This window comes from Streptomyces sp. NPDC044033, assembly GCF_056434425.1.
Window position 1 is genome coordinate 1 of sequence record NZ_JBWKFF010000012.1, and the last position, 50782, is coordinate 50782.

Here is a 50782-nt window from a genome sequence, read left to right on the forward strand (position 1 = left end):
CCCTTCGTGTTCCTGCGTTTCCGACTCTATCAGATCCTCGCGGTCCTGATTTCCGCCGGTGCGTTTCGGCCTTTCGGCTTCTTCGCGTTTCCAACTCTACCAGATCCGTTTTCCGTTCCGTTTCCGGTTCGAATTACATTTCCGATCCCCGTTGGAGGGGGTTTACCTTTCGGCGGTTCCGACTTTATCAGATTCGTTTCGGCCGAGCTAATCGGCTTCATCTTTTCCGATAAGGATTCGAAGTTACTCCGTCGGAATTGAATTCACGACCGAAGCGAGTCAGACACTAACCGCTGCGCTCGAACTTGTCCAGTTCGCGGCAACCGTTCGAATCTACCTCCCCGGTCCACCCGTGTCAACGGGTTTTCTGGGGCGAAGAGGAGACTAGCAGGCCGACGCGGGGCGGCGCACATCGGTCGTCAGGTGAACGACGACGGCGGGCTCTCCAGGTCTTCGAGTTCGACGCCGGGGGCCGCGAGGACCACGTCGCCGGCCAGGTGGACCGCGTGCTGCTCGCCCGTATCCAGGTCGCCGACCTGGTACTCGTCCACACTCAGCGGCCCGTTGTCAGTGGCGTGTGCTGATCTGTTCACCAGGGCCCAGGACTGGTCGAGGGTGCGGGGTGCGAGAACGGGGGCGGTGAAGGCGACGAGTCGTACGCGGGTGGCGGGAGCGCCGGGGGTCAGGCGCAGCAGGCGGGAGAGCGCCACGTAAAAGGCCGGGGAGGCGCCGGTGAAGGCGTGGGCGGGGACGTTGCCTTCCGTGGCGTGCTCGCCGGTCGGATCGGTGCGGACCCAGGTGACGCCCTCCAGGGCGGCGCCGCGGACCTGCCAGCTCGCGGCGTGCAGTTCCAGGCGCAGCGGGCGGCCGAGTCCGTCGAGGGTGAGGTCGATGGAGCCGGCGTGGTCGCCGGAGGGGGTGGTGGTCTGCGCGACGTAGCGCCAGCCGGAGGGTCCGGGGGCGCAGTGGAAGTGTTCTTCACCTAGGGGGGTGTGGTCGTGCGGATCGTGGAGCGCGTAACGGCCGCGGGGCATGGTGGGGTCCTTGACGGGCATGGGACAGGCCCCCGCCCTGGGGGCGGGGGCCTGGTACCGGCTGCTGGTGCGGTGCGGTCAGTAGCGGTAGTGGTCGGACTTGTACGGGCCCTCGACCGGGACGTTGATGTAGGCGGCCTGCTCCGGGCGGAGCGTCGTCAGCTTGACCCCGAGGGCGGCCAGGTGGAGGCGGGCGACCTTCTCGTCGAGGTGCTTGGGCAGCACGTACACGTCGGTCGGGTAGGACTCCGGCTTGGTGTGGATCTCGATCTGCGCCAGGGTCTGGTCGGCGAAGGAGTTGGACATCACGAACGACGGGTGGCCGGTCGCGTTGCCCAGGTTCACCAGGCGGCCCTCGGACAGCACGATGAGGACCTTGCCGTCGGGGTACGTCCAGGTGTGGACCTGCGGCTTGACCTCGTCCTTGACGATGCCGGGGGTCTTGGCGAGGCCGGCCATGTCGATCTCGTTGTCGAAGTGGCCGATGTTGGCGACGATCGCCTGGTGCTTCATCTTGGCCATGTCCGAGGCCATGATGATGTCCTTGTTGCCGGTCGTCGTCACGAAGATGTCGGCGATGCCGACGACGTCGTCGAGCGTGGCGACCTGGAAGCCGTCCATGGCCGCCTGGAGCGCGCAGATCGGGTCGATCTCCGTGATGATCACTCGGGCGCCCTGGCCGCGCAGCGACTCGGAGCAGCCCTTGCCGACGTCGCCGTAGCCGAAGACGACGGCGACCTTGCCGCCGATCAGGACGTCGGTGGCGCGGTTGATGCCGTCGATCAGGGAGTGGCGGCAGCCGTACTTGTTGTCGAACTTCGACTTGGTGACGGCGTCGTTCACATTGATCGCCGGGAAGAGCAGCGAGCCCGCCTGCTGCATCTCGTAGAGGCGGTGGACGCCGGTGGTGGTCTCCTCGGTGACGCCGCGGATCTCGGACGCCAGCTGGGTCCACTTCTGCGGGTTCTCACCGAAGGAGCGGCCCAGCACGGTGAGGACCTGGGCGTACTCCTCGTTGTCGGCGGTCGACGGGTCGGGGACCGCGCCGGCCTTCTCGAACTCGACGCCCTTGTGGACGAGGACGGTGGCGTCGCCACCGTCGTCCAGGATCGCCGTCGGGCCGCCGGTGGCGGCGTTCGGCCAGGTCAGCGCCTGCTCGGTGCACCACCAGTACTCTGCGAGCGTCTCGCCCTTCCAGGCGAAGACCGGGATGCCCTGCGGGTTCTCGGGGGTGCCGTTCGGGCCGACCGCGATGGCCGCCGCGGCGTGGTCCTGGGTGGAGAAGATGTTGCAGGAGGCCCAGCGCACCTCGGCGCCGAGGGCCACCAGGGTCTCGATGAGGACGGCGGTCTGCACGGTCATGTGCAGGGAGCCGGTCACGCGGGCGCCGGCCAGCGGCTGGGCCTCGGCGTACTCCCTGCGGATCGCCATCAGGCCGGGCATCTCGTGCTCGGCGAGGGTGATCTCCTTGCGGCCGAAGGCGGCCAGCGACAGGTCGGCGACCTTGAAGTCCTGGCTGGTGGAGGTCGTGGTCATACGGGCTGCTCCTCCTGGAAAAGGCGTGCGAGGTCTGGGTGCGGCAGGGCTGCAAGGCAGACGGGGACAGACTCCTCCCCTTGCCGCGCAGCTCAGTCCGTCGGAGGCCCTCTCTCCCTCGGCCGGTCCGCGGTGCGGGCCGCCCGACCGCCATCAGCAGCGACGTCTGGCTCTCGGTCAAAGCTACACCGATCGGCCCAGCGAACCCCAGCCCCCGTGGTCAACGGAGACTGGAGCGGCCGGGCCGTCGGCCCCCGGGCCGGGCGGTCAGTTTTCGGCGGGCTCGCCCGCCACCTCGGCCTGGGCGCGGTAGATGTCCGGTTCGAGGTAGATGACCCGGGCGATCGGTACGGCTTCGCGGATACGGGCCTCGGCCGCGTTGATCGCGTCCGAGACCTCGGTGGCGCTGTCGTCGTGCTGGACCGCGATCTTCGCGGCGACGAGCAGTTCCTCCGGGCCGAGGTGGAGGGTGCGCATGTGGATGACCCGGGTGACGGTGTCACCGTCGACGGCGGCCGCGCGGATCTTGGCGACCGCGTCGGGCCCGGCTGCTTCGCCGAGCAGCAGCGACTTGGTCTCGGCGGCCAGGATCAGGGCGATGGCGACGAGCAGGATGCCGATGCACAGGGTGCCGACGCCGTCCCAGACGCCGTTTCCGGTGGCGAGGGCCAGGCCGACGCCGGCGAGCGCGAGGACGAGGCCGATGAGCGCGCCGAAGTCCTCCAGCAGCACGACGGGCAGCTCGGGGGCTTTCGCACGGCGGATGAACTCCACCCAGCTCTGCTTGCCCCGCAGCTCGTTCGATTCCTTGACCGCGGTGCGGAACGAGAAGCCCTCGGCGATGATCGCGAAGACCAGCACGCCGACCGGCCAGTACCAGTGCTCGACGGCGTGCGGCTCCTTGATCTTCTCGTAGCCCTCGTAGAGCGCGAAGACGCCGCCGATGGTGAACAGGACGATGGAGACGAGGAAGCCGTAGATGTACCGCTCGCGGCCGTAGCCGAAGGGGTGCTCCTCGCTCGCCTTCTTCTTCGCCTTCTTCCCGCCGAGGAGCAGCAGCGCCTGGTTGCCGGAGTCGGCGACCGAGTGCACTCCCTCGGCGAGCATCGACGACGACCCGCTGAACGCGAACGCGACGAACTTCGCCACGGCGATCGACAGGTTTGCGCCCAGTGCGGCGACGATCGCCTTGTTTCCGCCTGTTGCACTCATGTGTGCCGGTTGTCCCTTCCACCCCTACTGCCCGTTGCCGCCACCCGTCTCCGGAGGCGGTTCTGCCCGTCCTTTGCGGCGGGTCATTGTCGCAGCCCCGGGGCGGGCGGCCCGTCAGGCCACCACGGTGGCCCGGAAGACGGTGCCTTCGCCGGTCAGTCCGACCTGTTCGCCGGCCGGGACGTAGGCCGACTCGCCGCGGGCGAGGGCAAGCTCGCCGCCCGTCGCGTCGCGCAGTACGGCCGTACCGACGGTGCAGAGCAGGATCTGGGGCGTACGGGCGTCCGGGCGGCTGGGTTCGGCGGCCTGGCCCAGGTCGTAGCGGGAGAGGCGGAATTCGTCGGTGGGGGTCTCGTAGACCTCCTCGCCGCCGGGGTCGGCCTCGGGCCGCAGGACGCCGGGGGCGGTGGCCTCGAAGCGGACGATGCGCAGCAGTTCGGGCACGTCGACGTGTTTGGGGGTGAGACCGCAGCGCAGCACGTTGTCGGAGTTGGCCATGATCTCGACGCCAAGGCCGTCGAGGTAGGCGTGCGGGATGCCCGCGCCGAGGTAGAGCGCCTCGCCGGGCTGGAGCCGCACGTAGTTGAGGAGCATGGCGGCGATGACGCCGGGGTCGCCGGGGTAGTCCCGGGCGATGGCCGCGTAGGCGGCGTACGAGCCCTGGTGCGGGCCCTCCTGCGCGCCGAGCTCCTCGGCGGCGGTGGCGGCCTGCGTCACGGTCTCGGCCATGGCGGTGCGGTCGGCGGTCAGGACGGCGGTGAGCACCTCGCGCAGCGCCCCGGACTCCGGTGCGGCGCGCAGGATGTCGACGTACGGCTTGAGCGAGTCGACGCCGAGGCCGGCGAGCAGGTCGGCGGCCTCGGCCGGGGGCCGGAAGCCGCAGAGCCCGTCGAAGGGCGTCAGCGCGCAGAGGAGTTCGGGCTTGTGGTTGGCGTCCTTGTAGTTGCGGTGCGGGGCGTCGATGGGGACGCCGCGCGCCTCTTCGTCCGCGAAGCCCTCCCCGGCCTGGGTGAGGTCGGGGTGGACCTGGAGGGAGAGCGGGGAACCGGCCGCGAGGAGCTTGAGGAGGAACGGCAGGCGGGGGCCGAAGCGCTGGACGGCCGCCCCGCCGAGTTCGCCCTCGGGGTCGGCGGCGATCACGTCGCTGAGCGCCTCGGGGCCGCTGCCCCGGTCGACGCGCGAGGGTGCGCCGGGGTGTGCGCCCATCCACAGCTCGGCCTGCGGCTCACCGGTGGGGGCGGTGCCGAGCAGTTCCGGGATGGCTGTGGTGGAGCCCCAGGCGTAGGGGCGCACGGTGTTGGCGAGGCGGTCCATGCGGAGCGGTTCCTGACTGTGCGGGGTGTGCGGGCGCGTACGGGCCGGATGCCGCGGCCGGGTTCATGGTCGCGGTGCGGAGGCGAGCGCCAGGTAGACGGCGGCGAAATCCGTGATGGCGAGCAGTTCGGCGGCGGCTTCCAGCGGGGTGCCTTCGGTCGGTTCGAGCTCGCTCACGGGGGTGTCGTGGTGCAGTGCGAGGTCGCGGGCCGCGGGGGTCGGGGAGGTGCCGGCGAGCTCCCGTTCGCGGAGCAGGACGACGCGGGCGTGCAGCGCCTGCGGGTCCTCGACGCGGTCGCGGAAGAAGTCGTCGGCGTCGGCCCCGGCGGCGAACGCGCCCGCCAGCAGGGCGGCGTGGCCGGTCAGCGCCTCGGGCAGCTCGGCGGCGAGCGCGGGGCGGCCCGCGAGGGCGGTGAGCGCGGTGGCGAAGTGGCGGCCGGCGGCGCCCGCGACGGGGCCTTCGGTCCAGATCAGCGGGAGGGTGTCGGCGAGTTCGGTGGCGAGGGTCTTGGCGGGGTTGCTGTACGTGGCGATGGCGGGCCCGCAGCGCTCGGCGACCTGGTCCAGCCGGTCGGCGAGCGACTGGAGGGCGGGCGGGGGCGCGGTGAGCAGGCCGATGCGGTCGGCGAGGGCGATCAGCGGGGTCAGCAGGGACCAGAGGGCGCCGGGCGCGGCGGGGGGCTCGTCGGCGCGGTCCGCGGCATAGCGGCCGAGGGGGCTGTCGGGCCCGCCGGGGCCGGCAGGTGTGTCGGGGCCGCCCTGGCCGTACGGGCTCGTGGCCTCGTACAGCGCCTTGGCGAGCGGGACCGTGAGGCCGCGGACCTGTGCGGTGGCCTCTGTGACGGGCGAGCCGGCGGGGGCGACGCAGACGACCGAGCAGCCGCGCCGGTACGCCTGCTCCAGGAGGAGGGCGAGACCTGGTTCGGCGCCGTCCGGGCTGGCGACGAGGAGCAGGTCGAGCGGGCCGGCCCAGCCGGGCAGCGTCCAGATCAGGGCGCCCGCGGCGGACGCGACGCCGGTCGGCCGGATGAGGGAGACGGGGCAGTTGCCGCCGCCGAGAGCGGCGAAGAGGTCGGTGGTACAGGCGGCGACGGGGCCGGGGCCCGCGACGAGCACGGCGCGGGGGCGGCCGTCGGGTTTGAGGTCCGCGATGCCCGCTTCGGCGGCGTCGCGGGCGGCGGTACGGACGCGGGCGCCGGATTCGGCGGTGCCGCGGAGCAGTCCGTGGGCGTCGGCGCGGGCCAGCGCGGCCGGATCATCGAGGAACGACTCGTCGAGCATGGGGCTTCGGCCTCCGATCGCCGCGGCGGTGCGCCTGCCTGTGATGCCGTCGTGGCGCTGTCGCCGCCGTGTGCTGCCGTGTGCTGTCTTGTCCGTCTTGTCCGTCTGTCTCCGGCTGCGGGGTCCCGGCGGGGGCCGTTCTGGTCCCCACCGGTCCCGTGCGTTCGCCGGCCGGGGTCAGGCCGGTCGGCGGGCCTCGTCGACGAGGAGGACGGGGATGCCGTCGCGTACGGGGTAGGCGAGGGCGCAGTCCTTGCCGCCGCACACCAGCTCGGGGGCGTCGTCCTCGGCGGTCTCCTCGCGGAGGGGCGCGTGGCACGCCGGGCAGGCGAGGATCTCCAGGAGACCGGCTTCGAGCGGCATGGGGGTGTTCCCTTCGGGGCGGGCAGACGCGTCGCTTTCAGCCTACCGCCGGGCGGGGCGGGCGCCGCTTGGCGGGGCGGGTGCGGCCCCGCCGCGCGGGAGTCCGCGGGCGGCGCGCGGCCCGCGGGTCACGCCGACACGGCGGCCCGCGGACCGCGCGCGTACGGCGGCCCGCGGACGGTGCCGACGAGGCGCTGGGTGAGGAACCCGCGGTCCGCGCGCGTCCGGCGACCCGGTACGGACGTACAGCGGGGTGCGCGCTCGATGCCGAGGCCCCGCCCGGCGGTCCGTCCGGACCGGTGTCCGCGCGGGCTACGCGCGCACGATGCCGAGGACCTCGTCCCGTACGCGCTCTACGGTCGCCGTGTCGCGCGCCTCCACGTTGAGGCGCAGCAGCGGCTCGGTGTTGGAGGGGCGCAGGTTGAACCACCAGTCGGCGGCGGTCGCGGTCAGCCCGTCGAGTTCGTCGAGGGCGGTGCCCTCGCGCCCCTCGTACGCCGCCTTGACGGCGGCCATCCGGTCCGCCTGGTCGATGACGGTGCTGTTGATCTCGCCGGAGGCGGCGTAGCGGTCGTACTGGGCGACGAGCGAGGACAGCGGTCCGCTCTGCTCGCCGAGCGCCGCCAGGACGTGCATCGCGGCGAGCATGCCGGTGTCGGCGTTCCAGAAGTCGCGGAAGTAGTAGTGCGCGGAGTGCTCGCCGCCGAAGATCGCGCCGGTACGGGCCATCTCCCCCTTGATGAAGGAGTGCCCCACGCGGGTGCGGACGGGTTCGCCGCCGTGCTCCTTGACGACCTCGGGCACGGACCAGGAGGTGATCAGGTTGTGGATGACGGTCCCGCCCGGGTGCTTGGCCAGCTCGCGGGTCGCGACGAGGGCGGTGATCGCCGACGGGGCCACGGGGTCGCCGTTCTCGTCCACGACGAAGCAGCGGTCCGCGTCGCCGTCGAAGGCCAGGCCGATGTCGGCGCCCTCCGCGCGGACCCGGGCCTGGAGGTCGATGATGTTCTTCGGGTCGAGCGGGTTGGCCTCGTGGTTCGGGAAGGTGCCGTCGAGCTCGAAGTACATCGGGACGAGTTCCAGGGGCAGTCCGTCGAAGACGGTCGGCACCGTGTGCCCGCCCATGCCGTTGCCCGCGTCGACGACGACCTTCAGGGGCCGGATGCCGGTGAGGTCGACGAGGCCGCGCAGGTGGGCGGCGTAGTCGGACAGGATGTCGCGCTGAGTGATCTCGCCGGGCGTGCCGGCCGCCTCGGGCCCCGGACCGCCGTCCAGCCACCCCTCCACGAGGGTGCGGATCTCGGCGAGGCCGGTGTCCTGGCCGACGGGGGTCGCACCGGCCCGGCACATCTTGATGCCGTTGTACTGGGCGGGGTTGTGCGAGGCGGTGAACATGGCACCGGGGAGGGAGAGTTGTCCGCTGGCGAAATACAGCTCGTCCGTGGAGCACAGGCCGATCTCGGTGACGTCCACGCCGCGTGCCGCCGCACCGCGCCCGAACGCCCGGGACAGCCCGGGGGAGGACGGCCGCATGTCGTGGCCCACGACGATCGCGCTCGCGCCGGTCACCTGGGCGAAAGCGGCGCCGAAGAACTCGGCGAGCGACTCGTCCCACTGGTCGGGCACCACGCCGCGCACGTCGTACGCCTTCACGATCTGCGACAGATCAGCCACAGCCAACCCCTCCTGGAGTCCGGTTCGGGGTGACAAACCTACCTGGCGGCGTCCTTGATCCGGCCCATCGCCGTACGGCCCGTCACGGCGGGATACGCGGGCCGCGGCGGGGCTCAGGAGTCGGGCGAGCGCAGGACCCTGAGGTGGCCTCGGCGGGCGACCTCCATGGGGTCGGCTTCCCGGCCGTTGGGACCGACGGGCCCGGTGCCCTGTCCGCCCGGACCGCGGGTCGGGCGGTCCTGCGGACGCGCGGCCTCGCGCACCGCGTTGGCGAGCGCTTCGAGGTCGTCGCTGCTGTGGCGGGCGGGGCCGGTGTCGACGGCGAGGCGCACGACGTCCCAGCCGCGCGGCGCGGTCAGCCGCTCGGAGTGCTCGGCGCACAGGTCATAGCAGTGGGGCTCGGCGTAGGTGGCGAGCGGTCCGAGAACAGCGGTCGAATCCGCATAGACGTACGTCAGCGTCGCGACGGCGGGGCGACCGCACGCGGTGCGCGAACAGCGACGTACAGGGCTCACGACGTTGGACGGTACCGCACTCTTGAGCGGGCCGCGAAGAATCCACCCTGGCTCACCCCTCCGTGTCGTCCCGGTACGTCCGCTGTGGGCATGGCTGGAACCGCCTCTCTGACCTGCGAGGGGCCGACGGGCCTGAGGTTCCGAAAGTAATGATTCCTGTCACAGCCCGGCTCAATTCGTGTCATCCGGTACGAGTTCACCAGTCCGGGAGGTGGCTGTAATTGATCGCAGGTGTGACTGAAATGTTCATCCGGCGACATGCCGCGCGTTGGGCGTCGACCGCAGGACCGCGGCCGGGTGAGGGCTACTCTCATACGTGATGGACAGCTCCGATCCACCCCGTGAATCCGAACCGCGTCCGCGCCGCCGCGACCGCCACGGACGCGGCATGCGCGGGCCGATCGCACCGCCCCAAGTGCCGCTGTCGGTCAGCCGCGGTGACGCCTTCGTCGACCTCGTGCACGACTCGGTGGAGCGGCTGGAACGGCGTTGGCCCCAGCTTTCCAAGGTCGACTTCGCGGTACGCGAGGTACCCGGCGCCGAACCCGGCCCGGACGAGGGCGCCCTGGCGCTCGGCGCGTTGGACGCGCTCGACTCCTTGGACGGCGATTCGGTGCCCCTCGGCCGGTACGTCGCGGCGCACGGCGACACCCCCGACCGGATCGTCGTCTACCGTCGCCCGATCGAGATCCGCACCAAGAGCCGCGACGAGCGCGCGCTGCTCGTGCACGAGGTCGTCGTGGAGCAGGTCGCCGAACTGATGGGGCTGGCCCCGGAGTCGGTGGATCCGCGATACGGGCAGGACTGAGCGGGCAGGGCCGAGTCGACAGGCCGACATAAAGGAACAAATCAACCCATCGTTCCGAAATCGACCGTAAGTAACCGGACTTACTGGCCGAAACCGGAATGGCTTGTACGGGCCGGGTCGGCCGGAAACGGACCGCTCGGAACAGGACAGCACCGGTCCAAGCCGATCACCGGCCCTGCCCGTAGAGCCGGAGGGGCCGTAGGAGCCAGAGGAACCGGAGGAACCGGAGGAGCCGGTAGGGGCGGTAGAGCCGCAGAGCCCGTACTGCCCTGTACGCCCGTACCGCCCCCAGCCCCGTCCGTACCGCCCTCACGCCCGTACAGCCGCCGCTCCCGCCCCCGTTGCCGCCCCGCCCTCAGTCGTTCAGCAGCGACAGCCGCTGCTCGGCCTCCGGCACCTCGACCGTCCCCCGGTCGTCGGGGAGCGTCTGGATGGTGAACATCGGAACGCCGCCCTCCGGCAGCGACAGCATCCGGGAGGCGTACACCGGGCCGCCGGAGATCTTCTCGACCGTCACGCCGAACGCGCCCTTGCCGCCGCTGGGCTTCGGCGGATCGACGGGGAGCGTCGTACCGGCCTTGACGGTGTAGTTCTTGCTGACCGGGCTGCCGCCCTCGCTGCCCGCCGAGGAGGTGACCTTCACCTCCGTCTCCTTCTCGGGCGCGACCAGGGAGAGCGTCGAGCCCTTGGAGCGGTTGTCGGCGACCGTGCCGCGCTCCTCGATGGGGTTCGTCGCCGGGATGAACGCCGTCTCCTGCTTGTCGCCCTTGCCGCGCGTGACGCGCAGCGCCGCGACCACCTTGCCGCCGCCGCTCTCCGCGCTGAGCAGCAGCGAGCCCGTCTCGCCCCGGGTGACCTCGCCGAGGTCGGCGGTGGCCATCATGCCGCTCTTGACGTGCAGCGTCTCGTGGCCGGCCGGGGTGATCGCGCTGCTCTTGCCGGCGAGCTTGACCTTGAGGTCGGCGTCGCTGCCGCCGGGCGCGAAGGCGACGAGCCGCACCGAGGTCGCGTCCGCCGGTACGCCGGGGAAGACCGCGCCGGACGACGCCTCGGCGGAGGCCGGCAGCCAGTCGCCGCCGGCCTTCTCGTCGGACGCCTGGACCGCGGCCCCCACGCGCCCCGAACGGGCCGCCACATGGAGGACGGCGTCGTCCACGGGCAGGCTCGTGAGGGTCGACAGGAGCACCGGCACGGTGGACCGGGGCGGGATGTTGATGCCCTCGCCGGTGGGGGCCTTGATACGGCCGTCCTTGCCGTAAAGCTCCAGGTCCACGACGGCCGGGGTGCTGTCCGGGTTGGTCAGGTGGACGTAGTCCTGGCGCGACTTGCCGGTGCTCGCGCCGGGGAACCAGAACGACGTGTCGGGCGGCGTACAGGTCAGGCCCTGCGCCCCGCGCCCGCTGCCCGCGCTGATGGTGGTGGTCTGCTGCACGCTCCAGCCGGGGGCGAGCGCCCCGTCGGCGGACCCGATGAGGGCGGGCGCGTCGGAGCTGTCGGTGGTGGCGGTCACCGGCTTGCCGGGCTCCTTCACCGAGACGACGGGCTTGGCTGTGTCCTTGGCGTCCTTGGCGTCCTTAGCGCCCTTGCCGTCCTTGCCGTCCTTGCCGTCCTTGCCGTCCTTGCCGTCCTTGCCGTCCTTGCCGTCCTTGCCGTCCTTGCCGTCCTTGCCGTCCTTGCCGTCCTTCTTCCCCTTGTCGTCCTTCTTCCCCCCGGAGCCCGACGAGGAGCCCGAGGCGGGCAGCATGTCGGCCGTGGACTTCCCCGCGGACTTCTGGGACCCGCTCGCGCCGCCCTTCCCCTGCGGGGTGAACCCGGTGTAGGTCGTCTCCCCCACCTCCGAGGACGGAGGCGGCGGGCACACCAGGGTCGAGCGCTGTACGGGCAGCCGTTCGGCCGTCTTCGCGGTGGTCAGGGCCGGTCCGGAGGGCACGGTGACCGCGGCGACGCCGGTGACGGCGGCGAGCGCGGCGACGGCTCCGAAGAAGGTCAGGGTGGTGCGGTTCACTGGTGCTCGCTCCCGTCGCGGTGCGGCTGGGTTCCGTTGCCGTACGCCGTGTCGTAGGGCTGCTGCCCGCCGTAGGCGTACGGGTCGTACTGGCCGCCGTCGTAAGGCTGCGCCGGATACTGGCCGTCCTGGTACCGGCCGTCCTGGTACTGGCCCTCGGGGTACTGGTCAGGGTGCTGCCCGCCGGGGTGCTGCCCCGCCTGGTACTGGCCGTCCTGGTACTGGCCGTCCTGATAGCCGCCCTGATAGTGGCCGCCGCCCTGGTAGTGGCCCTCCTGGTACGGGTCGCCCTGGTGTTGCTGACCCTCCTGGTACTGGTCACCGCCGTCACTGCCCTGCTGCCGGCCGTAGTCCGCGTAGCTCTGGCCGTCCCACTCGCCGTACTGCCCCTGCTGCGGCACCGCGTACGGGTCGGCGAGGTGCCCCGCCCCCTCCTGCGGTTCCTCGGGGCCGAGGTCCGCGGCCTCCTGCCCGTACGGGTCCGCCACCGGCCCGCCGTCGCCGGCCGGCTCCGCCCCGGCGGCCTGCTCGGCCTCCGCCGCGGCCCGCAGCCTGCGCGCCCGGCGGCCCTCCCCCGACGCGGCCTGCGCCGGTACGGCCGCCGCCTCGGCCTCCGGGAGGTCGTCGTCGACCTCACGGCGGCGGCCCGGCAGCGCGAGCACCACCAGCACGACGCCGAGCAGCCCCTGCGCCCACACCCACGCGGTGTGCGCCAGCGGGGTGTCATACGTGAGGTCCAGCCGGCCGCCGCCCGCCGGGAGCTCGAAGCCCTGCGCCCAGCCGCCCACGGTGGTGGCCTTGAGCGGCTTTCCGTCGAGGGTCGCCTGCCAACCGGGCGCGGCCCGGTCGGCGACGCGCAGCACGCGCCCCGCGGGGCCGTCCGGGATCGTGCTGTGCGCCTCCACGGGCCCGGCCGCGACCGGAACCGGCGGCGTGGCCGTGCCCGGCCGCGCCGCGTCCGCCGCGCCGCTGACCACGGCGACGCGCGCGACCTGCTGGTCCACGCGCCACAGCGAGCTGCGGTCCTCCTGGCTGAGCCGGGTCAGGCCCGGCGTCGCGTCCAGGACCCGGCCGAGCGGCCGGGCGCTGTCGCGGACGAGGACATAGCCGACGGCGTACTCGCCGAGCCGGCTGGTCTGGTCGGCGCCGGAGCCCGCGACGAGGTTGGCGACGACGCCGTCGAGTTTCTTGTCGGCGCCCCCGGCCGTGGTCAGCTCGGCGTCTCCCAGCCGTGCGCCGGAGCCCCGTACGAGCGTGTAGGCGACGTGCGCGGGCTCGCCGCCGAGCACGAGGGTGCGCGCCTGGTCCCGGGTGCCCGCCTCCTCCGCGACGAACGCGGGGACCTGCACCGGGTCCCGCCGCTCGACCGGCCCGTCCGCGCCGCTGATCATCCAGCTGACGGCGGCGACGACGGGCGCGACGGCCGCGGCGACCGCGATGAGGGCGGCGACGGGCTGCCGCCAGCCGAAGCTGAGCCCCGCCACGCGCGTACGGGCGCCCTCCGCGCCGACGACGGCCGCGCCGATCAGGGCGATGCCGTAGACGAGGGAGGCGGGGCCGGCCCAGCCGGAGCCGTTGGCGAGCGCGGCGAAGAGCAGGCCGACCAGTGCCGCGGCCCACGCGCAGCGGACCGCGGGCTGCCGGTCGCCGCGCAGCAGGGCCGCGAGCGCCGCCAGCACGATGCCGAGCAGCAGCAGCCCGCCGAAGGTCTTGGGGCCGCCGGGGTCGATGGAGAGCAGCTTCAGGGCGGAGGCCGTGCCGTGTCCGTAGTCCAGTCCGGCCTCGGTGAGGAAGCGGCCCGGGTGGGTGAGCAGCGACAGCGACCAGGGCGCGAGGGCGATCAGCGGCGAGCCGACGACCGCGAGGAACCGCAGGCCGTGGGCGAGCAGCTGGTCGCCCCGGCCGACGACGACGCGTACGAGCAGGGTGGCGAGGCCCAGTACGAGCGCGATCGGCCAGACGATGGGGGTGAAGGCCGCGGTGAAGGTCAGCAGCAGCGCGTACGCCCAGACCGCGCGCCAGCTCGGGCGGGCCTTGGGCGTGCGTACCCCGCTGGCCGCGACGGCGGCGCGCGCCATCAGGGGCAGCAGGATGGCCAGTACGGCGGTGCCCAGCCGGCCGCCCGCGAGCGCGCCGGTGGCGGCGGGCAGGAAGGCGTACGCCACGCTCGCCCAGGCGCGCAGCTGCCGGGAGCCGACCAGCGGCCGGGAGGCGAAGTAGGCGGTGAGGCCGGCCAGCGGCACCGAGCAGACCAGCAGCAACGTGAGCGTGAAGCCGGTGGAGCCGAGGAAGAGCGTCGACAGGGTCGCGAGGATGGCCAGGTAGGGCGGTGCGGTGCCGGTGTTGCCGGTGCCGACCGGGTGCCAGCCGTCCAGGTAGCTCGCCCAGAGGGCGGACACGTCGGGGGCGGGCAGCAACGCGCCGCCGGACAGCGAGCCGCCGCCGATCAGCTGGCGGCAGGCGATGAAGGAGACGAGCAGCAGGACGGCGAAGAGCACCGGAGCGGGCCGCCGGGCGATGCGCTTGAGCCGGGCGAACTGCTCGATCTCCAGGAAGTCCGCGTCGTCGCCGCCGGGCCCGGACTCGACGCCGCCGTGCCGGCCGGCGGAGGAGAGCTCGGGTTCGGAGCGGCCGCTGAGGTTGCCCGCGACCTGCTCGAAGGTGGCCCGTACGGTCGCGCCGGGCGGCGGGAAGAGCGGCCGGAGCTCGCTCGCCTCCACCACGGGCCGGCCGCGCCGCTTGCGGGCGGCGAGGATCCGGCCGGGGCGCAGCAGCGTGCCGAAGAGGCCCGCGAGTTCGTCGAGCGCCTGGCCGGGCACCTTGCCGACGAGGTAGGCGAGGGTGCGCAGCAGGGTGCCGACCACCAGCCGCGCCATGACGTACGGGAGGGCTGCGCCGCGGCTGTTGGCGAGGAGGGTGTAGACGGCGCCGGCCTTGTCGACGCGGTGCGGGTTGGCGACGGAGCGCCCCACGCAGTCGACGGGGCGGCGTTCGCGCGCGGACGCCTCCGCGTGCCGCAGCACGGCGTCGGGGGCGACGAGCACCCGGTGCCCGGCGGCCTGGGCGCGCCAGCACAGGTCGACGTCGTCGCGCATGAGGGGCAGCCGGGCGTCGATGCCGCCGAGTTCGTCCCAGACGTCGCGGCGGATGAGCATGCCCGCGGTGGAGACGGAGAGCACGGTACGCACCTGGTCGTGCTGGCCCTGGTCCTGCTCGCGGCGTTCCAGTCCGGTCCAGCGGCGGCCGCTGCGGGCGATGGAGACGCCGACTTCGAGGAGCTGCCGGCGGTCGTACCAGCTGCGCAGCTTGGGTCCGACGATGGCGGCGTCGGGGTCGCTGTCGGCGACACGCAGGAGCCCGGCGAGCGCGTCGGGCTCGGGCGCGCAGTCGTCGTGCAGCAGCCACAGCCACTGGACGGGCTCGCCGTGCGGCAGCTCCGGCATCTCGTAAGCGTCGTCGCGCCAGGCGCGGCTGACGGGGTCCCAGCCGCTGGGCCGCTTCAGATAGGGCAGGTCGTCGGGGGTGAGGACGGCCGCGGAGCGGACCGCCTCGTCGACGGCCGTGCCGAATCCGCTGCGCCGCGCGAGGTGCAGCACGTGATCCGCGCCGAGGGCCTCGGTGAGCAGCTGGGCGGATTCGTCGGCGCTGCCGGTGTCGGCGCCGACGGCGTTCTGTACGGGCCGTTCCTGGCCGAGGAGACCGCTCAGGGCCTGGGGCAGCCATCGGTCGCCGTCGTGGGAGACGAGCACGGCGGTGACGACGTGCCGCGGGAACTCAGGGGTGGCGGCCGGGTGTTGAGCCGCCGAGTGACTATGCACGGACATCGAGGTACGGGCCCTCCGGCCGGGGTCCCGGGGTCGCCCCCCGGAAGACTGCGTGCTTGGACTGCGGTGGACGCCCGCGCCCCGTGGGGTCGTTGGTGCGTCACGGACGGCACCCCACACTAATGGTTCGTACGTGTCCGCCGACCGGGTCCGTACGGGCGCGGCCGTCCGGGACGCACCGCGGCCCGCTTCCGGCGGGCGTGGTGCCGGGAGCGGGCCGTACGGTATGTGCGTTTTGGGATCGTGCGCGCGGTGAATCGGGGGTGTTTCCCCTCGTGTGCGCTATGGAGCGGGCGCGCTATGAAGCTGGCGCGCGGTGATGCGCGTGCGCTGTGGTGCGCGTGCTGCTGCGGTGCGCGTGCCGCTGTGGTGCATGTGCGGTGCGAAGCGCGTGCGTTTTTGAATCGTGTGCACTGTTTTGAATCGTGTGCACTGTGGTGCGCGTGCGGTGCGAGGCCGGTGCCTTGCGAACCGGTGCGGGCCGGCGGCGGCCGGGGCGGTCAGGCCCGGGACGGCCGGGCGGCGCGTTCGAGCCGCGATCCGCGCCGGGTGCGGCCTGGGCCGCATGCGGTCTCCGTCAGACCGCGGCCTTCTTCAGGCGGCGGCGTTCGCGCTCGGACAAGCCGCCCCAGATGCCGAAGCGTTCGTCATTGGCGAGGGCGTACTCAAGGCACTCGGAGCGGACTTCGCACGCAAGGCAGACTTTCTTCGCCTCGCGAGTGGATCCGCCCTTTTCCGGGAAGAAAGACTCCGGATCGGTCTGGGCGCACAGTGCGCGCTCCTGCCAGCCGAGCTCCTCGTCCGCCTCCTCGACCAGCAGTTCCTGAAACAGCTCGGTCATGTGCGCCCCTAGTCTGTCTTTTGCGTCCCCGTGATGTTGCCGTTACCGAACACGGCTGAACGACACGAGTGAAATTACAAGTGTGCCGATCCGGGCCAGTCAAGCCGAGATCTGCTATTGGGCTCCTTATTCACTCTGCGGAACCAAGGCTATGCAGAAAGTGTTCAAATCGCCATAAGACGGGACACACCCACTCGCCCACCGCGCATCGCCTCCCCTGAGGTGAGGACGCCATGCGCGGCGATCCCGTTGCACCTCGTGCGACGGAGGACGTTTACGGGTGCGCTTGGTGCGCCACCTCTCCGGAAACATGTGCACACAAACCTTTCGTCGAGCACTTTAACCGGATGAGGTGAAACATTAGCTCCAAAACGGACATCTAGTTGACAAGGGGAGCCACCAGCCGGTCTTCTTGTTTGCATGTCAGCGACCTCCACGCTCTGCCTGACCCGTTCCTACGGGTCCCGCTGCGCTGTGCAGGCTCGCTGTCGCTGTTCCAGCTGTTGACGCCACCGAGCTCCAGCTGAGCCGGGCGCGCTCGCCGCGGCCCGTCCCACTCGCGCAGACCTCCGCACCCGCCCACAGGCGCGGCGGGATTCCGCGCCGCGCCTGCCTCACAGCGTCACTTCGCGCCTCCGGGCTCATGCCGCACTCATGCCCCGTGGCTCCTGGCTCATGACCTCTGGCTCGCGACCCGCGGGGCACGGCTCATGGCTCCGGCCGAACTCATGCAGAACTCATACCGAGACTCTTGCCGAGGAACTTCCGCACATGAACAGCGACGTCCAGATCGCCGGCGACCCGCTCGCCATCCCGCACCTCCTGCCGCCCGTCGCCGCCCACCCCTCGACCGTCGCCGGATTCGCCGGCCTGGCCGCCGCGATCGCCGCGGACCGCGACAGCTGGGCGCACCTCGTCCGCTATGACGCGGCCAGCCGCTGGTACCACCGGCTGCGCACCGGCCCCGGTTACGAGGTCTGGCTGCTGAGCTGGGTCCCCGGCCAGGGCAGCGGCCGCCACGACCACGGCCCCTCGTCCGGCATCCTCACGGTGCTGGGCGGCGAGCTGACGGAGCACTCCACCGCCGGGGCCCCCGCCGGGGCGGGCGGCGCCGCGCGCCTCCGTCTCACAGCGGGTGCGCAGCGCATCTTCGCGCCCGGCTACGTCCACGAGATCGTCAACGACTCCCTCGAACCGGCGGTCAGTCTGCACGTCTACTTCCCCGGCCTCACCGAGATGCCCATGCACACCCCGCAGTGCGCGGCGTCGGCCCGCTGACGTACCGACAGTTACGGGCCGCCGCCCGCCACCGCCCTTCAACACGTCGGCCCGCGGCTGACAGACTGGCCCCATGCAGCGCATTGTGGTTCTGGCCGGCGGCATCGGCGGTGCCCGCTTCCTACGCGGCCTCAAGTCAGCAGCTCCCGACGCGGAGATCACCGTCATCGGGAACACCGGCGACGACATCCATCTCTTCGGCCTGAAAGTCTGTCCCGACCTCGACACCGTGATGTACACCCTCGGCGGTGGCATCCACGAGGAGCAGGGCTGGGGCCGGGCCGAGGAGACCTTCGCGGTCAAGGAGGAGCTCGCGGCGTACGGCGTCGGACCCGAGTGGTTCGGCCTCGGCGACCGCGACTTCGCCACGCACATCGTCCGTACCCAGATGCTCGGCGCCGGCTACCCGCTCAGCGCGGTGACCGAGGCGCTGTGCCAGCGGTGGAACCCGGGCGTCCGGCTGCTCCCGATGACGGACGACCGCGTCGAGACGCACGTACTGGTGGACACCGACGAGGGCCGCAAGGCCGTGCACTTCCAGGAGTACTGGGTCCGGCTGCGCGCGTCCGTGCCCGCGCACGCCGTCATCCCCGTCGGCGCCGAGCAGTCCAAGCCCGCGCCCGGCGTCCTGGAGGCCATCGCCGCGGCGGACGTCGTGCTCTTCCCGCCGTCCAACCCCGTCGTCAGCGTGGGCACGATCCTCGCGGTGCCGGGCATGCGCGAGGCCATCGCGGACGCCGGGGTCCCGGTCGTCGGCCTGTCCCCCATCGTCGGCGACGCGCCCGTACGCGGCATGGCCGACAAGGTCCTCGCCGCCGTCGGCGTCGAGACCACCGCCACGGCCGTGGCCCAGCACTACGGCTCCGGGATGCTCGACGGCTGGCTCGTCGACACCGTGGACGCCGCCGCCGTCGAGCCGGTGGAGGCCGCGGGCATCCGCTGCCGCGCCGTGCCGCTGATGATGACGGACCTCGACGCCACGGCGCGGATGGCCCGCGAGGCCCTCGAACTCGCCGAGGAGGTACGGGCGTGAGCCAGGCGCCGCCCGCCTTCCGGGTGTGGGCGCTGCCCGGCCTGCCGGAGGTACGGCCGGGGGACGACCTCGCCAAGCTCATCGCGGGCGCGGCCGGCGAGGGCGAGCCTTCCGGGCTCGCCGACGGTGACGTACTGCTGGTCACCTCCAAGATCGTGTCCAAGGCCGAGGGCCGGATCGTCCGGGCCGCGGACCGCGAGGCGGCGATCGACGCCGAGACGGTACGGGTCGTCGCCCGGCGCGGTCAGCTGCGAATCGTCGAGAGCCGGCTCGGCCTGGTCATGGCCGCCGCGGGCGTCGACGCCTCCAACACGCCCGCCGGGACGGTACTGCTGCTCCCCGAGGACCCCGACGCGTCGGCCCGGCTCATCCGGGACGGGGTGCGGGCGGCGCTGGGCGTCGAGGTCGGCGTCGTCATCACCGACACCTTCGGCCGCCCCTGGCGCAACGGGCTCACCGACATCGCCATCGGCGCCGCGGGGGTACGGGTCCTGGACGACCTGCGGGGCGGCGAGGACGCGCACGGCAACGCGCTGAACGTGACGGTCGTCGCGACGGCGGACGAGCTGGCCGCCGCCGGTGACCTGGTGAAGGGGAAGGCCGAGGGGCTGCCGGTGGCGGTGGTGCGGGGGCTTTCGCACCTGGTGCCGAGCGCTTCCGGCGGCGGTGCGGACGGCCCCGAGGAACCGGACGGGAGCGGCGCGCGGGCGCTGGTGCGCGTCGCCGCCGACGACATGTTCCGGCTGGGGACCTCGGAGGCCGTACGGGAGGCGGTGACGCTGCGGCGTACGGTCCGCGAGTTCACCGCCGACCCGGTCGACGGCGCCGCCGTGCGGCGGGCGGTCGCCGCCGCCGTGACCGCGCCCGCGCCGCACCACACGACCCCGTGGCGGTTCGTCCTGCTGGAGTCGGAGCACGCGCGTACCGGACTGCTCGACGCGATGCGCGACGCCTGGGCGGCCGATCTGCGCGCCGACGGCTTCACGGAGCAGAGCATCGCCAAGCGGCTCCGCCGGGGCGACGTGCTGCGGAACGCGCCGTATCTGGTGGTGCCGTGTCTGGTGATGGACGGCTCCCACACATACCCCGACGAGCGCCGCGCCGCGGCCGAGCGGGAGATGTTCGTCGTGACGGCCGGGGCCGGGGTGCAGAACTTCCTGGTGGCGCTGGCGGGCGAGCAGCTCGGCTCGGCCTGGGTGTCGTCCACGATGTTCTGCCGTGACGTGGTGCGGCGGGTGCTGGAACTGCCCGAGGACTGGGATCCGATGGGTGCGGTGGCGGTGGGTCGCGCGGCGGCGCCGGCCCGGCCTCGCGCGGCACGTGACGCGGACACGTTCGTCGCTGTGCGGTAAACGGTAAGCAGTAGGGGGTCAGGGGGCAGAGCCTGGTCCCCAGGATCGCTCTGCCGGGGCGCCCCCTCGCGCGGACCGAGGGAGTCCGGCGAGGACCCCGGTGGCTACAGCGCGCGAATGTCGTTCACCGAGAGGCGCGGCGCGCGGCGGGGCGGGGTGCGGCCGGTGAGGAGGATGAGCCGGCAGGCGCGGTGGCGGTGGCCCTCGTAGGGGGCCAGCAGGTCGAGCATCGCCGCGTCGTCCGTGCCGCGCTCGCCCGTCAGCGCGTACCCGATGATCTTCGGCAGATGGAGATCCCCCACCGTCACGGCGTCCGGCGAACCGTTGCTGCGCTGCAACGTCTCGGCCACCGTCCAGGGGCCGATGCCGGGGATCGCCTGGAGGCGGGCGGAGGCGCGCGCGTCGTCCATGCCGGCGGCCTCCTCCAGGCGGCGGGCGACCCGGGCGGCGCGCAGGATGGCCGACGACCGCTTGCCGTCGACGCCCGCCTTGTGCCACTCCCAGGACGGGATCAGCGTCCAGGCGCGCGGATCGGGCATGACGCGCATGCCGTCGGCCGGGCCGGGCGCGGGTTCGCCGTGGCGACCGAGGAGGAGGCGCCAGGCGCGGTACGCCTCGTCGCTGGTGACCTTCTGCTCCAGGATCGAGGGGATCAGCGATTCGAGGACCAGGCCCGTACGGATGAGGCGCAGCCCGGGGTGGCGGCGGTGGGCCTCGTGGACGAGGCGGTGGCGTGGTGTGAAGTCCGCCGCGTCGTCGTGCGCGCCGAGCATCGCGGGCGCCTGCGCGAGCAGCCAGCCCGCCCCCGGCCCCCATGCCTGCGCACCGGCCTCGCCGCCGGCCACCGCGATACGGACCGTGCCCGGCCCGTCCGGCGTCCGCGACGCCCGCCATACCGAACCGTCCGCCGCCACCCGGAACGCCGGGTCTCCCGGCCCCCGCCCCAGGACGCCCAGATTCCGCCTGAGGTCATGGCGGTCGTAGGGGCCGGGCAGCCCCCAGGCGCGAGTGTCGGACATCCGACCAGCGTACGGGCCGAGCGGTACGGACCGACGGGACGCGGGCCCACCGCCCCGCCACCGGACGTACGGGCCGAGCGGTACGGACGTTACGGACGTACGGGGGCGGCGGCCCGCCGCCCCATCCGCTCCTCCCGCTGGTCCCACCGACCGGAAGAGCCGGAAGAGCCGCAAGAGCCGAAAAGAGAAGGTCACTGGTCGGAAGAGAAGCGCACCGCCCCTGCCCCGATGTCCGCCCCGCACCAGACCCGTACCCCGGCCCGCAGCTCGTTGTCCGGGCCGACCACGGCGCCGTCCCCGATCACTCCGCCCTCGACGACCGTCCGCGCGCCCACCCTGGCCCCCGCCCCGACGAGCGAGTCCACGATGCGCGCCCCGGCCTCGACGACGGCGCCGTCCAGCACGGTGCTCCCCTCGATCCGCGCGCCCGACTCGATCCGGGCGTCCTTCCCGATCACCGTGCCGCCCGTCAGCTTGGCGTCCGTGGCGACCAGCGCGCCGTCGGTGATCAGGCGGTCGCCGCAGCGGCCCGGCACGGCCGGGGACGGGGCGCGGCCCAGGACGAGGTCGGCGGAGCCCCGGATGAACGCCTGCGGGGTGCCGAGGTCGAGCCAGTAGGTGGAGTCGACCATGCCCTGGAGGTGCGCGCCGGCGGCGAGGAGGTCCGGGAAGGTCTCGCGTTCGACGGAGACGGGGCGGTCGTCGGGGATCGCGTCGATCACGGAGCGGTTGAAGACGTACGCGCCCGCGTTGATCTGGTCGGTGACGATCTCCTCCGGTGTCTGCGGCTTCTCCAGGAAGGCCGTGACCCGCCCGGCGGCGTCGGTCGGCACCAGGCCGAAGGCGCGCGGGTCGTCCACGCGCGTGAGGTGGAGGGAGACGTCCGCGCCCGCCGAGCGGTGGGTGGCGACGAGGGCCTCGATGTCGAGGCCGGTGAGGATGTCGCCGTTGAAGATGAGCACCGGGTCGCCGGGGCCCGACCGCAGCCGGGACGCCACGTTGCGGATGGCGCCGCCGGTGCCGAGGGGCTCCTCCTCGGTGACGTACTCCAGGTGCAGGCCGAAGGCGGAACCGTCGCCGAAGTACGGCTCGAAGACCTCGGCCAGATAGGAGGTCGCGAGCACGATGTGCTCGACGCCGGCCGCGCGGGCCCTGGCGAGCTGGTGGGTGAGGAAGGGGACGCCCGCCGCCGGGACCATCGGTTTGGGCGTGTGCACCGTGAGCGGGCGCAGCCGGGTCCCCTTGCCGCCGACCAGGAGGATCGCTTCTGGCGATTCAGACAACGTGTATCTCTGCTTCCTGCTGGGGCCGGCCGTGGTCGGCGGCCAGTGTATGCAGACAGTGAACGCGTGGCCTTCGCCCGGTCAGCGCCCCTGGAGGCGGGCCGAGACGGCGCGGGCCGAACCGAGCTTCCTGTACAGCCGGGCCCCCGGGCATTCGGTGGCGAAGCCGTCGCGGTGGCCGGAGATGACGTGCAGCTTGACCCGGGCTCCCTTCTTGAAGCGGTTGCCGCCGCCCGACACGAGGCGGGTGGTGCCGCGCGGGTTCGCGCCGTACAGGCCGAGCTTCCAGGCGGTGAGGCGGGCCACGGCCTTGACCGCGGCGGCGGGCGGGTTGGCATGTGCGAACGAGCCGAGGACGGCGATGCCCATGCTGTTGCTGTTGAACCCGAGAGTATGGGCGCCCATGACGGGTTTCGCCACACCGCCTGCCCGCCCCTCGTAGATGGTGCCGCACTTGTCGACGAGGAAGTTGTAGCCGATGTCCCGCCAGCCGCTGCTCTTGACGTGGTAGCGGTAGATACCGCGAATGACCGAAGGCGCCTGGGAGCAGCGGTAGTTGTTGCCGGTCGCGCTGTGGTGGACGAACGCGGCCTTCACCGTCTTGGTGTAGCGGAACCGCCGCTCGCGCAGCCGCTCGGAGGCGCCCCAGCCGGACCGGGTCACGATGCGGGGGCGCGGCCCGATGCGGCGGCGCAGCTCGGCGGCGCGCGCGTCGTCCTCGTCCGTCGTACCGTCGGCAGCCGTGCCGTCGGCAGCCGCACCGTCGTCCGTCGTGCCGTCGTGGAGGGCGCCGTCGCCGGGGGCCCTGTCCTCGGAAGGCCCGTCGTCGAAGCCGCCGTCGACCACCGCCGCGTCGGCCTCGGACTCGGCCTTGTCCAGCGCCGGGATCTCGGTGGCGCCCAGGGGCGCGAGCTGCGCGTTGGCGGCGGAGCTGGCGGCCTCTTCCCCGGTCGGCACCGGGTTGGCGGCGCGCTGGGCGGGGGACGGTTCGGCGCCGGGGTCGACGAGTTCGAGGCGGAGCCCGGCGGGCAGGGCGGCGTGGGCCGCCGCGCCGGCGCGCCGGCCGGCGGCCTTGGCGCGGACCCGGACCTGGGCGCCGTCGGAGTCGCCGACCCACAGCGGCGCGGTGGCGCCGTGCCTCCGGCGGTTGCGGGCCTCGGGCGAGTCGGCGTCCGGCCGGTCGTCGTCGTGGGTCTGTACGTCCTGCCAGCCGGACCAGACGTGGGTGCGGGTCGCGCGGGTACGGACCTGGACCCGGCCGTGGAGTTCGGCGGCGGCGTCCTTCCAGACGACGCCGAGGAGGGAGAAGGGCCGGACGGCGCGGGCGGACAGGCCCTGCTCGGCGGCGGCTCCGGCGCGGTGGGCGGCGCCGCCGAGGGGGACGAGCGGCAGCGACCGGGTGGAGCCGGGGACCCCCGCGGAGGAGGCCGGGGCGGGCGCCGCGGCCGCGGCGTCGGCCCGTACGGCGGCGCCGGAGGGGGCGGTGAGCGGGAGTGCCAGGACGGCGGCGCAGGCCACGGCCGTCGAGGAAGCCAGGAGTGGACGCATGAAAAAATCGTGGGCAAAGGGCGGATATCTGTCTATTCGTGAATTGACGGGTTCTCGGCCGAACCGGTGGCCCGCCCCCCGGCCCGGAACGCCCGTACGGCTGATGCGCGCCACGTCCGGCGCGTACCCTGGCGGCGATGAACGCCACCGATCGCACCCCCGCCGACCTGCTGCGATCCGCCCTCGCGGCGGACCCGGCCCGCCCGCTCGTGACCTTCTTCGACGACGCCACGGGTGAACGCGTCGAACTCTCCGTGGCCACCTTCGCCAATTGGGTGGCGAAGACCGCCAATCTGCTCCAGGACGACCTGTCCGTCGAGCCCGGCGACCGGCTCGCCCTGCTGCTGCCCGCGCACTGGCAGAGCGCCGTCTGGCTGCTGGCCGCCTCGTCCGTCGGCGTCGTGGCCGAGGTCGGCGGCGATCCGGCCGCGGCCGATGTGGTCGTCAGCGGCCCGGACTCGCTGGACGCGGCGCGCGCCTGCTCCGGTGAGCGCGTGGCGCTGGCCCTGCGCCCGCTGGGCGGCCGGTTCCCGCGGCCGCCGGAGGGGTTCGCGGACTACGCGGTGGAGGTGCCGGGGCAGGGCGACCGGTTCGCGCCGTACGTGCCGGTGGACCCGGACGCGCCCGCGCTCGTGGTCGGCGGCCTGGAGCTGACCGCCGCGCAGGCCGTCGACCGGGCCCGTACGGACGCCGAGTCGCGCGGCCTGGCGCCGGGCTCCCGGCTGCTGTCCGGCCTGTCGTACGACACGTGGGAGGGGCTGTCCGCCGGTCTGCTCGCGCCCCTGGCGGCGGACGGCTCGGTCGTCCTGTGCCGCCATCTCGATCAGCTGTCGGCGCCGGGGCTGGCCCAGCGCGTGGCGGACGAGCGCGTCACGGTGACGGTACCGCGGTAGCGGCGGGCGGGTCGGTCGGCGAACCCCCTCGCCCGTGGCGGGCCCGCCCCCGATGCCACCCGTCCGGGCGCACGGCGCGCCGAGTCCCCGGGCCGCGGCGCGCGCGGCGCGCGATGATCGGCGGTACGTACGTACGGCCGTGCTCCGCCTCCCCCACCCCGGCGGCGGGCCCCGGAGCCCGGCGCCGACTCCGTGAGGGATGGACGCATCCGTGACCGACCGCCCTGACACTCCGCCCGCCGCCCACCCGGACGCCGCCGACCCGGATGCCCTGGCCCCGGCGCGGCGCAGGCGCCGCTGGCTGCGCTGGGCGGCGCTGGGCGTGACGGTCCTGGTGCTGGCGGCCGGCGGCACCGCGTGGTGGCTGTACGAACAGCTCGACGGGAACATCAAGACCGACACCGACACCGCGCGCGAGCTGGCCCGCTACGAGTCGGAGCGCCCCGTGGCGGCGGTCGCGGGCGCGCGGAACATCCTGCTGATCGGCTCGGACACCCGGAGCGGCGGCAACGGCGAGTACGGCGAGGACAGCGGCACCCAGCGCTCCGACACGGCGATCCTGCTGCACCTCGCCGCCGACCGCCGCAGCGCCACGGCCGTCTCGCTGCCGCGCGACCTGATGACGGAGATCCCCCGCTGCCGCAAACCGGACGGCGCGCACTCCGAGGCGCAGTACGCCCCCTTCAACCGGGCGTTCGAGGCCGCGGGCACGGCCTGCACGATCCGTACGGTCGAGACGCTCACCGGCATCCGCGTGGACCACCACGTGATCGTGGACTTCACCGGCTTCAAGAGGATGGTCGACGCGGTCGACGGCGTCGAGGTCTGCCTGAGCTCCGCCATCGACGACCGCAAGGCGCATCTGCGACTGCCCGCCGGGCCGCAGACGCTCCGCGGCGAGAAGGCGCTCGGGTTCGTACGGGCCCGCTACAGCATGGGCAACGGCAGCGACACCGATCGCATGGGGCGTCAACAGGAGTTCCTCGGCTCGCTCGTCAAGAAGATGCAGAGCGACGGGGTGCTGCTCAATCCGGTCCGCCTCTACCCGGTGCTGGACGCGGCCACGTCCTCGCTGACGACCGACGCCGGTCTCGACACCCTCCGCAAGCTGTACGACCTGGTGCGCGAGGTGCGGGGCATCCCCGCCGGCGGTGTCCAGTTCATGACGGTGCCGCGCCGCCCATATACGTACAACTCCGATCGGGACGAGCTCGTGGAGCCGGACGCCCGAAGGCTTTTCGACGCCCTGCGCAACGACAGGACCGTTTCAGTCGTCAAACAGATCAGGACAGCTGACGGCGGGCACGGGGATGGCGAGGAGAGCCCCGGCCGGTCGGCGGGTCCGAGTACGCCGTCGCCGCGCGCTTCGCAGCCGAGCGCTCAGCCGACGTACGAAGGAACCACCGCAGAACAGGACGTATGTAAGTAGACGGAGCAAAAGGCACGCGCGACGCCTCGATTGGATTGAGCAGATTGCCCAGTTGTAGGGGAGTGGAATTTGTCACCGGCGTCGCACCACGCTGAACTGGGCGGATAGTGTGAGCGATCCGGTGCGCACGGCCGGGTCGACCGCGCACTGCTTCAGACGACTTGACCGGAGCGCCTCGCGGGGGAAGGCGCCGCGTGGCACCGACGGAGGACGCAGGCGACCGTGGACGCGCAAGGCCGTGGGCAGGCGGGCGATATGGACCCCGCCGACCAGTGGGTGTTCAACCCCAGTACCGGCAGCTATGAGCTGCGGATCAACCATGCCGCGGATTCGGGGCCTGGGCAGCAGCCCGCCACGGCCGGCGCGAAGAGATCCGCCGCTCCCGCCGAGGCGGCCAGACCCGCGGTCCCCTCTCCCTCCTCCCCCGCCGGCCCGTCCGACGCGTCGCCGGGCCGCCGCGCCGTCCCCGAGCAGCGCGGCAGGCGGGCCTCCGGCAAGGGCGGCCGGGACGCCAAGGGCATAAACCGGCGCAAGGCGAAGCCGCGGGCGTCGGGGAAGAAGAAGGCGCTGACCTGGACGGGCGGCATACTGGCCTTCCTCCTGGTCGGCGGGTCGGTGACCGGCTACCTCGTCTACCAGCACTTCAACAACAACATCGACAAGGTCGACGTCGGCGTGGACAACGCCGCGGTCGTCGACGGCCCGGTCAACATCCTGGTCATCGGCACGGACAAGCGCGACGGCAAGGGCAACAAGGGCTACGGCGACAACGGCAGCGTCGGCCACGCCGACACCACGCTCCTCTTCCACGTCTCCGAGGACCGTTCGAACGCCACCGCGCTCTCCATCCCGCGCGACATGATCACCGACATCCCCGACTGCGAAGTCTCCAAGGACGGCGCGAAGAAGACGATCCCCGGCTCGCGCGGGGTGCGCTTCAACGAGAGCCTCGGGCAGGAGGGCCGCGACCCCGGCTGCACCTGGCGCACCGTGGAGCAGATCACCGGCCTGAAGGTCAATCACTTCATGATGGCCGACTTCAACGCGGTCAAGCAGCTCTCCAGCGCCGTCGACGGCGTCGATGTCTGCCTCGGCAAGGACATCGACGACCCCGACTCGCATCTGAAGCTCACCAAGGGCCGGCACAGCGTCCAGGGCGAGCAGGCGCTGGCCTTCGTCCGCACCCGGCACTCCGTCGGCTTCGGCGGCGACCTCAGCCGGATCGAGCTCCAGCAGCAGTTCCTGAGCTCGATGATCCGCAAGATGAAGTCCGGGGGCACGCTCACCAACCCCTCGAAGCTGTACGACCTCGCGGACGCGGCCACCAAGTCGCTCACCGTGGACACCGGCATAGGGAGCGTCACCAAGCTGACCTCCGTGGCGAAGGACCTGAGCAAGGTCGACCTGAAGCACATCACCTTCGCCACCGTCCCGGTCCTCGACAACCCCGACGAGGGCCCGGTCCACAAGACGGTGGTCCTCGACAAGGCGAAGGCCGAACCGCTCTTCTCCATGGTCAAGCAGGACGTCTCGCTCACCGAGGTGAAGCAGAAGGAGAAGCAGCAGGAGAAGGCGGCGAAGGACAAGCAGTCCGCGCTCCTGAAGGGCGCCAAGGCCGCCCCCGCCGACGTACGGGTCCGGGTCTTCAACGGCAGCAAGAAGATCGGCGCCGCCCAGGCGACGCTCTCCTGGCTCCAGAACTCCCAGGGCATGCTCCGCACCAGCAACGGCGGCAACGCGCTGGACGGCAAGAAGCAGCAGCGGACCACGCTGGAGTTCGCCCCCAACCAGGCCGATCAGGCACGCCGGCTCGCGGCGGCCATGGAGCTGCCCGCCTCCGCCCTCAAGCAGGGGACGCAGGACGCGGCGCCGATGGCCGAGATGAAGCTGACCCTCGGCGCGGACTTCAAGGGAGCGGGCGTCCCCATCGGCGCCCCGTCGAAGGCCCCTTCGGGCATCCAGAAGGTCGAAGCCGACGACAAGAACATCTGCGCAAAGTGAGCCACGAAAGACAAGCAGCAGGCCATGACAGTCACATGCACCGCGCGAGCCGCGCGCGTTCTACAGACCGCGCGCGCCTCACGGGCGGTACGCGCCTCACAAGCGATACGCGCCCCATGGGACGTACGCGCCAGGTGAACCACGCACGTCACAAGAACCACACGCGCTACCTGACCGACGTGCCCTGCGCGCACCAGATGACCAGCCCGGTGAACGACACCACCCACCACACGCCTGCCCAGCGGGCCGGACGCACCACCTAGAGCGGGGAGGCACGATGCGGCAGAGCAGTGTGCGAGGGGAGCGCGGGCGCCGACGCGCCCCTGAGGCCCGCGAACTGGGCTGGGACGACAGCATGTACAAGGAAGGGGCCGACCCCGACGTGACCGCTGCCAAAGGCAAGGGCGACCACTCCGGGAAGGGCCGGAGCGAGCGCCACCGCCGCGGCGGCCCCCGCAAGAAGCGCGGCCGCGGTGCCCGAATACTGCGCTGGACCGCGTTCTCCGCCGCGGTCCTCATCCTCGGCACGGCCGGCGCCGGGTACTTCTACTACGAGCACCTCAACGGCAACCTCAAGAAGGACGATCTCAACCTCGGCAAGAACCGGCTGGACCGCAGCGCCGCCAACTCCAAGGGCCAACGCCCCATCAACATCCTGCTGCTGGGCTCCGACAGCCGCAACAGCGCCGCGAACGTCGCGCTCGGCGGCTCCCACCGCGACGTGGGCCGCAAGCCTCTCGCCGACGTGCAGATGCTGCTCCACGTGTCGGCCGACCGCAGCAACATGTCGGTCATCAGCATCCCCCGCGACACCCGCGTGACGATCCCGGAGTGCAAGGACCCCCAGGACGGCAAGGTCTACCCGAAGACCGACCGGGAGATCATCAACGCCAGCCTCATGAACGGCGGTCCGGGCTGCACCGTCGCCACCTGGGAAGAGCTCACCGGCGTCCCCGTCGACCACTTCATGATGATCGACTTCGCCGGCGTGGTGAGCATGGCCGACGCCGTCGGCGGCGTCCCCGTCTGCGTCGAGTCCAACGTCTACGACAAGAAGTCGGGGCTGCGGCTGGAGAAGGGCGACCACAAGGTCAAGGGCAAGCAGGCCCTGCAATGGCTGCGCACCCGCCACGGGTTCGAGGACGGCAGCGACATCGGCCGCACCCACGCCCAGCACATGTACATGAACGCGATGGTCCGCCAGCTCAAGTCGGGCACCAAGCTCACCGACCCGGGCCAGCTCACGGACCTCGCCGAGTCCGCCACCAAGGCGCTCACCGTCGACAAGGGCCTCGGCTCGGTCAAGAAGCTCTACGACCTCGGCGACGAGCTCAAGCAGGTGCCCACCAAGCGGATCACGATGACCACCATGCCGTGGGTCCAGGACCCGCAGAACCCGGAAGCGCACGTGGTGCCCAAGTCCGGTGACGCGGACAAGCTCTTCTCGCTCGTGCGCGGCGACATCGCGCTCGACGGCAAGGACAAGAAGGACAAGAAGCCGGCGGAGAAGCCCACCCCGTCCGACCCGGCCGCGCCCGCCGGCGAGATCGCCGTGACCGTGCAGAACGGCACCGGCACCGCCACCCAGGCCCCGGCCACCGGCCGTGCCGGGGCGATGGCCGCGCAGCTCGTCAAGGCAGGTTTCGCCAAGGCCGTCGCGGACACCACGCCCCGGTCGCAGGCGGACACCGTCATCACCTACCCGAAGGCCGACAAGCGCGGCGACGCCCAGGCCGTCGCCAAGTCGCTCGGCCTGCCGGACAGCGCGCTGCGGATGTCCTCGACCGCCCAGCAGATCACCCTCGTGGTCGGCGCGGACTGGCGTACGGGCACGGCCTACCCGAAGGACGCGGGCTCGCACGACAAGAGCGACGACAAGGCGCCGGACAGCTCCTCGGCGCTCAACGGCGACGACTCGTCGGCCTGCATGAAGGTGAACCCGGCGAACCGCTTCTGACGGGCCTTCCGACCCGCTCCTGACCGGCTACGAACGTTCGCTCACGTGAAGAGGGCCGCCCCGGATGCCGGGGCGGCCCTCTTCACGTGCGTACCGCTACGGCTGCTGTTGCCCCTCGCGCTGCGGCGACGTCACCGCCGGGCGGCGGCTGGCGATGACCTTACGGGCGAGCGAGCGCGGGCTGGTGAGGAAGCCGTACCCCCAGGACATGTGCATCGTCGCCAGCGCGAGCGGGATCCGCACCCGCGCCTTCGGCGACAGCCCCTTGCCCGCGGGCAGCGACCCGGCGGCGATGGCGGCCAGATACCCGGCCGGGACCACGAAGCCCCAGGGGGTGACGGCCGCGCCCACCACGATGCCCGCGGCGATGGCGACGACGGCGGCCGGCGGCGCGAGGTAGCGGAGGTTGATGGAGCCGGAGTGGTAGCGGGCGACGACGTGCCGCCAACGCCCGTAGTCCTTGTACTGCTTGGCGAGCGCGCGGACGCTCGGCCGCGGCCGGTACTGCACGCGCAGCTCCGGCGAGAACCAGACGAGACCGCCCGCCTCGCGGATGCGGAAGTTCAGCTCCCAGTCCTGCGCGCGGATGAACTCCTCGTTGTAGCCGCCCTGTTGCTCCAGCGCGTCGCGCCGGAAGACACCCAGATACACGGTTTCGGCGGGGCCCGCCGCGCCGCCCGTGTGGAAGACCGCGTTGCCGACCCCGATCTTCGAGGTCATGGCGGCGGCGACGGCCCACTCCCAGTCGTTCTCGCCCTCGGCGTGCATGATGCCGCCGACGTTCTGCGCGCCGGTCTCCGCGAGCAGCCGGACGGCGGTCGCGATGTAGTTCGGCGAGAGCATGCCGTGGCCGTCCACCCGCACCACGATCGGGTGCCGGGACGCCTTGATCGCGGCGTTGAGCGCGGCGGGTGTGCGGCCGGTGGGGTTCGGCACGGTGTGGACGCGGGGGTCCTCCCGCACCAGCTCGGCGGCGATCTCGTCCGTACGGTCCGCGGAGGGCCCCAGGGCGATCACCACCTCCAGCTCGCCCGCGTACTCCTGTTCCAGGATGTGCCGGACGGAGCTTCGCAGATGCCGTTCCTCATTGAGCACCGGCATGATCACGGAAACGGCGGGGGGCTGCGGCTCAGACATCGTTCCTCGGGGGTACGGCCCGCGGGGGCGTCCGCTGGGTCGGCGGCGCCTCGCTGGGGGTGAAGGATCGTCCGTCACGTTACCGCGAATGGATGACGCGGGCGCACGCCGCCCGGGTGGCAGCGGACCGCGCGGCGGCGTGGGGGCGACGGCAGCTGATCGTATGGGCCTACCGTGGCCGCGCTCCTGCCCAGCCGCCCAGCCCGTCGCGGAGGTCCCCGAAGTGACCGCACCGGCCCGCTCCCCCCGCCCCCGGCCCCGGCCACCCGCGCGCCGCCGCCGCCGTACGCGCTGGGGCCGCCGCGTCGCCACGGCCACCGCCGCCCTGGTCCTGGCCGCCAGCGGCATCGGGCACGCGGTGGTCACCGGCATCGACGGCGGCATCGACCGGGTCGACCCCTTCGGAGGGCTGTCGAACCGGCCCCGCAGCGCCGGCGGAATGAACATCCTGCTCGTCGGCACCGACGGCCGCGACAAGATCACACCGGCCGAGAAGGAGCGCTACCACCTGGGCGGCGAGCCCTGCCACTGCACCGACACGATCATGATGGTGCACCTCTCCGCCGACCGGGGCCGCGCCAGCGTGATCAGCCTCCCCCGCGACTCGTACGCCGAGATCCCCGAGCACACCGACCCCGCGACCGGCAAGCACCACGCCACCCGCCCGCAGAAGATCAACGCGGCGTACGCGGAGGGCGGCCCGGGCCTGACCGTACGGACCGTCGAACACATGACCGGCGTGCACATCGACCACTACCTGGAGGTCGACTTCACCAGCTTCATGAAGACGGTGGACGTACTCGGCGGGGTGCAGGTCTGCACGGTCCGCCCGCTGAAGGACCACTACACGGGCCTCGACCTGCCGGTGGGCACATCGACGCTCAACGGCGGCCAAGCCCTCCAGTACGTACGCTCCCGCCACCTCGGCGTGGACTCCGACCTCGGCCGGATGCAGCGCCAGCAGCGGTTCCTGGCCTCGCTCATCCACACGGCCACCAGCGGCGGCGTACTGCTGAACCCGGTGAAGTTCCAGGACCTCGCCTCGGCGCTGCTCGGCTCGGTCCGCGCGGACCGCGGCCTCGACACCACGGACATCCTCGCGCTGGGCCAGGCCATGAAGAGCTTCACGCCCGCGTCGTCGGAGTTCGCCTCGGTGCCGATCGGCGACATGAACTACAACGTGCCGGGCGTCGGCTCCACCGTGAAGTGGGACGAGACCAAAGCCCAGCGGCTGTTCCGGTCGATCCGTGAGGACCACCCGATCGCGGCCCGCCACGGCGGCGGCAAGCGCGGCGCGACGTCCGTGGACGTGGCGCCCCAGCAGATCCGGGTACGGGTACTCAACGGCAGCGGCCACCCCGGCCTGGGCAGGGCCGCCGACCACGCCCTGGCCGCCACCGGCTTCCACACGGACGACGCCCCCACCACCTCCCTGGACCACCCCGCGCCGCGCACGGTCATCGGCTACGACCCGCGCTGGGACCGCTCGGTCCAATCCCTGGCGGCGGCCCTGCCGGGCGCGGAACTACGGCAGGTACCGAACCAGGGCGCGGTGCTGACGGTCACCCTGGGCACGGAATTCACGGACGCGGCCAAGGGCGTACGGAGGGTACGGGCGGAGGACCAGCCGCAGGAGGAGGGCGACGCGCGGGCGGTGAAGGGGGACGAGGTGGTGTGCCCGTAGGGGCGGGGCGCTTTCGCCCTTTCTCCCTCAGGTTCTCCCTCAAGTACTCCCTCAAGTTCTCCCTCAAGGCAGTTCGGCGCCTCAATAGAGTGAACGCGCCCGGCAGTTACCGCCCCGAGGGGAATAGGCGGCGCACCATCAATCCATGGCCAGCATCTGCCCCCGCTGCACCAACCCGGAAGCCATCGCGGTTCTGGAGAACGAGGAGGGGATTCACCTATTCCCCTGCCTCTTCTGCGAGATCGTCCCCAGAAGAGCGGCTGACGATTACTGGCAAACGGTCGGCGCGCCGTGCGGCACGCCCCACTGCACCGGACGCGTGGAAGACCGATACGAGTACAGGGCCGAGCACGCGGCCCCGGTGGCGATCTACCGACGTCCATGCCAGGGGTGCGGCTCGACCAGGACGAAGAAGCCCAGCAGTGCCCCGAAGCACCGCGGTCGCGCCCTGCCCGACCCCCCGGTGGTGACGGATCGCGAACCGCCGCCTACGAGGCGTACGGGAGCGGGGCCATCCCGCGGCGCACCGGCGGACCGGCATATCGCGAGTGCGGGCAGGGCGGCGGCCGACCCGCGGCTCCGCGCCGACCTGGCCTCCGCGACGCCCCGCCCACGCGCTGCCCCCCAGGGGTGCGGCCGGGGCTCCACGTAGCCGCTTCAGTCTTCTCAGGCTTCGTCCGGCTGCTGCTCGCGCAGTTCCTTGATCGCCCGAAGCCGGGCAAGGCGGTGCGTACGCCGGATCTGGGCTTCCTTGAAACGTCGTTCGTTCCGCTCGGTGTCAGGGATCACCGGCGGCACGGACCGCGGCTTCCCGTCGGCGTCGACCGCGGCGAACACGAGATAGGCGGAACCGACCTGCTGCGCGGGCGTCGACTCGTTCCAGCGCTCCGCCATCACGCGCACGCCGATCTCCATGGACGTGCGCCCCGTCCAGTTGCACTGTGCGTGGACGTGGACCAGGTCGCCCACGCGGACCGGCGAGAGGAACGCCATCTCGTCCATGGACGCCGTGACCGCGGGCCCGCCGGAATGGCGGCCGGCCACCGCCCCCGCGGCGTCGTCCACCAGTTTCATGATCACGCCACCGTGGACGGTCCCCATCAGATTGGTGTCGCTGCCGGTCATGATGTGGCTCAGCGTCGTACGCGACGCCGCAGTCAGCTTGCCCGGGAGGTCGTTCCCCGGCTCTATAGGGCCGTGATCAGTCATGAAACCAGCGTAAACGTCCCGGCATCACCGGCCTCATCGGCGTATGCGCGGAAACGGACCTGGCGCTGCGGCCTCGGCGCCGAGGCTGCCCTGGCCTCGCTCAATCGCACGTTCCTGCTGGTCAGCGCGTTTGTGTAGCGGGGGATCGCTGGGGGCGGGGTCACCGGTGCGGACCGGTGCGGTCACGCCGCCATGGCCGGCGCCCGGCAGGCAGGTGCCGGCCCCGGCCCCGGCCCCGGCCCCGCTCATGATCTACGGAAAGGACGGCTTGCCGTCGGCCTGCCCGATATCGCTGCGGCCGGGCCTTCGGCCTGAATGATCACGTCCTCCACCATATGCGGCCCCGGAATGCATCAGCTCTGCAACAGCCGGGCCCCGATCCGGTCCCCGCCCTGTGAGCCGCCGTGCTCTGGCAGGCACACTTCATCGCATGAACGATTGGCCCGAGGGACGGACCGGTGACGGCAGGGACCGGTATGGACGTGGTGGCGCCGGCTCCGAGCCGGAAGGTGCCCGAGCCATGCCGCACATACGCCGTGGCACCCAGCAGCCCCACCTGCCGCAGCAGCCCCGGGGGTACGACGACGGCTACGCCGGCCACCAGTCCGGCGGCTATGACGACGGCTACAACACCGGCCAGGTGTACGGCCGGGGCGGTCAGCCCGGCGGGCCGAGCGGCCCCGGGGGACCCGGCGGGCCCGGCGGCGGCGCGTACGGCCGTACCCCGCGCGCCAACCCGCCCAACTGGCGCAAGCGCATCAAGATCGGCGTACTGACCCTCGTCGTCGTGGTGCTCGCGGTCTCCGTCGGCACGTACTTCTGGGCCGACTCGAAGATGCGCCGCGAGGTCGACCTGAGCAAGGTCGAGGACCGCCCGGGCTCCGGCGAGGGCACCAACTACCTGATCGTGGGTTCCGACAGCCGCGAGGGGCTGTCGGACCAGGACAAGAAGGACCTGCACACGGGTTCGGCCGACGGCAAGCGCACGGACTCGATGATGATCCTGCACACCGGCGACAACGGCTCCACGATGCTGAGCTTCCCCCGCGACTCGTACGTCACCATCCCGGCCTTCACGGGCAAGAAGTCCGGCAAGCGCTACCCCGCCGCCACCCACAAGCTGAACCAGGCGTATTCGGACGGCGGCCCGGAGCTGCTCACCCAGACCCTGGAGTACAACACCGGCCTGCGCATCGACCACTACGCGGAGATCGGCTTCGGCGGCTTCCGCAGCCTCGTCGACGCGCTGGGCGGCGTGGACATGTGCCTGGACAAGGCGGTCAAGGACAGGGACTCGGGCGCCGACTTCAAGAAGGGCTGCCAGACCCTCGACGGCAAGCAGTCGCTCGCCTTCGTCCGCCAGCGCCACCAGGAGGCCGACCAGGACCTGGGCCGCATGCGCAACCAGCAGAAGTTCCTCAACACCCTGGCCAAGCAGGCGGCTTCGCCGTCCACGATCCTCAACCCGTTCCGCCTCTACCCCGTCATCGGCTCGGGGCTCGACACGCTCATCGTCGACAAGGACATGGAGCTGTGGAACCTCACCTCGATGTTCTGGGACATGAAGGGCGTGACCGGCGGCGACGGCAAGCAGATGACCGTCCCGATCTCCTCGGCCAATGTGTCGACGCCGAGTGACGGGGTCGCGGTGAAGTGGGACAAGACCAAGTCGAAGCAGCTGTTCGACCAGCTCAAGAACGATGAGAAGGTCACTGCCTCGGACAAGTGACCCGGCCGTCCGGCGGCGGGATACGTGGTGCGGGGGACGCCTGTCCGGGCGTCCCCCGCACGCGTCTCCGGGTGGGTCGCCCCTCCCCCTTCCCACGAAGGAGACGCGACATGAGTACGTCAGATGGGATCAAGCCCCCGGAGATCCCGGAACACCTGGCGGCGTCGTACTCCAGGAGCTTCGGCGAGGAGGGCAGAGCCTGGATCGCGGCGCTGCCGACGCTCGTCGCGGCCCATTTGGACCGGTGGGAGCTGGTACGCGACGGGGCCGCCGGGGCCGGAGAGGCATCGTTGGTACTGCCGGTGCTGCGCGCAGACGGCACGCGCGCCGTCCTCAAGCTCCAGCTGCCCCGGCAGGAGACGACCGCCGCGCTCATCGGCCTGCGCACCTGGAACGGAGCCGGCACGGTACGGCTGCTCGATCACGACCCCGACAGCAGCACCATGCTCCTGGAGCGGCTGAACGGCGCCCGCACGCTGGCCTCGGTGGAGGACGACGACGCGGCGGCGAGCCTTCTCGCCGGCCTGCTGGCGCGCCTGGTCGGCGTCCCCGCACCTGAGGGGCTGCGCGGCCTGGGAGACATCGCCGCGGACCTGCTCGCGCGGGCCCCGCGCGCGGCCGCGGCGCTGACCGACCCGTACGAGCGGCAGGTGCTGCGCGGCTGGGCGTCGGCGGTCGCCGAGCTGGCGGGCGAGCCCGGTGACCGGATGCTGCACTGGGACCTGCACTACGACAATGTCCTGGCGGCCGACCGCGAACCGTGGCTGGCCACCGACCCCGAACCCCTCGCGGGCGACCCGGGCTTCGACCTGTGGCCCGCCCTGGACAGCCGCTGGGACGACGTAGCCGCCAAGGGCGACATCCCGCGAGTGGTTCGCCGCCGCTTCGACCTGCTCACCGAGGCCCTCGGCCTGGACCGCGCACGGGCGGCGGGCTGGACGCTGGGCCGACTGCTCCAGAACGAACTGTGGGACATCGAGGACGGCAGCACCGCGCTCGCGCCGTCGTCGGTCGCGATGGCGGAGGCGCTCCAGAGCCGTTGACCGTCCGGAACGGCCCCGGCGACGGACGGACAGAAGCGCCCCGGCGGCGACCGCCCGCTCCGCCGTACGGTCCGCCCGCGCCCGAGAGGACCGGGACGCCGTTACCGCCGAACTCAGCAGCCGCCCACGACAAACGCGCGGCTGGGCACCTGTCCGGACCTCTCGCGGCCTGCCCCGCTCCGCGGGTTCAGACCAGCCACTTCCCCGCGCGCATCAGCGTTCGCCCGGTCATCTCGGGAACCGTTCCCCATGCCTGCAGGAGTTCGGGAACGACCCGGAACCAGACGTAGGAGGGGTGGTCCTCCCGCGGATCCCAACCGTCCTTCGCGGCAAAGGCATCGCCCACCTCAGCCGGAAGTTCCTCTCGCGTCAGCATGCGTGCGGTGCCGTGGACGAGGACCACGTCCCTGGTGTGACCGAAGGAGAGGCGGACCTTCCCCGAGGCGGCCAGGTTGCGCCCGGTCGGGTTGGTATCGCGGGTGGAGAGCCATACGGCCTCGCCGTCCCAACAGAAGGCAAGGGGAACGAGGCTCGGCTCGCCGGTCTCGTCGGCGCTGGCGACCCACACATCGTTGTCCCGGTCGAGCCGTTCCAACGCCTCGCGCTTGCGTTGCTCTGGGCTGCGGGGATCGCTGGGATCGCTGGGACGAGGATCAACTGACGTCATAGAACGAGGCTATGGCCCGGCCCCCGGCACCACATCCGTCAACGGAACTAGGCCACGGGACGCAGGACTTAGGGCGCGGCCCCGCGCCGGTGGCACGGCCGGTTGGGAAGCAGGCCGACGACACGGCCATCGCGCCAATGCGAGGTCAGCTGATCGATACCTCGTGTGGTCAGGTTCGCCAGGGAGTGGACGGCCCCACCGAACGAGACGGAGTCGTCTCGCGGATGTCCGTGATCATTTCCGAGAAATGCCAGGAAGCCGCCGGTCATGCACCGATCGCACAGCCAATCCTCATAGCGGCTGGTCAAGGTGGCCTCCACCGTGACTCGCGCCATGGCTCTATGCGACTACGTGACTAGACCGCGGGCCGCTCTCGCAGCGGGGGTATGACCGTCCGTAGCTTGCTGACCACACAGGCCGGAAGGGGTCTCAGTGGACGAACTGCGGATGATCGCTGGCGGACCGTGCAGGAGCGGGGACGACGACAAGTGCGGGAACGGCGACTGCCCGGCCGTGTACCTGACGCCGGACCCCGGCATTTTGGCGATCCAGGGGTACGACGTGGCCCACCCGAGGACCGATGGCGAATCGGTCGTGTTGATCCCGGAAGAGATCCTGAAGGAGGCGGCCCATGCCCGTGGATGGCTCTAGCCCCGTACTGCTCGACGGAGATGAGTGGCAGGCGTACTTCCGCGGCTTCGAGCGGTCAGCCTTCCGGCCCGAAGTGCACCAGACGTACACCATGCCAGCCGAGGCCGAGACGGTCCACGACTTCCTCGCCGGGGCCCGGAAGCCGGACGGCTTCAACGCACCTTGGCACCAGACGGTCCGTGGTCACACAGCAGCGGGGCGGACGACGACCCGAGCGAAGATCGTGCGCCGACCGCTCACGCCGTACAGTCGGTATCTGTTCGAGTGGTGCATCCCCGGAAATGTCGCAGCCGGGGAGGACTACCAAATAGTTGATCTGACAGACGGACCGAATCCCGGACTTCCTGAACAGGACTTCTGGATGTTCGATGAGTCGACGGTCGTGCATCTCAACTACCGATCCGACGGAACGCAGATCAACCGCGGGCTGATCCAAGACCCGGACATGGAAAAGTATCTCGCGTGGCGGGATCTCGCCCTGGAAAGTGCCGTACCGTTCAGTGCCTATCGAACCTGAGACACAAGTGCGCCCGGGTCATGCCCGGTCTTCTCCAGACCCAGGGCTACGCCCACGCGCTCCTGTCGCTCATCACGGCTTTCCGCAGCCTCCCGAACGATGTCGGCGAAGCCGCTGCGGCCCGTGTGCACCGTTCGCACATCATCCGTGACGGCCTTCACCGCGTAGTCCTGCTCATCGAGGAGGACGTTCGCACCCATCGCATCGGCGACGACGCCGTGATGGCCGGCCAGCTTGGGTATCTGCTGACCGCGATGTCCTATCCGGCCGTCTCGCTCGGCATCATCCCCCGATCCGCACCCCGCGTCATGTGGGGTCCGGAGACGTTCACGATGTTCGATGACAAGCGGGTCCACGTCGAGTTGCTGGCCGCGAAGGTCACTGTGACGACGCCGACAGAGGTGGAGGTGTGCCAAAAGGCTTTCGCTCGGCTGTCCGAGATGGCCCTGTACGGCCCCCGAGCCCGGGCCTTGATCAACAAGACGATCGACGCCCTCGACTACTGAGAATCCTGGCGTGATGTCGCACCTCGAATGCCTCTGGCCAGAAGCCTTGTCGCCAGTCACACGACATCACGCCGAGATCATCAGCAATTGCCCCGCAACAACCTGCAACAAGGCGGACCAGCAACCGCGTTGGTTCGTAGCGTCGTTGCCATGACGGACGACGAAGTCCCAAGTCCGTCACATCTCCCGCGATCGGCAGGAAGCGAGTCTGAGATGGGCAAGCAGGGCGGAAGCCACTCCGGCAAGCCGGACACCTCCAGCAGTGACGGCCACCGGGACAAGCCGCCGGGTCCGACCCGGCCGTACGAGCCCCCGCCGAAGAAGAAGTGAGGCCGGATGACAACGCAGCGACAGCTCCTTCAAAGCCTGCTGGGAGAGGGCGCGCTGCCGCTTGAGTGGCAGGACGCCGTGGCGTCGGTGGACCGGGCTCTGTTCATCCCCGACGTAATCGTGGGCGGTGACTTCGCCGAGGACCCGGAAGAGTGGTCGCGGATCGTTTACGCGGACGGCCCAGTCGTGACCCAGGTCAACGACGGGAAGCCCACGGCGGACAGCGCCTTCCGGCTGCACACCTCATCATCGTCCATGCCGTCGATCATGCTCGAAATGCTCGGGCTGCTGGATGTGCGGGACAAGCATCGGGTCCTGGAGATCGGCACCGGTACCGGCTACAACGCCGCATGGCTCTCTCGCCGCCTGGGCGAGACCAACGTGACCAGCGTGGAATTGGACCAGACGGTACTGACCCTGGCCAACGAGAACCTGAAACGGGCGGGGTTTCACCCGACGACGGTTCTCGGCAACGGCCGCGACGGCCACCATCAGGGCGCACCGTACGAGCGAATCATCTGCACCTGCACCATGCGGGACGTGCCGCAAGCGTGGTTGGAGCAGTGCCCGAACGGGCGGATCGTGTCCCCATGGGGCAGCAGCTTCTTCAGCGGTTCGTTCGTCACGCTGGACGTGGTGGACGGGAAGGCGCAGGGCACCTTCTCCGGATCTCCCGCCTTCATGTGGGACCGCACCCATCGCGGCGGGGCCGGGCGTACCTCGGACCTATTCCACGAGGAGGAGGGGAAGAAGGGCACGACGGACATCGCTCCCCAGAACGTGATCCAAGATGATCCGGCGTTCTTCATCGGCCTGAGCGTCACCGATGCGTGGTTCCGCTGGTGCGACGCGGACGACGACAGCGGAGAAGCCACCTTGTGGTTCTTCGCTGACGACGGCCAGTCGTGGGCGACCGTGGAATACGTGCCGGACACAGAGAAGTACGAGGTGGAGGAGTACGGCCCCCGGGCGCTGTGGGACGAGGTACGCGACGCCTTCCTGTGGTGGCATGACCTCGGGAAACCGGAACGCTCCCGCTTCGGGCTGTCAGTGGACGGGAACGGTCAGCGGGTGTGGTTGGAGGACCCCAATTGCCTCATCGGCTAACTCAAGCCGAACGAACGAGGTAAGGCGGCCCTGCCGATTGGCCGGGCCGCTCCAAAGGGTGAGGTCTATGTAACAGACTGCAATGCAGCGCAACACTCGCAGTAGGAGGTCGCACCATGGGTTACACCTTCATCGGCAAAGATCCCGAGTCCGACGTGAACGGGTGCCCGGCGGTTTGGGTGGATGACGACCGGCGGCTGCTCGTGCAGGGGCGGCGAGCGGGGGACGACGTTCAGGCTCGGACGGTGGCTGACTCGCCGCGAGCCGAGGATGAGACGCTGATCGTTCTGGAACCGAGGATGATCCCGCTTCTCAAGGAGGCTATCCGTGTCGCAGAGTCTGGCTGAGTTCGCCAATCTGCTCAGTCAGTGTGAGCACTCAGCAGTGCACCTTGAGACCCGCGACGCATACGCCGTCCCCGGGGAGCACCCTGCCTTCGACGCCTGGCTGGCAGGGGAGCGGAAGGACTGGGACGACCATTCGTCGTGGTGGCGCGATGACTGGCACGGCCTCGTCCAGGACATGACCGCCCAAGGTGTGGCGGTGCGCCGCGCGCGGGTGGTGGGTGAGCCCGTCTCGGACTACATCAAGTGGGAGCACGACGTCACGTACGGCAACGTCGCTTGCGGGGAGCAAGTTCGGTGGCTGCCGCGTCGGCAGGCATCCGACCTGCTGTTGCCGGGGAACGACTTCTGGCTCTTCGACGGCAAGCTGGTCCAGTTCAACGTCTTTGACGGTGACGGCCGTTGGATGCACACGGACTTCACAGAAGATGCGGGCGTGGCGGCACGGTGTGCCGGCATGTTCGAGGCGGTCTGGGAGCGAGCTGTCCCGCACAACAAGTACAACGTCTAACAGAACAGCGGCCAGTCCATGACCTCACCTCTGTCGACGGCTGAAGAGGCCCATAAGGCAGTTGCCGACCGGCTTACTCGCATGATGGAAGACGCCGATCTATCGGGGGCCCGGCTGGCCGCTCTGTGCGGCTGGGACCGCTCCAAGACGCACCGGATCCTGCACCGGAAGACGATCCCGAAGCCCGCCGACATCCGCGCATGGTGCACGGCATGCGGAAGGCCCGAAGAAGCTGAAGCGCTGATAGAGACCACGCGCACGGCCAAGACCCTGTACATCCAGTGGACCCAGTACCTCAAGGGCGGCCTCAGCAAGGCCCAACGCAGCGGCATCTACCAGGAGACACGTTCCTTCCGTGTGTATAGCTGCGGGGTCCTCCCCGGGATGCTCCAGACGGAGGCGTACGCGCGGGGCATTCTCCGTGCGATCCGTCGCTTCAGGAGTCTTCCCGACGACGTTGAGGACGCCGTACAGGCGCGCCTAGAACGCTCGGACGCCACTCTCCGGGGCAATCAAGTGTCCGTCCTCGTTGAGGAGTCGGCCCTGTACATGCCGATGACCGACCCCCCGCAGCATGCGAAGCAACTGGAACACTTCATGTCCGTCATCGGGCGCCCCAACCTAGCTTTCGGGATCATCCCCCACATGTCACGCCGCCCGGTATGGCCCATCGAGTCCTTCTATGCGTTCGATGATCGCGAAGTTCAGGTAGAGACCCTGACGGCCATGGTCCGGGTGACGAACCGAGCAGAGATCGACGTGTACCTGAGCGCGTTCGCTCAGATGGCACGAGCCGCTGTGTACGGCTCGAAGGCCAAAGCCCTGATCAGGAAGGCCCTCGACGCTACCGAGGAATGAAGGTGTACAACACGGTGCAACATCGGCCCTGCCTGACAGCCGCTCTTCCTACCGTTCTTGGCACGGCGGAGTCACCGGAGAGGGGCGGGCCATGGCAAGCGACAGCAGGGCGCACGGCACGGGAGCGACTGATCAGGCGGGCAGCAGTGCCCGACAGTTCCTCTCCCGCCTCTCCGGAGCGCGCGGCGTCGGCGGCGTACTCCTGGTGCGCACGTCCGGCCCTGGACCGGAGGGGGCCGACCTGGCCCTCGGCGATGGGTTGAAGTGGCCCAGGTGTGAATGCGGTAGCCCGAGGTGCCCGGACTACGAGGCTCCGCCCAAACAGCTCACCGGAGATCTGCACGCCAAGGTGGCTGAGGCCAACCGGCGAAGCCGCAGAGGTGGGCTGTGAGGTCTCGCACTACGACTCGCCCGGTTCCCGAGTCGAAGGTCCGTAAGAAGCCCCAGACCATCGGCCCATCGGGGATGTTCTGCGGGGTGTGCACCGGTCACCGTTCGATCTGGTGTCCGGACTGCTGGGGTTCGCTGGCTGCGATACCTGTCGCCACACGTTCAAGGTGTCGTGCCTGGCCTGCGCTGGCGGGGAGTTGGAGCCGATCAGGTGGTGATCCACATTCTCCGTCCCTGCCGGACGTGACCGAATTGGGCTCCCCTGTGCTCATTAGGAATCCCGGCAGGGGCGGCGCAAGCCCCGCCCCGGTGGTGAAAACCCTGGACAGGTAGAGCGGCCGGGGCGGGTTGTACGACGGCGCGGGGACCGCATCCCCGTACGTACGGCGAAGGGATAGGCACGTAAGCGCAGCCCCCGAGTTCGAGTTCCGCACGTCCAACACGTGCAAGTACGACAACAGCGACCCGCGCTGTGTCGAGGTGGCGACCAACGTCCCCGGCAAGGTGGCGGTCCGCAACTCCGCCACCGGTCACACGGTGGAGTTCACGACCACGGCGTGTGAGGGCCGGAGCGTCTGCTGTTCCCCAACGTCACCCGCACCGGGTACCTGTACGCGTCGTACTTCTACCGGCAGATCTGGATGGTGGCCCTGTCCAAGGGAGGGGTGTCGTACTGCAAGCCGCACTCCATGCGGCACTACTACGGATCACGGCTCCTGTACGCGGGCGTCCCTGAGAACGACGTGGCCGACTGGATGGGCCACAGCAGTACGGACGTGCTGCGCGAGCACTACCACTACATCTTTGAAGGTGCCGAGCAGCGCGGGCGCGCAGCCATCGCAACGATGCTGACGCCCGGCGCGGACGACCCTACGGATAGGCAGGTAGAAGTCGTCTGACAAAGCCCATACGAACGGCCCCCGCCACAGAGCCGGGGGCCGTCGTGTTTGTGCAGGTGGGAGGCGGTTTCCCGCCCAGCGTCAGCCCAGGATTTCCCCAGCATGACGCCCATGATCAGCCCGAAACGGGCCCGACCGGACCGGAAGCCGATCACGGCCCGCGAGCCGCTAGAAATGGCCGCTGACCTGCGAAAACCCTACTGCGGCAAGTTCCTCGCCATCACAATCCGCTGCACCTGGTTCGTGCCCTCATAAATCTGCGTGATCTTGGCGTCGCGCATCATGCGCTCGACCGGGTAGTCGCGCGTGTAGCCGTAGCCGCCGAGGAGCTGGACGGCGTCCGTGGTGATTTCCATGGCGGCGTCCGAGGCGTAGCACTTGGCGGCGGCGCCGAAGAACGTCAGGTCTTCCTTCTCGCCTCCGGCGGCGACGCGCTCGGACTTGGCGGCGGCCGCGTAGGTGAGCTGGCGGGCGGCTTCCAGTTTCATGGCCATGTCGGCGAGCATGAACTGGACGCCCTGGAAGTCGCCGATGGGCTTGCCGAACTGCTTGCGCTCCTGGACGTAGCCCTTGGCGTAGTCGAGGGCGCCCTGGGCGATGCCGAGGGCCTGGGCGGCGATGGTGATGCGGGTGTGGTCGAGGGTCTTCATCGCGGTGGCGAAGCCGGTGCCCTCCTCGCCGATGATGCGGTCGGCGGGAATGCGGACGTTGTCGAGGTAGACCTCGCGGGTGGGCGAGCCCTTGATGCCGAGCTTCTTCTCCGGAGCGCCGAAGGAGACGCCCTCGTCGGCCTTCTCGACGACGAAGGCGGAGATGCCCTTGGTGCGCTGGTCGGGGTCGGTCACGGCCATGACGGTGTAGTAGTCGCTGACGCCCGCGTTGGTGATCCAGCGCTTCACGCCGTTGAGGACGTAGTGGTCGCCGTCGCGCACGGCCTTCGTCTTCATGCCGCCGGCGTCGGAGCCCGCGTCGGGCTCCGAGAGCGCGTACGAGAACATCGCGTCGCCCTGGGCGAGCGGGCCCAGGTACTTCTTCTTGAGCTCCTCGGAGCCCGAGAGCATGACCGGGAGGGAGCCGAGCTTGTTGACGGCCGGGATCAGGGAGGACGAGGCGCAGACGCGGGCGACCTCCTCGATCACGATGACGGTGGCCAGGGCGTCCGCGCCGGCCCCGCCGAATGCCTCGGGTACGTGGATGGCGTGCAGGTCGGCCGCGGTCAGCGCGGCGCGGGCCTCTTCCGGGAAGCGGCCCTCCTCGTCCACCTCGGCGGCGAACGGGGCGATCTTCGCCTCGGCGAGCGCGCGCACCGAATCGCGGAGCATGTCGTGCTCCTCGGACGGCCGGTACAGGTCGAAGTCCTTTGATCCCGCCAAGGTGTTCTCACTCCCCTGAGAGTTAACTACCGTTTAGTAACCACAATTCTAGGGCCGCCACCCCGGCCCGGCCTACGTGAGCTTGCCGACAGCTATGCTCGGGCACGGATCAGCCCGTACGCATGTTGGAGCACTCATGGCCCCCAAGATCACCGTGATCGGCACCGGCTACCTCGGTGCCACGCACGCGGCCGCCATGGCCGAACTCGGCTTCGACGTGCTGGGGCTCGACGTCGTCCCCGAGAAGATCGAGATGCTCTCCCAGGGGCGGGTCCCGATGTACGAACCGGGGCTGGAGGAGTTGCTGCGGCAGCACGTCGCCGGGTTCGAGGGATCCAGCGGGCGGCTGCGCTTCACCACGTCCTGGGAAGAAGTCGGCGAGTTCGGCGATATCCACTTCGTCTGCGTGAACACCCCGCAGAAGCACGGCGAGTACGCCTGCGACATGTCGTACGTGGACAGCGCCTTCGAATCCCTGGCCCCGCACCTGCGCCGGCCCGCCCTGGTCGTCGGCAAGTCCACCGTCCCCGTCGGCAGCGCCGAGCGGCTCGCCGCCCGGCTCGTCGAGCTGGCCCCGGCCGGCGCCGACGCCGAGCTGGCCTGGAACCCGGAGTTCCTGCGCGAGGGGTTCGCCGTCCAGGACACCCTCCACCCGGACCGTATCGTCGTCGGCGTCGCCGGCGAGAGCGCCGAGCGGCGGCTGCGGGAGGTCTACGCGACCCCGCTCGCCGAGGGCTCGCCCTTCGTCGTCACCGATTTCCCGACCGCCGAGCTGGTCAAGACCGCCGCCAACTCCTTCCTCGCCACCAAGATCTCCTTCATCAACGCGATGGCCGAGGTCTGCGAGGCCGCCGACGGCGATGTCGCCAAGCTCGCCGAGGCCATCGGGCACGACGAGCGCATCGGGCGGAAGTTCCTGCGCGCCGGCATCGGCTTCGGCGGCGGCTGCCTCCCCAAGGACATCCGCGCCTTCATGGCCCGCGCGGGCGAGCTCGGCGCCGACCAGGCCCTGACCTTCCTCCGCGAGGTCGACTCCATCAACATGCGGCGCCGCGGCCACATGGTCGAGTTCGCCCGCGAGGCCGTCGGCGGCTCGTTCCTCGGCAAGCGCATCGCGGTGCTCGGTGCGAGCTTCAAGCCGGACTCCGACGACGTACGGGACTCCCCCGCGCTCAACGTCGCGGGCCAGATCCACCTCCAGGGCGGCCAGGTCACCGTCTATGACCCCAAGGGCATGGACAACGCCCGCGCCCTCTTCCCCACCCTGGGGTACGCGCCGACCGCCGTCGAGGCCGCGCAGGGCGCCCACGCCGTGCTGCACCTCACCGAGTGGCGCGAGTTCCGCGAGCTGGACCCCGCCGAGCTGGGCAAGGCCGTCTCCGAGCCGTACATCCTCGACGGGCGCAACGCGCTCGACCCCGCGCTGTGGCGCGCGGCGGGGTGGACGTACCGGGCGCTGGGGCGGCCCCGGGCCTGAGGGCCCGTGTGCCGTGCCTCGCACGTGAAGACGCCCGGGACTCATGCGGTCCCGGGCGTCTTCGCTTTCGCGTACGCGTCAGTGGCCCTTGGCCTTCGTCGCGGTCACCTCAGCGGCGTTCACCAGCACATACCGGTGGTTGAACTGGATGGTGTAGTAGCGCTTCGCGCCCTTGACCACCGTCTGCTTGGCCGGCGAGAAGTCCACGGCGGCGACCGGCGGCTGGTCGGCGACGTACGCCTGCCCGGCCGGGATCGCGTAGTTCTTCGCCGTCAGGGCGTTCTGCTTCGACGGGGACACGCCCTTGGGGTACTCGTTGGCGTCCGGGTACGCGGTCCCGTACACCGGGGCGGCGTCCTTACCGGGCGCCTTGATGATGCGCGCGCCCTTGGCGGGCGTCGTGTTCTTGCCGCCCGGGTTGTTGATCCAGCCCTTCTGGCCGCCGTACCAGATGGCGGTCCAGTCGCCCTGCTGCTCGGCGACCACGAACTTCTGGCCGGCCTGAACCGTCGTGGTCCAGTCCGAGACGTCGTCGCTGCCCTTGTCGTCCTTGCCCCCGTGCACGACGGGGTCGAGGAGGAGCGGAGCGTCGTCGCGGGGCTCGCTGCGGACGAACAGGGCGCTGGACGGGCCGGTCACCGGGCCGCACTTCTTGATGACGCCGGACGGGTCGTCGTCGGGGCAGATGTTGTACGTCTGCTGGTTCTTGCTGAAGCCCGGGGTGATCGTCACCGCGGTCCCGACGGGTGCGACGCCGGGCTTGCCGCCGTCGATCGGGGCGCCGATCATCCGCATGAAGCGGGTCCAGTCCCAGCCGTTGCCCGGGTCCCAGTGCATGGCCGCGATGGTGTCGTCCGAGGGGCCCGTCACATTGTCGTGGCCGAGGATGTGCTGACGGTCCAGCGGCACGTCGTAGCGGTGCGCCAGGTACTTCACGAGCTTCGCGGTCTGCTCGTACGCCGCGGTCGTGTACCACTCGGCGCCATGGGCGGAGAAGCCCTCGTGCTCGATCTGGACCGCGTGCAGGTTGCTGTCGTAATTGCCGTCGCCGAACGCGACGTCCTTGTTCGGCACCATCTGCGTGACCTCGCCGTCCGAGGACCGCATCACGTACTGCGACGAGGAGCCGCCGGCCGTCTGGAAGGTCTTGATCGCGTTCTCGTACGACCCCTCGGTCGTGTGCAGCACGATCTGGTTGATCTTGATGCCGTTGGCCGGGCGGTTGGACACCTGGCCGTTGGACGCCGCCGCCGGTACGAACCGGCAGTTCATCGACGGGGGGCACTCCGCCTTCGGCGACGCGGTGTTCTTCAGCTTGAGCTTGCCGTACTGGCCGGTGTTCGGCTTCGCGGACGCCTGGGCCTTCATCGTCACCGACCGGCCGTCCGCGGCGTCGCGCTTCGCACCGGACTTGATGGTGGCGAACACGCCGTCGACGTACGACACCGCCGCCTTCCTGTCGGACAGGCGGCTGTACCGGGCGACCGCCGCGGTCCACTGCGCCGGGTCCTTCGCGGTGCCGCCGGTGAACTCCTTCTGGTACGCGGCGAGGAGCGCGGCACCGCCGCGGATGTTCTCCTTCTGGTCGTGCTGGAGCTTGTCGGCGGAGGCGCCGGTCAGCTTCGCGGCGGCCCGCAGGGTGTGCAGCTCGGGGTGGTCGGTGAACGAGACGAGGTCGGAGCGGCCGGCGGCTCCCGCGGACCCGCCGGAGACCATCTTCGACGTCACATCGGTGAGGTTCATCAGGCCCCACCCGCCGGTGTTGCTGTAGCCGGTGTGGTGCTGCCAGCCGGACTCCTGGTGCGCCACGCCGAGCAGAACGGGCAGCGGCACGTCGAACTCGTCGGCGGCGGCGGCGAAATCGGCCTGCGTGGTCGGGGACTTCGGGTCGTCCTCGTTCATTGCCTGAGCGAGGGACGGCAGGAAAGCGAAAGCGCCTACGGCCAGTGCGCCGCCGATGGCAGCCGTCGGCAGCCAACGCTTTTTCCGCTTGTGCAAAGGGGTTCCCTTCAATGCGACGGTGCGCAGGGCTCCCTCGGCAGGAGGGTCGTCGACTCGCCCTGTACGCACCCAAAGGTGTGGGGGTGAGCGCGCAATTCCCGTGCAGGCATGCCGAAGTGGGCGGTGACCACCTCGACGGAGACGGTTATCGGCGCCGAATGACATCAGATCAGAAAAACATTCAGGAGCCCAGGGCGGGTGGGCAATGACACGTTTACGGGGAGCGGCGGGCGACCGAACCGTCCATTGCGGGCGGCGCGGTCCGCACTCTTATCCGGACCTTTCCCCCTTTGGGGTCGCTTCTTCATTCCGGCGCCGCCTCTCCTTTCCGGTCTACCCTCGCCCCCTTTCGGACCCACCCCCCTTTTCGGGCTTCTCCGGCATTTTGGGGTCACCGCTCCCGGCCGGGTTCCCATTCCCGGCCGGCTTTCTGGTATCCGCCGGATTTCCGGCCGCTCCCGCCGGGCCCGCGGCCCCCGCCGGGCTTCCAGTCCCCACCAGGTTTCCGGTCCCCGCCGGGCTCGCGGCCCCCGCCTGGTTCACGGTCCCCGCCGGGCCCGTGCGCCGCCCGCCCGCCTTGTTCGCCCGGTACGCGCGCATCTTCGCCCGGCTTCCGCACACCGCCATCGAGCACCAGCGGCTGCGCCCCGCCGGGCTGCGGTCGTAGTAGACCCACTGGCAGTCATGGGCCTCGCACGCCTTGAGCCGGGGCCAGGTCCCGTCCGCGGCCGCGGTCGCGATGCCCGCGGCGATACGGGCCGTGAGCGCGGCGAGCCCCGTCAGGCCGCTCGCGGGGCGCAGCGCCGCGGCGCCCCGCCCGTCCACCGCGAGCACCAGCGGGCCCTCGGCGAACAGCCGGTCCAGGATCTCGGCTCCGGATGCCGCCGGTTCTCCGCCCGTATGGGCCAGGCAGACCGCCCGCAGCGCCTCGCGCAGCTCCTGGGCTCCGGCCCGTTCGTGCGCGGCGAGCCCGAAGCGGGCCAGACCCTCCACGGCCGTCAGACCGTCCTGTCCGTCCTCTATGTCGAGGGTGTTCACCAGCTCCTGGACCAGGGCGAGCCCGCCGGGCGCCACTCTTTCCGCGCTCATGCTTGCGACGTTACCGCCATTGGGGGACTATGCAGTAACAGTTACCGACAGACAGCCTCTACCAGTAACTTCCATCAGGAGGAATCATGGCCATCGCCACGCTGGGCGCCGTCGTGCTGGACTGCCCCGACCCCCTCGCGCTCGCCGGTTTCTACGCGGAGCTGCTGGGCGGGAAGGTGGTGGACGAGGGCGACGGATGGGTCGACCTCGTCGGGGTGGACGGAGCCGCACTGGCCTTCCAGGCGGCCCCCGGCCATGTGCCGCCGCGCTGGCCGGAGCCCGACGCGCCGCAGCAGTTCCACCTCGACCTCCGCGTCCCGGACCTCGATACGGCGCACGAGCGCGTCGTCGCGCTCGGGGCACGGCTGCTCGATGACAATGGCGGTCGGCCTCTTGGATGGCGTGTATTCGCCGATCCCGCGGGGCACCCGTTCTGTCTCTGCCGCGACTGATCAGGTGGCTGACCGGGCCGTGAGCCCGGCCGGCCGGCGGTGGAGAGCAGCAGACCGGGCGGGAATCCGGGCAGAGAGACTGGCCGAGACCAGCCGGAGCCACAGCCCGGGAACCGAGCAGGAATCCGAGGAGGAGTCTTCATGCCCATCGCGAAGATCCGCGTCACCGTCGTGGACTGTCCCGAACCGCTGCGGCTCGCCGAGTTCTACGCACACCTGCTGGGCGGACGCATCGAGGGCGACGCCGACGCGGACTGGGTCGACCTGTACACACCCGACGGGCAGCGACTCGCCTTCCAGCGCGCGCCCGGGTTCACCCCGCCGAAGTGGCCGGCCGCGGACGACAACTCCCAGCAGCTCCACCTCGACCTGGACGTCGACGACATGGAGATGCGCCAGGAGCAGGTGATGGCGCTGGGGGCGACCGCGCTCGACCTCGACGACGACGACGGCAAGCGCGACTTCCGAGTGTTCGCGGACCCCGCCGGGCATCCCTTCTGCCTGATCAGGCCGTGACGCACGGGCGGGGGGGGGGGGGGGGGGGGGGGGGGGGGGAGGGGGGGGGGGGGCGGGGGGGGGGGGGGGCTCGAAATGAACAGACGAACGGA

At 71.1% G+C, this 50782-nt stretch carries 43 protein-coding genes and 1 pseudogene; 24 read left to right on the forward strand and 20 right to left on the reverse strand.

Annotation, left to right across the window (positions count from 1 at the left end):
- The coding region (locus AC07AB_RS21445) for a hypothetical protein (RefSeq protein ID WP_478569246.1) at window positions 1-261 on the forward strand (261 nt) is incomplete at its 5' end.
- Window positions 262-419: 158 nt separating this feature from the next.
- Here the strand turns inward: AC07AB_RS21445 and AC07AB_RS21450 are convergent.
- The 8 genes from AC07AB_RS21450 to AC07AB_RS21485 all read right to left on the reverse strand — a co-directional run bounded on the left by AC07AB_RS21450 (window position 420) and on the right by AC07AB_RS21485 (window position 8971).
- A complete protein-coding gene (locus tag AC07AB_RS21450) occupies window positions 420-1034 on the reverse strand; it encodes a hypothetical protein (protein ID WP_478569248.1) in 615 nt (204 codons plus the stop codon).
- Window positions 1035-1112: 78 nt separating this feature from the next.
- A complete protein-coding gene (ahcY, locus tag AC07AB_RS21455) occupies window positions 1113-2570 on the reverse strand; it encodes an adenosylhomocysteinase (protein WP_478569250.1) in 1458 nt (485 codons plus the stop codon).
- A 267-nt stretch (window positions 2571-2837) separates the two neighbouring features.
- Complete coding sequence (locus tag AC07AB_RS21460; protein ID WP_478569252.1) at window positions 2838-3782, reverse strand: cation diffusion facilitator family transporter; 945 nt, start codon at window positions 3780-3782, stop codon at window positions 2838-2840.
- Window positions 3783-3896: 114 nt separating this feature from the next.
- Window positions 3897-5096 carry a mannose-6-phosphate isomerase, class I gene (manA, locus tag AC07AB_RS21465; RefSeq protein WP_478569254.1) on the reverse strand — a complete coding sequence of 400 codons (1200 nt, stop codon included), beginning with the start codon at window positions 5094-5096 and terminating at the stop codon, window positions 3897-3899.
- A 63-nt stretch (window positions 5097-5159) separates the two neighbouring features.
- Complete coding sequence (locus tag AC07AB_RS21470; protein WP_478569256.1) at window positions 5160-6377, reverse strand: SIS domain-containing protein; 1218 nt, start codon at window positions 6375-6377, stop codon at window positions 5160-5162.
- Between the two features lie 177 nt (window positions 6378-6554).
- Window positions 6555-6740, reverse strand: coding sequence for a Trm112 family protein (locus tag AC07AB_RS21475; protein ID WP_478569258.1), 186 nt, complete (start codon window positions 6738-6740; stop codon window positions 6555-6557).
- 312 nt (window positions 6741-7052) lie between these two features.
- Window positions 7053-8414, reverse strand: coding sequence for a phosphomannomutase/phosphoglucomutase (locus tag AC07AB_RS21480; protein ID WP_478569260.1), 1362 nt, complete (start codon window positions 8412-8414; stop codon window positions 7053-7055).
- A gap of 113 nt (window positions 8415-8527) precedes the next feature.
- Window positions 8528-8971 (reverse strand): DUF3499 domain-containing protein, encoded by a 444-nt coding sequence (locus AC07AB_RS21485; protein WP_478569628.1) that lies wholly within the window; start codon window positions 8969-8971, stop codon window positions 8528-8530.
- A 277-nt stretch (window positions 8972-9248) separates the two neighbouring features.
- Here AC07AB_RS21485 and AC07AB_RS21490 point away from each other — a divergent pair, with 277 nt between their 5' ends.
- Window positions 9249-9737, forward strand: a complete 489-nt coding sequence (locus tag AC07AB_RS21490; RefSeq protein WP_478569262.1) for a metallopeptidase family protein — start codon at window positions 9249-9251, stop codon at window positions 9735-9737.
- 355 nt (window positions 9738-10092) lie between these two features.
- Here AC07AB_RS21490 and AC07AB_RS21495 read toward each other — a convergent pair whose 3' ends face one another.
- From AC07AB_RS21495 to AC07AB_RS21505, 3 genes are all read right to left on the reverse strand, one after another.
- Complete coding sequence (locus AC07AB_RS21495; RefSeq protein WP_478569264.1) at window positions 10093-11742, reverse strand: DUF5719 family protein; 1650 nt, start codon at window positions 11740-11742, stop codon at window positions 10093-10095.
- Window positions 11739-15566, reverse strand: coding sequence for a glycosyltransferase family 2 protein (locus AC07AB_RS21500; RefSeq protein ID WP_478569266.1), 3828 nt, complete (start codon window positions 15564-15566; stop codon window positions 11739-11741). The genes AC07AB_RS21495 and AC07AB_RS21500 overlap by 4 nt, the downstream gene beginning before the upstream one ends.
- A gap of 577 nt (window positions 15567-16143) precedes the next feature.
- Window positions 16144-16407 carry a WhiB family transcriptional regulator gene (locus AC07AB_RS21505; RefSeq protein WP_003983763.1) on the reverse strand — a complete coding sequence of 88 codons (264 nt, stop codon included), beginning with the start codon at window positions 16405-16407 and terminating at the stop codon, window positions 16144-16146.
- Between the two features lie 771 nt (window positions 16408-17178).
- Here AC07AB_RS21505 and AC07AB_RS21510 point away from each other — a divergent pair.
- The 3 genes from AC07AB_RS21510 (at window position 17179) to AC07AB_RS21520 (ending at window position 20070) form a co-directional block, all read left to right on the forward strand.
- Entirely contained in the window at window positions 17179-17685 is a 507-nt protein-coding gene (locus AC07AB_RS21510) for a cysteine dioxygenase (protein ID WP_478569268.1), read from the forward strand.
- Window positions 17686-17758: 73 nt separating this feature from the next.
- Window positions 17759-18718, forward strand: coding sequence for a 2-phospho-L-lactate transferase (cofD, locus tag AC07AB_RS21515; RefSeq protein ID WP_478569270.1), 960 nt, complete (start codon window positions 17759-17761; stop codon window positions 18716-18718).
- Window positions 18715-20070 (forward strand): coenzyme F420-0:L-glutamate ligase, encoded by a 1356-nt coding sequence (locus AC07AB_RS21520; RefSeq protein ID WP_478569272.1) that lies wholly within the window; start codon window positions 18715-18717, stop codon window positions 20068-20070. Before cofD ends, AC07AB_RS21520 begins: the two co-directional genes overlap by 4 nt.
- A gap of 104 nt (window positions 20071-20174) precedes the next feature.
- Here AC07AB_RS21520 and AC07AB_RS21525 read toward each other — a convergent pair whose 3' ends face one another.
- From AC07AB_RS21525 to AC07AB_RS21535, 3 genes are all read right to left on the reverse strand, one after another.
- Window positions 20175-21089 (reverse strand): DNA-3-methyladenine glycosylase family protein, encoded by a 915-nt coding sequence (locus AC07AB_RS21525; protein ID WP_478569274.1) that lies wholly within the window; start codon window positions 21087-21089, stop codon window positions 20175-20177.
- A gap of 191 nt (window positions 21090-21280) precedes the next feature.
- Window positions 21281-22372 carry a mannose-1-phosphate guanylyltransferase gene (manB, locus tag AC07AB_RS21530; protein ID WP_478569276.1) on the reverse strand — a complete coding sequence of 364 codons (1092 nt, stop codon included), beginning with the start codon at window positions 22370-22372 and terminating at the stop codon, window positions 21281-21283.
- Between the two features lie 81 nt (window positions 22373-22453).
- On the reverse strand, window positions 22454-23920 hold the full coding sequence (locus AC07AB_RS21535; protein WP_478569278.1) for a peptidoglycan recognition protein family protein: 1467 nt from the start codon (window positions 23918-23920) through the stop codon (window positions 22454-22456).
- Window positions 23921-24057: 137 nt separating this feature from the next.
- On the opposite strand from AC07AB_RS21535, the gene AC07AB_RS21540 reads away from it, so the two are divergent.
- From AC07AB_RS21540 to AC07AB_RS21560, 5 genes are all read left to right on the forward strand, one after another.
- Window positions 24058-24813, forward strand: coding sequence for a TIGR03089 family protein (locus AC07AB_RS21540; RefSeq protein WP_478569280.1), 756 nt, complete (start codon window positions 24058-24060; stop codon window positions 24811-24813).
- 211 nt (window positions 24814-25024) lie between these two features.
- Window positions 25025-26242 (forward strand): LCP family protein, encoded by a 1218-nt coding sequence (locus AC07AB_RS21545; protein ID WP_478569282.1) that lies wholly within the window; start codon window positions 25025-25027, stop codon window positions 26240-26242.
- Window positions 26243-26464: 222 nt separating this feature from the next.
- Complete coding sequence (locus AC07AB_RS21550) at window positions 26465-28243, forward strand: LCP family protein (protein ID WP_478569284.1); 1779 nt, start codon at window positions 26465-26467, stop codon at window positions 28241-28243.
- Window positions 28244-28359: 116 nt separating this feature from the next.
- A complete protein-coding gene (locus AC07AB_RS21555; RefSeq protein WP_478569286.1) occupies window positions 28360-28506 on the forward strand; it encodes a hypothetical protein in 147 nt (48 codons plus the stop codon).
- A 14-nt stretch (window positions 28507-28520) separates the two neighbouring features.
- Complete coding sequence (locus tag AC07AB_RS21560; protein ID WP_478569288.1) at window positions 28521-30200, forward strand: LCP family protein; 1680 nt, start codon at window positions 28521-28523, stop codon at window positions 30198-30200.
- Window positions 30201-30296: 96 nt separating this feature from the next.
- Here the strand turns inward: AC07AB_RS21560 and AC07AB_RS21565 are convergent, their stop codons facing one another.
- Window positions 30297-31337 (reverse strand): glycosyltransferase family 2 protein, encoded by a 1041-nt coding sequence (locus AC07AB_RS21565; protein WP_478569290.1) that lies wholly within the window; start codon window positions 31335-31337, stop codon window positions 30297-30299.
- Window positions 31338-31500: 163 nt separating this feature from the next.
- Between AC07AB_RS21565 and AC07AB_RS21570 the strand changes: the two genes are divergently transcribed.
- Window positions 31501-33021: an LCP family protein gene (locus tag AC07AB_RS21570; protein ID WP_478569292.1), complete on the forward strand. Its 1521-nt coding sequence runs from the start codon at window positions 31501-31503 to the stop codon at window positions 33019-33021.
- Between the two features lie 666 nt (window positions 33022-33687).
- Here the strand turns inward: AC07AB_RS21570 and AC07AB_RS21575 are convergent.
- Window positions 33688-34230: an acyl-CoA thioesterase gene (locus AC07AB_RS21575; protein WP_478569294.1), complete on the reverse strand. Its 543-nt coding sequence runs from the start codon at window positions 34228-34230 to the stop codon at window positions 33688-33690.
- Window positions 34231-34660: 430 nt separating this feature from the next.
- Here AC07AB_RS21575 and AC07AB_RS21580 point away from each other — a divergent pair, with 430 nt between their 5' ends.
- Both AC07AB_RS21580 and AC07AB_RS21585 read left to right on the forward strand, forming a co-directional pair.
- Window positions 34661-35959 (forward strand): LCP family protein, encoded by a 1299-nt coding sequence (locus tag AC07AB_RS21580; RefSeq protein WP_478569296.1) that lies wholly within the window; start codon window positions 34661-34663, stop codon window positions 35957-35959.
- Window positions 35960-36069: 110 nt separating this feature from the next.
- Window positions 36070-37002 (forward strand): aminoglycoside phosphotransferase family protein, encoded by a 933-nt coding sequence (locus AC07AB_RS21585; RefSeq protein WP_478569298.1) that lies wholly within the window; start codon window positions 36070-36072, stop codon window positions 37000-37002.
- Window positions 37003-37189: 187 nt separating this feature from the next.
- Here the strand turns inward: AC07AB_RS21585 and AC07AB_RS21590 are convergent, their stop codons facing one another.
- Window positions 37190-37669, reverse strand: coding sequence for a pyridoxamine 5'-phosphate oxidase family protein (locus AC07AB_RS21590; RefSeq protein ID WP_478569300.1), 480 nt, complete (start codon window positions 37667-37669; stop codon window positions 37190-37192).
- A 432-nt stretch (window positions 37670-38101) separates the two neighbouring features.
- Here AC07AB_RS21590 and AC07AB_RS21595 point away from each other — a divergent pair, with 432 nt between their 5' ends.
- The 8 genes from AC07AB_RS21595 (at window position 38102) to AC07AB_RS21630 (ending at window position 43782) form a co-directional block, all read left to right on the forward strand.
- Entirely contained in the window at window positions 38102-38320 is a 219-nt protein-coding gene (locus AC07AB_RS21595) for a hypothetical protein (RefSeq protein ID WP_478569302.1), read from the forward strand.
- On the forward strand, window positions 38301-38837 hold the full coding sequence (locus AC07AB_RS21600) for a DUF6879 family protein (protein ID WP_478569304.1): 537 nt from the start codon (window positions 38301-38303) through the stop codon (window positions 38835-38837). Before AC07AB_RS21595 ends, AC07AB_RS21600 begins: the two co-directional genes overlap by 20 nt.
- Window positions 38783-39343, forward strand: coding sequence for a DUF5753 domain-containing protein (locus AC07AB_RS21605; RefSeq protein ID WP_478569306.1), 561 nt, complete (start codon window positions 38783-38785; stop codon window positions 39341-39343). Before AC07AB_RS21600 ends, AC07AB_RS21605 begins: the two co-directional genes overlap by 55 nt.
- Window positions 39344-39679: 336 nt before the next feature.
- Window positions 39680-40780, forward strand: a complete 1101-nt coding sequence (locus AC07AB_RS21610; protein WP_478569308.1) for a methyltransferase domain-containing protein — start codon at window positions 39680-39682, stop codon at window positions 40778-40780.
- A gap of 116 nt (window positions 40781-40896) precedes the next feature.
- A complete protein-coding gene (locus AC07AB_RS21615) occupies window positions 40897-41127 on the forward strand; it encodes a hypothetical protein (protein WP_190132081.1) in 231 nt (76 codons plus the stop codon).
- A complete protein-coding gene (locus AC07AB_RS21620; RefSeq protein WP_478569309.1) occupies window positions 41108-41635 on the forward strand; it encodes a DUF6879 family protein in 528 nt (175 codons plus the stop codon). Before AC07AB_RS21615 ends, AC07AB_RS21620 begins: the two co-directional genes overlap by 20 nt.
- An 18-nt stretch (window positions 41636-41653) precedes the next feature.
- Window positions 41654-42493: a DUF5753 domain-containing protein gene (locus AC07AB_RS21625; protein ID WP_478569311.1), complete on the forward strand. Its 840-nt coding sequence runs from the start codon at window positions 41654-41656 to the stop codon at window positions 42491-42493.
- A 968-nt stretch (window positions 42494-43461) separates the two neighbouring features.
- Complete coding sequence (locus AC07AB_RS21630) at window positions 43462-43782, forward strand: tyrosine-type recombinase/integrase (protein WP_478569630.1); 321 nt, start codon at window positions 43462-43464, stop codon at window positions 43780-43782.
- A 197-nt stretch (window positions 43783-43979) separates the two neighbouring features.
- Here the strand turns inward: AC07AB_RS21630 and AC07AB_RS21635 are convergent, their stop codons facing one another.
- Window positions 43980-45155 (reverse strand): acyl-CoA dehydrogenase family protein, encoded by a 1176-nt coding sequence (locus AC07AB_RS21635; RefSeq protein WP_478569313.1) that lies wholly within the window; start codon window positions 45153-45155, stop codon window positions 43980-43982.
- A 136-nt stretch (window positions 45156-45291) separates the two neighbouring features.
- On the opposite strand from AC07AB_RS21635, the gene AC07AB_RS21640 reads away from it, so the two are divergent.
- The gene (locus AC07AB_RS21640) at window positions 45292-46632 is read left to right on the forward strand and encodes a UDP-glucose dehydrogenase family protein (RefSeq protein WP_478569315.1); all 1341 of its coding nucleotides are present in this window, start codon (window positions 45292-45294) and stop codon (window positions 46630-46632) included.
- 78 nt (window positions 46633-46710) lie between these two features.
- Here the strand turns inward: AC07AB_RS21640 and AC07AB_RS21645 are convergent, their stop codons facing one another.
- Both AC07AB_RS21645 and AC07AB_RS21650 read right to left on the reverse strand, forming a co-directional pair.
- Window positions 46711-48534, reverse strand: a complete 1824-nt coding sequence (locus tag AC07AB_RS21645) for an N-acetylmuramoyl-L-alanine amidase (RefSeq protein WP_478569317.1) — start codon at window positions 48532-48534, stop codon at window positions 46711-46713.
- Window positions 48535-49206: 672 nt separating this feature from the next.
- Window positions 49207-49722 (reverse strand): annotated as a pseudogene (locus tag AC07AB_RS21650) (CGNR zinc finger domain-containing protein); the annotation flags it as partial.
- Window positions 49723-49808: 86 nt separating this feature from the next.
- Here AC07AB_RS21650 and AC07AB_RS21655 point away from each other — a divergent pair.
- Together AC07AB_RS21655 and AC07AB_RS21660 are read left to right on the forward strand one after the other, a co-directional pair.
- Window positions 49809-50174 (forward strand): VOC family protein, encoded by a 366-nt coding sequence (locus AC07AB_RS21655; RefSeq protein ID WP_478569319.1) that lies wholly within the window; start codon window positions 49809-49811, stop codon window positions 50172-50174.
- A 141-nt stretch (window positions 50175-50315) separates the two neighbouring features.
- Window positions 50316-50690, forward strand: a complete 375-nt coding sequence (locus AC07AB_RS21660; RefSeq protein ID WP_478569321.1) for a VOC family protein — start codon at window positions 50316-50318, stop codon at window positions 50688-50690.
- Window positions 50691-50782: the final 92 nt, after the last annotated feature.

Coding starts and splice junctions, on each gene's coding strand:
- AC07AB_RS21450 (WP_478569248.1), bottom strand. CDS start 1,034: ATGCCCCGCGGCCGTTACGCGCTCCACGATCCGCACGACCACACCCCC.
- ahcY (WP_478569250.1), bottom strand. CDS start 2,570: ATGACCACGACCTCCACCAGCCAGGACTTCAAGGTCGCCGACCTGTCG.
- AC07AB_RS21460 (WP_478569252.1), bottom strand. CDS start 3,782: ATGAGTGCAACAGGCGGAAACAAGGCGATCGTCGCCGCACTGGGCGCA.
- manA (WP_478569254.1), bottom strand. CDS start 5,096: ATGGACCGCCTCGCCAACACCGTGCGCCCCTACGCCTGGGGCTCCACC.
- AC07AB_RS21470 (WP_478569256.1), bottom strand. CDS start 6,377: ATGCTCGACGAGTCGTTCCTCGATGATCCGGCCGCGCTGGCCCGCGCC.
- AC07AB_RS21475 (WP_478569258.1), bottom strand. CDS start 6,740: ATGCCGCTCGAAGCCGGTCTCCTGGAGATCCTCGCCTGCCCGGCGTGC.
- AC07AB_RS21490 (WP_478569262.1), top strand. CDS start 9,249: ATGGACAGCTCCGATCCACCCCGTGAATCCGAACCGCGTCCGCGCCGC.
- AC07AB_RS21500 (WP_478569266.1), bottom strand. CDS start 15,566: ATGTCCGTGCATAGTCACTCGGCGGCTCAACACCCGGCCGCCACCCCT.
- AC07AB_RS21505 (WP_003983763.1), bottom strand. CDS start 16,407: ATGACCGAGCTGTTTCAGGAACTGCTGGTCGAGGAGGCGGACGAGGAG.
- AC07AB_RS21510 (WP_478569268.1), top strand. CDS start 17,179: ATGAACAGCGACGTCCAGATCGCCGGCGACCCGCTCGCCATCCCGCAC.
- cofD (WP_478569270.1), top strand. CDS start 17,759: ATGCAGCGCATTGTGGTTCTGGCCGGCGGCATCGGCGGTGCCCGCTTC.
- AC07AB_RS21525 (WP_478569274.1), bottom strand. CDS start 21,089: ATGTCCGACACTCGCGCCTGGGGGCTGCCCGGCCCCTACGACCGCCAT.
- AC07AB_RS21535 (WP_478569278.1), bottom strand. CDS start 23,920: ATGCGTCCACTCCTGGCTTCCTCGACGGCCGTGGCCTGCGCCGCCGTC.
- AC07AB_RS21540 (WP_478569280.1), top strand. CDS start 24,058: ATGAACGCCACCGATCGCACCCCCGCCGACCTGCTGCGATCCGCCCTC.
- AC07AB_RS21555 (WP_478569286.1), top strand. CDS start 28,360: ATGGGACGTACGCGCCAGGTGAACCACGCACGTCACAAGAACCACACG.
- AC07AB_RS21560 (WP_478569288.1), top strand. CDS start 28,521: ATGCGGCAGAGCAGTGTGCGAGGGGAGCGCGGGCGCCGACGCGCCCCT.
- AC07AB_RS21565 (WP_478569290.1), bottom strand. CDS start 31,337: ATGTCTGAGCCGCAGCCCCCCGCCGTTTCCGTGATCATGCCGGTGCTC.
- AC07AB_RS21570 (WP_478569292.1), top strand. CDS start 31,501: ATGGGCCTACCGTGGCCGCGCTCCTGCCCAGCCGCCCAGCCCGTCGCG.
- AC07AB_RS21575 (WP_478569294.1), bottom strand. CDS start 34,230: ATGACTGATCACGGCCCTATAGAGCCGGGGAACGACCTCCCGGGCAAG.
- AC07AB_RS21580 (WP_478569296.1), top strand. CDS start 34,661: ATGAACGATTGGCCCGAGGGACGGACCGGTGACGGCAGGGACCGGTAT.
- AC07AB_RS21585 (WP_478569298.1), top strand. CDS start 36,070: ATGAGTACGTCAGATGGGATCAAGCCCCCGGAGATCCCGGAACACCTG.
- AC07AB_RS21590 (WP_478569300.1), bottom strand. CDS start 37,669: ATGACGTCAGTTGATCCTCGTCCCAGCGATCCCAGCGATCCCCGCAGC.
- AC07AB_RS21600 (WP_478569304.1), top strand. CDS start 38,301: ATGCCCGTGGATGGCTCTAGCCCCGTACTGCTCGACGGAGATGAGTGG.
- AC07AB_RS21610 (WP_478569308.1), top strand. CDS start 39,680: ATGACAACGCAGCGACAGCTCCTTCAAAGCCTGCTGGGAGAGGGCGCG.
- AC07AB_RS21615 (WP_190132081.1), top strand. CDS start 40,897: ATGGGTTACACCTTCATCGGCAAAGATCCCGAGTCCGACGTGAACGGG.
- AC07AB_RS21625 (WP_478569311.1), top strand. CDS start 41,654: ATGACCTCACCTCTGTCGACGGCTGAAGAGGCCCATAAGGCAGTTGCC.
- AC07AB_RS21640 (WP_478569315.1), top strand. CDS start 45,292: ATGGCCCCCAAGATCACCGTGATCGGCACCGGCTACCTCGGTGCCACG.
- AC07AB_RS21645 (WP_478569317.1), bottom strand. CDS start 48,534: ATGAACGAGGACGACCCGAAGTCCCCGACCACGCAGGCCGATTTCGCC.
- AC07AB_RS21655 (WP_478569319.1), top strand. CDS start 49,809: ATGGCCATCGCCACGCTGGGCGCCGTCGTGCTGGACTGCCCCGACCCC.
- AC07AB_RS21660 (WP_478569321.1), top strand. CDS start 50,316: ATGCCCATCGCGAAGATCCGCGTCACCGTCGTGGACTGTCCCGAACCG.